The 56,365-nt window shown below is 60.1% G+C and carries 54 protein-coding genes (1 of these 54 only partly in view); 26 read left to right on the forward strand and 28 right to left on the reverse strand.

Annotated features, from left to right (window positions below):
• Positions 1-372, reverse strand: partial view of an NADPH:quinone reductase gene (locus J4E42_RS08730; RefSeq protein WP_207285004.1) — the 5' portion only. The gene continues 606 nt to the left of window position 1, outside the view; the window shows 372 of its 978 coding nt (coding positions 1-372); it begins with the start codon at positions 370-372; the stop codon falls past the left edge of the window.
• Positions 373-552: 180 nt separating this feature from the next.
• On the opposite strand from J4E42_RS08730, the gene hemF reads away from it, so the two are divergent.
• Complete coding sequence (gene hemF, locus J4E42_RS08735) at positions 553-1,467, forward strand: oxygen-dependent coproporphyrinogen oxidase (RefSeq protein WP_008027593.1); 915 nt, start codon at positions 553-555, stop codon at positions 1,465-1,467.
• A gap of 9 nt (positions 1,468-1,476) precedes the next feature.
• Entirely contained in the window at positions 1,477-2,298 is an 822-nt protein-coding gene (gene aroE / locus J4E42_RS08740; RefSeq protein ID WP_207285005.1) for a shikimate dehydrogenase, read from the forward strand.
• A gap of 159 nt (positions 2,299-2,457) precedes the next feature.
• On the opposite strand, the gene J4E42_RS08745 is transcribed toward aroE, so the two are convergent.
• The 3 genes from J4E42_RS08745 to betC all read right to left on the reverse strand — a co-directional run bounded on the left by J4E42_RS08745 (position 2,458) and on the right by betC (position 6,633).
• Positions 2,458-4,026 (reverse strand): SulP family inorganic anion transporter, encoded by a 1,569-nt coding sequence (locus J4E42_RS08745; protein ID WP_008044030.1) that lies wholly within the window; start codon positions 4,024-4,026, stop codon positions 2,458-2,460.
• Between the two features lie 155 nt (positions 4,027-4,181).
• Positions 4,182-5,102 (reverse strand): choline ABC transporter substrate-binding protein, encoded by a 921-nt coding sequence (choX, locus tag J4E42_RS08750; RefSeq protein WP_207285006.1) that lies wholly within the window; start codon positions 5,100-5,102, stop codon positions 4,182-4,184.
• A gap of 16 nt (positions 5,103-5,118) precedes the next feature.
• On the reverse strand, positions 5,119-6,633 hold the full coding sequence (gene betC / locus J4E42_RS08755) for a choline-sulfatase (RefSeq protein WP_207285007.1): 1,515 nt from the start codon (positions 6,631-6,633) through the stop codon (positions 5,119-5,121).
• Between the two features lie 114 nt (positions 6,634-6,747).
• On the opposite strand from betC, the gene J4E42_RS08760 reads away from it, so the two are divergent.
• The gene (locus J4E42_RS08760; protein WP_207285008.1) at positions 6,748-7,698 is read left to right on the forward strand and encodes a choline sulfate utilization transcriptional regulator; all 951 of its coding nucleotides are present in this window, start codon (positions 6,748-6,750) and stop codon (positions 7,696-7,698) included.
• Positions 7,699-7,735: 37 nt separating this feature from the next.
• On the opposite strand, the gene J4E42_RS08765 is transcribed toward J4E42_RS08760, so the two are convergent.
• Positions 7,736-8,398 carry an NAD(P)-dependent oxidoreductase gene (locus J4E42_RS08765; RefSeq protein ID WP_207285009.1) on the reverse strand — a complete coding sequence of 221 codons (663 nt, stop codon included), beginning with the start codon at positions 8,396-8,398 and terminating at the stop codon, positions 7,736-7,738.
• 81 nt (positions 8,399-8,479) lie between these two features.
• Here J4E42_RS08765 and J4E42_RS08770 point away from each other — a divergent pair, with 81 nt between their 5' ends.
• On the forward strand, positions 8,480-8,806 hold the full coding sequence (locus J4E42_RS08770; protein WP_008044035.1) for a DOPA 4,5-dioxygenase family protein: 327 nt from the start codon (positions 8,480-8,482) through the stop codon (positions 8,804-8,806).
• On the opposite strand, the gene J4E42_RS08775 is transcribed toward J4E42_RS08770, so the two are convergent.
• A complete protein-coding gene (locus J4E42_RS08775; protein WP_207285010.1) occupies positions 8,807-9,208 on the reverse strand; it encodes a GFA family protein in 402 nt (133 codons plus the stop codon). It abuts the gene before it with no gap.
• 434 nt (positions 9,209-9,642) lie between these two features.
• Between J4E42_RS08775 and J4E42_RS08780 the strand changes: the two genes are divergently transcribed.
• The 9 genes from J4E42_RS08780 to J4E42_RS08820 all read left to right on the forward strand — a co-directional run bounded on the left by J4E42_RS08780 (position 9,643) and on the right by J4E42_RS08820 (position 20,108).
• On the forward strand, positions 9,643-10,950 hold the full coding sequence (locus J4E42_RS08780; protein WP_008027613.1) for a CitMHS family transporter: 1,308 nt from the start codon (positions 9,643-9,645) through the stop codon (positions 10,948-10,950).
• An 85-nt stretch (positions 10,951-11,035) separates the two neighbouring features.
• Complete coding sequence (locus J4E42_RS08785; RefSeq protein ID WP_192228129.1) at positions 11,036-11,803, forward strand: TerC family protein; 768 nt, start codon at positions 11,036-11,038, stop codon at positions 11,801-11,803.
• 282 nt (positions 11,804-12,085) lie between these two features.
• The gene (locus J4E42_RS08790) at positions 12,086-13,744 is read left to right on the forward strand and encodes a Na/Pi cotransporter family protein (RefSeq protein WP_008044735.1); all 1,659 of its coding nucleotides are present in this window, start codon (positions 12,086-12,088) and stop codon (positions 13,742-13,744) included.
• A gap of 184 nt (positions 13,745-13,928) precedes the next feature.
• Positions 13,929-15,305 (forward strand): pitrilysin family protein, encoded by a 1,377-nt coding sequence (locus J4E42_RS08795; protein WP_207285011.1) that lies wholly within the window; start codon positions 13,929-13,931, stop codon positions 15,303-15,305.
• A 208-nt stretch (positions 15,306-15,513) separates the two neighbouring features.
• Positions 15,514-16,542, forward strand: a complete 1,029-nt coding sequence (locus tag J4E42_RS08800; protein WP_192228126.1) for a DUF5924 family protein — start codon at positions 15,514-15,516, stop codon at positions 16,540-16,542.
• Positions 16,543-16,596: 54 nt separating this feature from the next.
• A complete protein-coding gene (locus J4E42_RS08805; RefSeq protein ID WP_032828683.1) occupies positions 16,597-17,745 on the forward strand; it encodes an ABC transporter permease in 1,149 nt (382 codons plus the stop codon).
• Positions 17,742-18,545, forward strand: coding sequence for an ABC transporter ATP-binding protein (locus J4E42_RS08810; RefSeq protein ID WP_192417834.1), 804 nt, complete (start codon positions 17,742-17,744; stop codon positions 18,543-18,545). Before J4E42_RS08805 ends, J4E42_RS08810 begins: the two co-directional genes overlap by 4 nt.
• A gap of 1 nt (position 18,546) precedes the next feature.
• Positions 18,547-19,485 (forward strand): MlaD family protein, encoded by a 939-nt coding sequence (locus tag J4E42_RS08815; RefSeq protein WP_207285012.1) that lies wholly within the window; start codon positions 18,547-18,549, stop codon positions 19,483-19,485.
• On the forward strand, positions 19,482-20,108 hold the full coding sequence (locus J4E42_RS08820; RefSeq protein WP_207285013.1) for an ABC-type transport auxiliary lipoprotein family protein: 627 nt from the start codon (positions 19,482-19,484) through the stop codon (positions 20,106-20,108). The genes J4E42_RS08815 and J4E42_RS08820 overlap by 4 nt, the downstream gene beginning before the upstream one ends.
• A 115-nt stretch (positions 20,109-20,223) precedes the next feature.
• On the opposite strand, the gene J4E42_RS08825 is transcribed toward J4E42_RS08820, so the two are convergent.
• From J4E42_RS08825 to J4E42_RS08840, 4 genes are all read right to left on the reverse strand, one after another.
• A complete protein-coding gene (locus J4E42_RS08825) occupies positions 20,224-21,453 on the reverse strand; it encodes a nucleoside recognition domain-containing protein (protein ID WP_008027633.1) in 1,230 nt (409 codons plus the stop codon).
• Between the two features lie 214 nt (positions 21,454-21,667).
• Positions 21,668-22,999, reverse strand: a complete 1,332-nt coding sequence (gene gltP / locus J4E42_RS08830; protein ID WP_008044718.1) for a glutamate/aspartate:proton symporter GltP — start codon at positions 22,997-22,999, stop codon at positions 21,668-21,670.
• Positions 23,000-23,832: 833 nt separating this feature from the next.
• Positions 23,833-23,997 (reverse strand): DUF1328 domain-containing protein, encoded by a 165-nt coding sequence (locus tag J4E42_RS08835; protein WP_003177151.1) that lies wholly within the window; start codon positions 23,995-23,997, stop codon positions 23,833-23,835.
• Between the two features lie 81 nt (positions 23,998-24,078).
• On the reverse strand, positions 24,079-24,366 hold the full coding sequence (locus J4E42_RS08840) for a hypothetical protein (RefSeq protein WP_008044713.1): 288 nt from the start codon (positions 24,364-24,366) through the stop codon (positions 24,079-24,081).
• Between the two features lie 437 nt (positions 24,367-24,803).
• Between J4E42_RS08840 and algB the strand changes: the two genes are divergently transcribed.
• The gene (algB, locus tag J4E42_RS08845) at positions 24,804-26,150 is read left to right on the forward strand and encodes a sigma-54 dependent transcriptional regulator (RefSeq protein WP_207285014.1); all 1,347 of its coding nucleotides are present in this window, start codon (positions 24,804-24,806) and stop codon (positions 26,148-26,150) included.
• A 10-nt stretch (positions 26,151-26,160) separates the two neighbouring features.
• Positions 26,161-27,951, forward strand: a complete 1,791-nt coding sequence (locus tag J4E42_RS08850) for an ATP-binding protein (RefSeq protein ID WP_207285015.1) — start codon at positions 26,161-26,163, stop codon at positions 27,949-27,951.
• A 7-nt stretch (positions 27,952-27,958) separates the two neighbouring features.
• On the opposite strand, the gene J4E42_RS08855 is transcribed toward J4E42_RS08850, so the two are convergent.
• The 7 genes from J4E42_RS08855 to J4E42_RS08885 form a co-directional block, all read right to left on the reverse strand.
• Entirely contained in the window at positions 27,959-29,572 is a 1,614-nt protein-coding gene (locus J4E42_RS08855; protein ID WP_008044710.1) for an EAL domain-containing protein, read from the reverse strand.
• Positions 29,573-29,648: 76 nt separating this feature from the next.
• The gene (locus J4E42_RS08860) at positions 29,649-30,431 is read right to left on the reverse strand and encodes an N-acetylmuramoyl-L-alanine amidase (protein WP_008044709.1); all 783 of its coding nucleotides are present in this window, start codon (positions 30,429-30,431) and stop codon (positions 29,649-29,651) included.
• Positions 30,432-30,533: 102 nt separating this feature from the next.
• Positions 30,534-32,597, reverse strand: a complete 2,064-nt coding sequence (locus tag J4E42_RS08865; protein WP_207285016.1) for a GGDEF domain-containing protein — start codon at positions 32,595-32,597, stop codon at positions 30,534-30,536.
• Positions 32,594-33,472 carry an endonuclease/exonuclease/phosphatase family protein gene (locus J4E42_RS08870; RefSeq protein WP_008027651.1) on the reverse strand — a complete coding sequence of 293 codons (879 nt, stop codon included), beginning with the start codon at positions 33,470-33,472 and terminating at the stop codon, positions 32,594-32,596. The genes J4E42_RS08865 and J4E42_RS08870 overlap by 4 nt, the downstream gene beginning before the upstream one ends.
• A gap of 14 nt (positions 33,473-33,486) precedes the next feature.
• Entirely contained in the window at positions 33,487-34,128 is a 642-nt protein-coding gene (gene dsbA, locus J4E42_RS08875) for a thiol:disulfide interchange protein DsbA (RefSeq protein WP_008044707.1), read from the reverse strand.
• Positions 34,129-34,327: 199 nt separating this feature from the next.
• The gene (locus J4E42_RS08880; RefSeq protein ID WP_008044706.1) at positions 34,328-34,957 is read right to left on the reverse strand and encodes a cytochrome c; all 630 of its coding nucleotides are present in this window, start codon (positions 34,955-34,957) and stop codon (positions 34,328-34,330) included.
• A gap of 46 nt (positions 34,958-35,003) precedes the next feature.
• Positions 35,004-35,294, reverse strand: coding sequence for a cytochrome c5 family protein (locus J4E42_RS08885; protein WP_008027657.1), 291 nt, complete (start codon positions 35,292-35,294; stop codon positions 35,004-35,006).
• Positions 35,295-35,485: 191 nt separating this feature from the next.
• Between J4E42_RS08885 and yihA the strand changes: the two genes are divergently transcribed.
• The gene (gene yihA, locus J4E42_RS08890; RefSeq protein WP_008044703.1) at positions 35,486-36,130 is read left to right on the forward strand and encodes a ribosome biogenesis GTP-binding protein YihA/YsxC; all 645 of its coding nucleotides are present in this window, start codon (positions 35,486-35,488) and stop codon (positions 36,128-36,130) included.
• A 368-nt stretch (positions 36,131-36,498) separates the two neighbouring features.
• On the opposite strand, the gene polA is transcribed toward yihA, so the two are convergent.
• The gene (gene polA, locus J4E42_RS08895) at positions 36,499-39,270 is read right to left on the reverse strand and encodes a DNA polymerase I (RefSeq protein ID WP_192228119.1); all 2,772 of its coding nucleotides are present in this window, start codon (positions 39,268-39,270) and stop codon (positions 36,499-36,501) included.
• Between the two features lie 74 nt (positions 39,271-39,344).
• Between polA and J4E42_RS08900 the strand changes: the two genes are divergently transcribed.
• Complete coding sequence (locus tag J4E42_RS08900; protein ID WP_008027663.1) at positions 39,345-39,632, forward strand: DUF2782 domain-containing protein; 288 nt, start codon at positions 39,345-39,347, stop codon at positions 39,630-39,632.
• A gap of 58 nt (positions 39,633-39,690) precedes the next feature.
• Positions 39,691-40,641, forward strand: a complete 951-nt coding sequence (locus J4E42_RS08905) for a homoserine kinase (RefSeq protein WP_192228118.1) — start codon at positions 39,691-39,693, stop codon at positions 40,639-40,641.
• A gap of 96 nt (positions 40,642-40,737) precedes the next feature.
• Here J4E42_RS08905 and J4E42_RS08910 read toward each other — a convergent pair whose 3' ends face one another.
• Positions 40,738-41,658, reverse strand: coding sequence for a zinc ABC transporter substrate-binding protein ZnuA (locus tag J4E42_RS08910; RefSeq protein ID WP_008044699.1), 921 nt, complete (start codon positions 41,656-41,658; stop codon positions 40,738-40,740).
• Positions 41,659-41,724: 66 nt separating this feature from the next.
• Here J4E42_RS08910 and zur point away from each other — a divergent pair, with 66 nt between their 5' ends.
• The 7 genes from zur to J4E42_RS08945 all read left to right on the forward strand — a co-directional run bounded on the left by zur (position 41,725) and on the right by J4E42_RS08945 (position 47,264).
• A complete protein-coding gene (gene zur, locus J4E42_RS08915; RefSeq protein WP_008027669.1) occupies positions 41,725-42,207 on the forward strand; it encodes a zinc uptake transcriptional repressor Zur in 483 nt (160 codons plus the stop codon).
• Entirely contained in the window at positions 42,207-42,992 is a 786-nt protein-coding gene (gene znuC / locus J4E42_RS08920; protein WP_008027671.1) for a zinc ABC transporter ATP-binding protein ZnuC, read from the forward strand. Before zur ends, znuC begins: the two co-directional genes overlap by 1 nt.
• Positions 42,985-43,773 carry a zinc ABC transporter permease subunit ZnuB gene (gene znuB, locus J4E42_RS08925; RefSeq protein ID WP_008027673.1) on the forward strand — a complete coding sequence of 263 codons (789 nt, stop codon included), beginning with the start codon at positions 42,985-42,987 and terminating at the stop codon, positions 43,771-43,773. Before znuC ends, znuB begins: the two co-directional genes overlap by 8 nt.
• A 37-nt stretch (positions 43,774-43,810) precedes the next feature.
• Entirely contained in the window at positions 43,811-44,527 is a 717-nt protein-coding gene (locus tag J4E42_RS08930) for a PA5502 family lipoprotein (RefSeq protein WP_008027675.1), read from the forward strand.
• A gap of 210 nt (positions 44,528-44,737) precedes the next feature.
• Positions 44,738-45,745, forward strand: a complete 1,008-nt coding sequence (locus J4E42_RS08935; protein ID WP_008027677.1) for a methionine ABC transporter ATP-binding protein — start codon at positions 44,738-44,740, stop codon at positions 45,743-45,745.
• Positions 45,745-46,419 carry a methionine ABC transporter permease gene (locus J4E42_RS08940; RefSeq protein ID WP_008027679.1) on the forward strand — a complete coding sequence of 225 codons (675 nt, stop codon included), beginning with the start codon at positions 45,745-45,747 and terminating at the stop codon, positions 46,417-46,419. The genes J4E42_RS08935 and J4E42_RS08940 overlap by 1 nt, the downstream gene beginning before the upstream one ends.
• A gap of 74 nt (positions 46,420-46,493) precedes the next feature.
• The gene (locus J4E42_RS08945; protein ID WP_008027681.1) at positions 46,494-47,264 is read left to right on the forward strand and encodes a MetQ/NlpA family ABC transporter substrate-binding protein; all 771 of its coding nucleotides are present in this window, start codon (positions 46,494-46,496) and stop codon (positions 47,262-47,264) included.
• A 150-nt stretch (positions 47,265-47,414) separates the two neighbouring features.
• On the opposite strand, the gene J4E42_RS08950 is transcribed toward J4E42_RS08945, so the two are convergent.
• From J4E42_RS08950 to J4E42_RS08970, 5 genes are read right to left on the reverse strand one after another with little or no spacing between them, the layout of a single operon-like run.
• Positions 47,415-48,050, reverse strand: a complete 636-nt coding sequence (locus tag J4E42_RS08950) for an SCO family protein (RefSeq protein ID WP_008027684.1) — start codon at positions 48,048-48,050, stop codon at positions 47,415-47,417.
• A complete protein-coding gene (gene cyoE / locus J4E42_RS08955; RefSeq protein ID WP_008027686.1) occupies positions 48,047-48,946 on the reverse strand; it encodes a heme o synthase in 900 nt (299 codons plus the stop codon). Before cyoE ends, J4E42_RS08950 begins: the two co-directional genes overlap by 4 nt.
• The gene (locus tag J4E42_RS08960; RefSeq protein ID WP_192417858.1) at positions 48,934-50,007 is read right to left on the reverse strand and encodes a heme A synthase; all 1,074 of its coding nucleotides are present in this window, start codon (positions 50,005-50,007) and stop codon (positions 48,934-48,936) included. The genes cyoE and J4E42_RS08960 overlap by 13 nt, the downstream gene beginning before the upstream one ends.
• 10 nt (positions 50,008-50,017) lie before the next feature.
• Positions 50,018-50,611, reverse strand: coding sequence for a hypothetical protein (locus J4E42_RS08965; RefSeq protein WP_008027689.1), 594 nt, complete (start codon positions 50,609-50,611; stop codon positions 50,018-50,020).
• Positions 50,577-51,317: an SURF1 family protein gene (locus J4E42_RS08970; protein ID WP_207285017.1), complete on the reverse strand. Its 741-nt coding sequence runs from the start codon at positions 51,315-51,317 to the stop codon at positions 50,577-50,579. Before J4E42_RS08970 ends, J4E42_RS08965 begins: the two co-directional genes overlap by 35 nt.
• 70 nt (positions 51,318-51,387) lie before the next feature.
• Here J4E42_RS08970 and J4E42_RS08975 point away from each other — a divergent pair, with 70 nt between their 5' ends.
• Entirely contained in the window at positions 51,388-51,591 is a 204-nt protein-coding gene (locus J4E42_RS08975; protein ID WP_008027692.1) for a twin transmembrane helix small protein, read from the forward strand.
• 25 nt (positions 51,592-51,616) lie between these two features.
• On the opposite strand, the gene J4E42_RS08980 is transcribed toward J4E42_RS08975, so the two are convergent.
• The 4 genes from J4E42_RS08980 to coxB all read right to left on the reverse strand — a co-directional run bounded on the left by J4E42_RS08980 (position 51,617) and on the right by coxB (position 55,998).
• Positions 51,617-52,504, reverse strand: coding sequence for a cytochrome c oxidase subunit 3 (locus J4E42_RS08980; protein WP_008027694.1), 888 nt, complete (start codon positions 52,502-52,504; stop codon positions 51,617-51,619).
• A gap of 25 nt (positions 52,505-52,529) precedes the next feature.
• On the reverse strand, positions 52,530-53,081 hold the full coding sequence (locus tag J4E42_RS08985) for a cytochrome c oxidase assembly protein (protein ID WP_008027696.1): 552 nt from the start codon (positions 53,079-53,081) through the stop codon (positions 52,530-52,532).
• A gap of 114 nt (positions 53,082-53,195) precedes the next feature.
• Positions 53,196-54,788 (reverse strand): cytochrome c oxidase subunit I, encoded by a 1,593-nt coding sequence (gene ctaD / locus J4E42_RS08990; protein WP_008044690.1) that lies wholly within the window; start codon positions 54,786-54,788, stop codon positions 53,196-53,198.
• Between the two features lie 82 nt (positions 54,789-54,870).
• Positions 54,871-55,998 (reverse strand): cytochrome c oxidase subunit II, encoded by a 1,128-nt coding sequence (coxB, locus tag J4E42_RS08995; protein ID WP_008027701.1) that lies wholly within the window; start codon positions 55,996-55,998, stop codon positions 54,871-54,873.
• Positions 55,999-56,365: the final 367 nt, after the last annotated feature.

Below are 56,365 nucleotides of genomic sequence, written 5' to 3' on the forward strand. Positions count from 1 at the left end.
CTTGAGCATTACCCCGGCGGCCTGTTCAAAGCTGATCGCGTCCGGCAGGTGCACCAGATTGGCTTCCGGCAATACGTGAACCTCGCTGTAGGCGCCCAATGGGCCGCTGCCGTACGCCACGCGATCACCGACCTTGAAGCGGGTGACTTCGCTGCCCACCGCCTCGACCACGCCCGCACCTTCCGAACCCACGCCCGACGGCAAGGCCGGCGGCGCATAGAGGCCGCTGCGGAAATAGGTGTCGATGAAGTTCAGGCCGATGGCCTTGTTGGTGACGCGCACTTGCTGCGGGCCGGGCTCGGCCGGTTGGTAATCCACATACTCGAGCACTTCGGGGCCGCCATGGGCGCGGAACTGGATACGCTTTGCCATCAGAACTCTCCTTAGGTCTTCAGCTACTAGAGGTGTAGTGCCAAGCGCCCTATCGAACTCCCAAGCTTGATCCCCGTCAACTGTGGCGAGTCCATCTGCAATGTTATGCTACGCGCCCATTTGCGCCGGCCCCCGCTCCCATGGAGCGCCGCGTAGTTTTGCCCGATTCAAGGTGAAGACATGACGACCCGCACCGAGGCCGTAAAAGCCTACCTGCTCGACCTGCAAGACCGCATTTGCGCTGCCCTGGAAGCCGAAGACGGCGGCACGCAATTCGTCGAAGACGCCTGGACCCGGCCTGCCGGCGGTGGCGGTCGCACCCGCGTGATCGAGAACGGCGCGGTCATCGAAAAGGGCGGCGTCAACTTTTCCCACGTGTTTGGCAGCGGTCTCCCACCGTCCGCCAGCGCCCATCGACCTGAACTGGCCGGCCGTGGCTTTGAAGCCCTGGGCGTGTCGCTGGTGATTCACCCGCACAATCCACATGTGCCGACTTCCCACGCCAACGTGCGCTTTTTCATCGCCGAAAAAGAAGGCGAAGAACCGGTCTGGTGGTTCGGCGGCGGCTTCGACCTGACCCCTTATTACGGCAACATCGATGACTGCGTGCACTGGCACCGCGTCGCCGAGCAGGCCTGCGCGCCGTTCGGTCCGGACGTCTATTCGCGCTACAAAGCCTGGTGCGACAGCTATTTCCACATCAAGCATCGCCACGAACCGCGCGGCATCGGCGGCCTGTTCTTCGATGATTTGAACGAGTGGGATTTCGACACCAGCTTCGCTTTCATGCGTGCCATCGGTGACGCTTACATCGACGCCTACCTGCCGATCGTGCAGCGCCGCAAAAATGATGCGTTCACTGCAAAACAGCGCGAGTTTCAGGAATTTCGCCGTGGCCGATACGTCGAGTTCAACCTGGTTTACGACCGTGGCACGCTGTTCGGCCTGCAATCGGGTGGGCGTACCGAGTCGATCCTCATGTCGTTGCCGCCGCAAGTTCGCTGGAGCTATGACTGGAAAGCCGAGCCCGGCAGCGAAGAAGCACGCCTGACCGAGTACTTCCTGCAAGACCGCGACTGGTTGGCCCAGGCCTGAGGATTTCTGATGGATCGTTACGTCGTATTCGGTAACCCGATTGGCCACAGCAAGTCGCCGTTGATCCATCGTCTGTTCGCCGAGCAGACCGCTCAGCAACTGGACTACAGCACTTCGCTGGCACCGCTCGACGATTTTTCCGACTTTGCCCGGGAGTTTTTCCTGGAAGGTCGCGGGGCGAACGTGACGGTGCCGTTCAAGGAAGAGGCGTTCCGTCTGGCCGACAGTGTGACGGCGCGAGCGCAGCGGGCTGGCGCGGTGAACACCTTGAGCAAGCTCGCCGATGGCACGCTGCTGGGCGACAACACCGATGGTGCCGGGCTGGTGCGGGACCTGACGGTCAACGCCGGTTTCAGCCTCAAGGGCAAACGCATCCTGCTGCTCGGCGCCGGCGGCGCAGTGCGCGGTGCGCTGGAGCCACTGCTGGCCGAGCAACCCGCCTCGGTGATCATCGCCAACCGCACGGTGGAAAAAGCCGAGCTGCTGGCGGAATTGTTCGCGGATCTGGGGCCGGTGTCGGCCAGTGGTTTCGACTGGTTGCGGGAATCGGTGGACCTGATCATCAACGCGACATCGGCCAGTTTGTCGGGCGATGTACCACCGATTGCGGGCAGTCTGATCGAGCCGGGCAAGACCGTTTGCTACGACATGATGTACGGCAAGGAACCGACCTCGTTCTGCCGTTGGGCTACGGCGCATGGCGCTGCCGTGTCGATGGATGGTTTGGGGATGCTGGCTGAGCAAGCGGCAGAAGCCTTCTTGCTGTGGCGCGGCGTACGCCCGGACACAACGCCGGTGCTGGCCGAACTGCGCCGCCAACTGGCGGCGTAAACACACTCTTACTACGCACACTGTAGGAGCCGGCTTGCTGGCGATGGCGACGCCGCGGTACATCAGGCAAACCGCGTTATCGTTGAATCGCCAGCAAGCCGGCTCCTACAGTCGGTTGGTATGCCGTGATCGCGGTCATTGTCCGGAGATGGGTGTGTTTCAATCTTCGAAATGAATCGGGCATTTCTCCGCGCCTTCGAGCTTTCGCAACTCCTCCACCACCGGCGGTCGCGCCCCGCGCAAGGTCAGGCTACGGTCCTGCTTGCGTAGTCGCCGCGCTTCCTGGTGCAGCATTTCCACCCCCGAATAGTCGATAAAGTTGATCTGCTGCGCCTCGATCACCACCCGCGCCCCGTGCATGCGTTGCAGGCGCACTTGCAGGTAATGGCTGGCGCCGAAAAAGATCGAACCGCCGACCCGCAGAATGTCTTCATCGCCGTCACGCCAATGCTGTACCCGTGGTTGCGAGGTGCGCTTGAGGTAGAAAAACAACGACGCGAGCACGCCGGCATAGATCGCTGTCTGCAATTCCAGCAACAGCGTGGCGACACAGGTCAGCGCCATCACCATGAACTCGGCGCGGCTGACCCGCAGCAACGCACGAATGCCGCGATGATCGACCAACCCCCAGGCGATCAGCAGGATGCTGCCAGCCATGGCCGGGATCGGAATATGCGCAATCAGGTTGGCGCCGAAGATCGCAAACAGCGCCACCCACAACGCGGAAAACACCCCCGCCATTGGCGAACAGGCACCCGCTTCGTAGCTGAGGCCGGAACGGGTGAAGGAACCGGCTGACAGCGAACCGGAAAAAAACGCACCGACCATGTTCGATAAACCCTGCGCGCGGACCTCCTGATTGGCATCGAGCAATTGCTGCGAGCGTGCCGACAAGGAACGGGCAATCGACAGGCTCGTCACCAGCCCGAGCATCCCCACCGCTACTGCGCTGGGCAGCAATCGCAAAATCATGTCCAGATCCAGTGGCAACGGGCTGAAGGGCGGCAGCCGCCCGACAAACGCGCTCACCAGGTTCACGTGGCCGAACATCGATGGCCACAGCCAAACCAGCAGCCCGGCGAGGATCAGGGTGATCAGCAGCGTCGGCCAGCGAGGCAGCAACCCTTTCAGGATTATGCCGACGACGACTGTTGCCAGCCCCAGCACGAGCGAGGGTTTATCCACCGCATCGAGGTGCTGCAGCAGCATCAAAAAGCTGTCCAGTGCGGTGGCCTGGCTGGGCAAGTCCAGCCCCAGCAGGTTGGGCATTTGACCGATGGCAATCACCACGGCGGCGCCGAGGGTGAAGCCCAATACCACCGAGTGCGAGACAAAATTCACCAGCGCGCCGAATCGCAGCAAACCCAGTAGCCACTGGAAAATGCCGGCGAGCAGCGTCAGAAGCAGGATCAGCGTGATGTAGTCCTTGGACGCAGGGACGGCCAGAGGACTGACACTGGCGAACAGGACAATCGAAATGGCTGCCGTAGGCCCACAGATCAAATGCCACGATGAACCCCAGAGGCAGGCGATCAGCACCGGGATGATCGCGGCGTACAAGCCGTATTCCGGTGGGAGACCGGCGATCAGCGCGTAGGCAATGGATTGCGGCAACGCGAGAATGGCGCCGCTGAGGCCGACGATCAGGTCACGGCCGACGCTGGCGCGGGTCTGCCGGGGCAACCACGTGAGGAAGGGGAAGAGTGAATGGCGGCTGGGGAAGGCCATGGGTCCTCTCGGTTGAAAATTTTGCGCAAGGGTATCAGCACAACACCTTGTAGGAGCCAGCTTGCTGGCGATGGCGGCGCATCAGTCAACATTTATCGCGTCCGATACACCGCTATCGCCAGCAAGCTGGCTCCTACAGGTAGCCACCCAAAGGGTTAGAGCTTGGCTTTTACCGCCGGCAACGCATCCTTGCCGTCCGCGGTCTTCACGCCTTCCAGCCATTTATCCAGCACTGCCGGATTGGCTTTGATCCACGCCTTGGCCGCATCTGCATTGCTGACCTTCTTGTTCACCACATCCGCCATGATGCTGTTTTCCATCTCCTGGGTGAAACTCAGGTTGGTCAGCAACTTGCCCACATTCGGACAGGCTTCGGCGTAACCCTTGCGGGTCAGGGTATGGACGCTGCCGGTATCGCCGAAGTATTTCTCGCCGCCCTTCAGATAATGCATTTTCAGCTGCACGTTCATCGGGTGCGGTGTCCAGCCGAGGAAGGTCACGAATTTCTGTTTCTTCACCGCACGAGACACTTCGGCCAGCATCGCCTGTTCGCTGGACTCGACCAGTTTCCACTGGCCCATGTCGAAGTCGTTCTTCTTGATGATTTCTTGCAGCGAGATGTTCGCCGGGGCGCCGGAGCCGATGCCGTAGATCTTCTTGTCGAACTTGTCGGCGAACTTGTTCAGGTCGGCGAAGTTATGCACACCCGCGTCCCACACGTAATCCGGCACAGCCAGGGTGAACTCGGTGCCATCGAGGTTCTTCGCCAGTTGCGTGACGTCGCCGGTGGCGACGAACTTGTCATAGAAACCCTGCTGCGCCGGCATCCAGTTGCCGAGAAACACGTCGACCTGGCCATCCTTCAACCCGCCAAAGGTAATCGGCACCGCGAGGGTGTCGACTTTGGGCTTGTAGCCCATGCCGTCCAGCAGAAACCCGGTGATGGCGTTGGTCGCGGCGATGTCGCTCCAGCCAGGGTCGGCCATTTTCACCGTCTCGCAGCTCTGATCGGCATACGCCGACGCACTGCCCAGAGCCAGCAGTCCGACCGTCAGTACTGTGGATAACTTTTGCATGGACTTCCCCTTAACATTATTGGTTTTGGCAGGGTTGTGGATAACGTGCTTTACGCTCCAGATCGTCGAGGTCGATGTGGTTGCGCATGTACTGCTGACTGGCGTCCACCAGTGGCTGGTGATCCCAGCTCTTCAGCTTGCCGATGGTCAGTGCCTCGGCGACGAAACGCCGACGACGCTGGCTCGCGAGCACCTGTTGGTGTATCGCCGGGATGTTCCATTTGGCCCGTGCTTCGGCAAGAAATTCATCGAACAGGAGCCGATGTTGCGGAGACTGGCTGAGTTCTTCCTGTTCACGCGGGTCGTTGTGTACGTCGAAGAGCAGGCACGGATCGTCTTCGCTGTAGATGAATTTGTAGGCGCCACGGCGAATCATCATCAGCGGACTGATGGTGCCTTCAGCCATGTATTCGCCGAAGACTTCGTCGTGACCGCCCTGCCCTTGCAGGTGCGAAACCAGCGAACGGCCATCCAGCGGCAAGCCCGGTTCCAGAGCGCCGCCGGCCAACTCGACAAACGTCGGCAGCAGGTCGGCGGTGGAAACCGCTGCGCTGACCCGTCCGGCGCCAAACTGGCCGGGTGAACTGATCAACATCGGCACGCGCGCGGCCATTTCATACCAATGCATTTTGTACCAGAGGCCACGCTCGCCGAGCATGTCGCCGTGGTCGCCGGAGAACACGATAATCGTGTCGTTGATCAGCCCGGTATCTTCGAGCGTTTGCAGAAGTTTGCCGACGTTGCTGTCGATATAGCTGCAAGCACCGAAATAAGCCCGGCGTGCATCGCGGATCTTATCCACAGGCAGCGGCTTGTCCCACAGGTCGTAGACCTTGAGCAAACGCTGGGCGTGCGGATCGAGCTCGGTTTGTGCCGGGGTTTCGGGCAATGGGATGTCGGCGTCGTCGTACAGATCCCAGAAAGCCTTGGGAATGGTGTACGGGTCGTGTGGGTGAGTCATCGACACGGTCAGGCAGAACGGCTGGTCGCCGTCCTCACGAATGTGATCAAACAAATACTGCTGGGCCTTGAACACCACCTCTTCATCGAAATCCAGCTGATTGGTACGCACGCAAGGCCCGGCCTGCAGTACCGACGACATGTTGTGATACCAGGTCGGACGCACGTCCGGTTCGTCCCAGTTCACTGCCCAACCGTAGTCGGCCGGGTAAATGTCGCTGGTCAGGCGTTCTTCGTAACCGTGCAGTTGGTCCGGGCCGCAGAAGTGCATCTTGCCGGACAGCGCGGTGCGATAACCGAGGCGCCGCAGGTAGTGGGCGTAGGTGGGCACGTCGGCAGGGAAATCGGCCGCGTTATCGTAGGCGCCGATCTTGCTCGGTAACTGACCGCTGACCAAGGTAAAACGCGACGGCGCGCAGAGTGGGCTGTTGCAATAAGCGGCGTCGAACACCACGCCTTCGGCGGCGAGGCGGCTGAGATTGGGCAATTTGATCGGCGAAGGGCCGTAGAACGGCAACATTGGCGCGGCCATCTGATCGGCCATGATGAAAAGAATATTCTTGCGCTTCATGTGATCGCGGCATTCCATAGTGAATATTTATGCGAGAGTGCTGCAATCGAGCATGGAGTCCATGTGATTTGTGGTAAAGCCCATGCCAGGCAATGACTAGGATAAGCACAGCTTATGTATGACGCCCTCGGTGATTTGTCTCTGGATCTGCTCCGCGCCTTCGAAGCGGCTGCCCGCCATCACAGCTTCACCGCCGCTGCGGTAGAGCTCGGCACCACGCAACCGGCCATCAGTCAGCAGATCAAGCGGCTGGAAGATCAACTCGCCACACGGCTGTTCGATCGCATTTATCGCGGGATCGAATTGACCGAGGCCGGGGCGATTCTTTTCGAGCAGGTTCAGCTCGGTTTGCAGAATATCGACGCAGGATTAAGTGCGATCAGTGCACAGCAACAGCATGAAGTGTTGCAGGTCGCCACCGATTTTGCCTTTGCCGCTTACTGGCTGATGCCCCGATTGCACCGCTTTCACGCGGCCAATCCTCACGTGGACGTTAGCCTGGTCACCAGCGAACGCAGTCTCAACATGCTGCGCACCGATATCGATGTTGCCGTGCTGTTTGGTGACGGGCGTTTTAAACAGGGTGAAAGCCATTGGCTGTTCAGCGAAGAAGTGTTCCCGGTGTGCAGTCCGCTGCTATTGAAGGACCGTCCCCTGCCCTTGCCACCCCAGGGGCTGCTGGAATTTCCGCTGCTGCACCTGCGTGGCGAAAACAGCAGCAACTGGTTCGACTGGAGTGGCGTGTTCCGCGAATTGGGGATTACTTCGGCGCCGGCGCCCGGGCAGTTGCGATTCGACAATTACACGCTGTTGATTCAAGCGGCGATTGGCGGCCAGGGCGTGGCGATTGGCTGGCGGCACCTTGTGGATAACTTGCTGGCGCAAGGTTTGTTGTGTCGGCCAATTTCTGAAACGGTGATGTCCCGGCAGGGCTATTACGTGGTCCTGCCCCAACGCAAACGGCGTGGGTTGTTGATTCAACAGTTTGTGGATTGGTTGATGGCCGAGCAGGCCAGCAGTGCGCAATCGCTGAATGGCCTGCCTTTGCCTTCGATTGCGGTGTGAAAGCAAAAAGGTCGTCCGGGCGCGACCCGAGCGTTCACTACTCTGAAGTCGCCACGAAATTCACGTGTTCGCCCACGTGAAGATTGAAGTGCATTTCATCGGCGATCCCTATCGCGACACATTTCAAGCGATCCAGTGGTTCGGCCAGCCCCGGTTCCAGGCTGCTGCTGGCGTGGCTGAAATGCTCGATCGTCAGCCCCGGGACGCCACGTGGCGCATTCACCAGCGTCCAGTGCAACTTACTGCTTTGCAGGGATTCGCGGATTTCTTCGGCGGCGTGGCGTTGCAGTTGATCCTCGATCTCCGGATCGTCCAACACCTCGAAATCCCCCACCAGAAACAGTCGGGCAATGCCGGCAGCCTGCATGCCGGCTATCAGCGCATCGACGGCGAGCACCTGTTCGACCGGGCCCGGAACAATGGTTTTTTCAACGTGTTCGCTGTTGAACGGCAAGCCTGGTGCGTCTAATAGACAGATGACGGCCGAACAGCCCGCAACGCTTTGTTTGACGCGCTCGGCCTCAAACAGGTCGCCCGTCTTGGTGCGTAAACCCGGACGTGGCGCGAGTGCCGTCATGTCATCGAGGATGGCGATCACTTCGTGTTGCCGCCGCAGCATCTCAGCCATCAGCGCACTGCCCAGGCTACTCATGGCACCATAAAGCACCACTTTTACCACCGGGGTTTCGGCATTTTTCATGGCTGAGCTCCGTTTCCTGGGTGTATAGCATTTGACCTGTGGGAGACGGTTAGGGTTCGACAGGGATTCAGAGGGTTTCAGATGCAACAGATCAAGGGTTACCACGCCCACGTGTATTTCGACGCCAGCACCATCGACCAGGCGCGAGCCTTGTGTGAGCGGGCGGCGCAGTTATTCCCGCTGAAAATGGGTCGGGTGCACGAACGTCCGGTCGGCCCGCACCCGGACTGGAGTTGCCAACTGGCATTCGGGCCGGAACTCATCGGCGACGTGTTGCCGTGGCTGGCGCTCAACCGCAAGGGTTTGGTGGTGTTCCTGCACCCGGACACCGGCGACGATCTGCTCGACCACACCGAACATGCCATCTGGATGGGGGCGATCCGGCCGCTGGACCTGTCTATTTTTTGATCAGAGTGTTTCTTCGGCTTCGCCCGGCAGGTGTTCGTCCAGGTGCAGCCAGGGCAGACGGCTGTCGGTCCAGATGTGCCGCTCGGCCGGAGCCTGCTCGGGATGATCGAGGGTGGCGATGGTCAGGTCGATGCTCTCGGGACTGAGGTGTGTCACCAGCGCGAGTTGCGCCCCACAGTTCGGGCAGAAATATCGTACGCAACTGGATGACGAGGCGTACTGCGCCGGTGTGCCTTTCAGCCATTCAAAGGTCGATGCGGGCACGGTGATCCAGGTGGTCACGATCCCGCCGCTGACTCGTCGGCAGATTGAGCAGTGGCAGTGGGCGATGTCGTGCAGCGGGCCGCTGAATTGATAGCGCAGTTGTCCGCAGTGGCAGCCGCCTGTGTGAATGTTTGCCATGCTGTTTCCTCCTGATGCGTATGCACCGACGCTATCGCGAGCAGGCTCGCTCCCACATTAGATCTTCAGTGAATACAGAATGGGGGGCGACCGAGATCAATGTGGGAGCGAGCCTGCTCGCGATCGTGTCGACGCGGTTTAAAGCCTAGCCCCCGTCCGACGACCGGTCGCACATCCGGTCAATGCTTTCATCGGCGAAAGCTGGGTGAAAGCTTCCCCGATTAGGATCGCCCCCACTACCGGCAACAGACCGGTCGGCCAATGCCAGTGTTTTATCGCTCGCACAGCCCATTTAACAACAACAATGGTGACCCTGATGTCCTTTGATACCCGCCGCTTCGCCGCAACTCCGCCCGTACGCCTCGTGCTTCCCGTTCTGCGCTGACCCACCCGGTTCGCCCATTCCCTAGCCGCGCTACGCCTGGAGTATTCCCATGCTGACTTTCCTTGGCTTCGCCATGGTCATCACGTTCATGTTCCTGATCATGACCAAGCGCCTGTCTGCGCTGATCGCCCTGATCATCATTCCAATCGTCTTCGCCCTGTTCGGCGGTTTTGCGCCGAAGATCGGCCCGATGATGCTCGAAGGCATCACCAAGCTTGCGCCGACCGGCGTGATGCTGATGTTCGCCATCCTCTACTTCGCCCTGATGATCGACTCCGGCCTGTTCGACCCGGCCGTGCGCAAGATCCTCAAACTGGTCAAGGGCGACCCGTTGAAAGTTTCGGTCGGCACCGCCGTACTGGCGCTCGTCGTCTCCCTCGATGGTGACGGCGCGACCACTTATATGATCTGCGTGGCCGCCATGCTGCCGCTCTACAGCCGCATCGGCATGAGCCCGCGGATCATGGCTGGCCTGATCATCCTCGCCGGTGGCGTGATGAACATGACGCCATGGGGCGGTCCGACTGCCCGTGCAGCCAGTGCGTTGCATGTGGACCCGTCGGCGATCTTCGTACCGATGATTCCGGCGATGGGTGCCGGTGTCCTGGCCATCCTGGCCATCGCTTACTTCTACGGCAAACGTGAACGTGCGCGTCTGGGTGAGCTGCACCTGGTGGGCGATGAAATCGACCACAGCGAAATCAGCGTTTCGCAGTTCCCGGACGCCCGTCGTCCAAAGCTGATCTGGTTCAACGGTGCCCTGACATTCGCACTGATGTGCACCCTGATCGCAGGCCTGCTGCCGTTGCCGGTGCTGTTCATGGTGGCGTTCAGTATTGCCATGATCGTCAACTACCCTTGCCTGCAACAGCAGAAGGATCGTGTTGCGGCCCACGCCGGCAGCGTGCTGGCGGTGGTCGGTTTGATCTTCGCGGCAGGCATCTTCACCGGTATCCTGTCGGGCACCGGTATGGTCGATGCGATGTCGAAGAGCCTGTTGGCGGTCATCCCGGATTTCCTCGGCCCGTACCTGGCCGTGATCACCGCGCTGGTGAGCATGCCGTTCACGTTCTTCATGTCGAACGACGCATTTTATTACGGCGTGTTACCAGTACTTGCCGAAGCGGCCAGTCATTACGGTATAACCGCGGTTGAAATGGCACGTGCCTCGATCGTCGGTCAGCCCGTCCACTTGCTGAGCCCGCTGGTACCATCGACCTATTTGTTGGTGGCCCTGGCCGGTATCGACTTCGGTGACCATCAGCGCTTTACCCTGAAATGGGCAGTGCTGGTGTGCATGTGCATACTGGTTGCAGCATTGCTGATGGGGATTTTTCCGCTGTTCAGCACTCTATAAGCCCAAGACTCACCACTGGGGGTCCAGGCTTCGTTGTTTGAAGCCTGGACCCTTTGTGGTTTAACACTCGCTCAAAGGAATACACATGGAATGGCTGACCAACCCTGAAATCTGGGTTGCCTTCTTTACCCTGACCGCCCTGGAAATCGTCCTGGGTATCGATAACATCATCATGATTTCGATCCTGGTCAGCCGCATGCCCAAGCACATGCAGGCGCGCACCCGAATCTTCGGCCTGGCGCTGGCCATGGTCACGCGGATTCTGTTGCTGCTGTCGATTACCTGGGTCATGCGCCTCACCGCAGACTTGTTCGAAGTGTTCGGCCAGGGCATTTCCGGGCGAGACCTGATCCTGTTCTTCGGTGGTCTGTTCCTGCTGTGGAAGAGCTCGCAGGAGATGTACCACGCGCTGGAAGGTGAAGACGAAACCAACGAGGAGCCGGGTGGCAAAGGCGGTAACTTCCTCTACACCATCATCCAGATCGCGATCATCGACATCGTGTTCTCGCTGGACTCGGTGATCACCGCCGTCGGTATGGTCTCCCACGTACCGGTCATGGTCGCTGCAATCGTTGTGGCTGTGCTGGTGATGATGCTGGCTTCCGGCACCATCAGCTCGTTCATCGACAAGCACCCGTCGCTGAAGATGCTGGCGTTGGCGTTCCTGTTGATCGTCGGTACCGTGCTGATTGCCGAATCCTTCGACGTGCACGTGCCAAAAGGCTACGTCTACTTCGCCATGGCGTTCTCGCTGGCGGTGGAAGCGATCAACATCAAGATGCGCACCGCGATTGCGAAGAAGAAGAAACAGCAGGATCCGGTGAAACTGCGCAAGGATATTCCTGGGCAATAAGCCGAATGTAAAACCTGTGGGAGCGAGCCTGCTCGCGATAGCGGCCAGTCAGTCAACATCAATGTTGAATGTGACGGCCTCATCGCGAGCAGGCTCGCTCCCACATTTTTTTGTGCGGTCGCCAGGCCCTGATTTCATGACACTTTTGTTTCAATCGCCTCTTTAGCTATGCGATGCTGGCGCGCAGACCGTTAGCCAACTACAGCTTAAGTACACAACGTAGAAAGTCGCGCGGCACCGTCAACTTGCTCCTTTGGGGCGCTACCACCACAGGGGGCCCTTATGCTCACCCTGCTCAATTTGTTATCTGCCGTGGCCTTGTTGATCTGGGGCACGCACATCGTCCGAACCGGCATCCTGCGGGTCTACGGTTCCAACCTGCGTCATGTGATCGGCCAGAACATGTCCAAGCGCTGGCTGGCGTTCATCGCCGGCATAGTCGTGACCGCCATGGTCCAGAGCAGCAACGCCACCGCCATGCTCGTCACCTCCTTTGTTGGCCAGGGCCTGATGGCGCTGATGCCAGCGCTGGCGACCATGCTCGGCGCCGATGTCGGTACGGCGTTGATGGCGCGGGTACTGACGTTTGATTTGTCATGGCTGTCGCCGCTGCTGATTTTCCTCGGGGTGATTTTCTTCCTGTCGCGCAAACAGACGCGGCTCGGCCAGATGGGCCGGGTGGCCATCGGTCTGGGCCTGATTATTCTGGCCCTGCAACTGATCGTCGAAGCGGCGGCACCGATCACCCAGGCGCAAGGGGTCAAGGTCATCTTCGCCTCGCTGACCGGCGACATCCTGCTCGATGCCTTGGTCGGCGCCCTGTTCGCGATGGTTTCCTACTCCAGCCTGGCCGCCGTCCTGCTGACCGCGACCCTGGCCGGGGCCAGCGTGATCAGCTTGCCGGTGGCCATCGGCCTGGTGATCGGCGCCAATATTGGCAGCGGTATTCTGGCGTTCATGAGCACCAGCATGCAGAACGCCGCGGGCCGTCAGGTGGCGCTCGGGAGCCTGCTGTACAAGCTGATTGGCCTGTTGCTGATCATTCCTGTGCTCGACCCGTTGGTGCACTGGATCGACAGCCTCGACTTCAGCCCCCAGGAAATGGTCATCGGCTTCCACCTGCTCTACAACACGGCTCGCTGCCTGATCTTGCTGCCAACGGTCGGGATAATGGCCAGGCTGTGCGCATGGCTCTTGCCGGAACGCCCGGAAATCAACGGCACGGCCAAACCACGGCACCTTGATCCGACGGCGCTGGTCACCCCCAGCCTGGCGCTGGCCAACGCCGTCCGGGAAACCCTGCGCATCGGCGATCTGATCGACAGCATGCTCGAAGCCATGCTCGACGTGCTGCGCGGCAAGCAAACTGCCGTCACCCAGGAAATGCGTCGCCTGACCGATGATGTGGATGCGCTCTACAACTCGATCAAGCTCTATCTGGCGCAAATGCCCCGTGAAGACCTCAGCGAGCAGGACAGTCGGCGTTGGGCGGAAATCATTGAACTGGCGATCAACCTCAAACTCGCCAGCGACCTGATCGAGCGCATGTTGCGCAAGGTGCAGCAACAGAAAACCTCGCAGCGCCGGTCTTTTTCCGAGGTCGGCCTGGACGAATTGGCGGGGCTGCACAGCCAGTTGATTTCCAATTTGCGCCTGGGGTTGTCGGTGTTCCTCAGCGCCGACAAGGAAAGTGCCCGCCAGTTGCTGCGGGAGAAGCGTCGCTTTCGTGCACAGGAACGCCGCCTGGCCCATGCTCACGTCAGCCGGTTGCAACGTAAGATTGTGCAGAGTATCGAGACCAGCTCGCTGCACCTGGAGCTGATCGCCGACATGAAGCGTCTGAATTCTCTGTTTTGCAGCAGTGCTTATGTGGTGCTGGAAACGTCTGACACCGGTGCGCTCGCTGTAGATGATTTGGCTGACATCACACATTCGCCTTGAACGTCTGGCAGTGTGGTCAGTCAGTAACATGTATTCAGCCTTCACGCCGCCATCGCGAGCAGGCTCGCTCCCACAGTTGATTTAAGTGAGACCGACGATCCACTGTGGGAGCGAGACCGGCTTGCCGGCGATGGCGGCCTGAAGAACAACACGGACCTCCAAACCAGCCGTATGGAAACTCGCTATGCGTTGTTTGTTGTTCGCCTGCCTGTTGCTCGGTTCATTCCCCTCGTTTGCCCTGGACCGCTTCCAGGTCGAGGGCTATACGCTGCCCAACGGCCTGCAATTGCTGCTCAAGCCCGGCACCGAGCGCGGGCATGTGGCGATTCGCCTGGTGGTCGGCGTCGGCATCGATGATTTCAACTGCGCCGACAAGGAGCTTCCGCACCTGCTCGAACACTTGCTGTTCAGTGGCATTGACGCCACCGGCGAAGGTGGTCTGGAAGAGCGCATGCAGGCGCTGGGCGGCGAGTGGAACGCCTACACCAGCAACGCCGACACCACGTTCGTCATCGAGGCCCCGGCGAAAAACCAGCGCAAGGTCCTCGACCTGCTGTTGGCGCTGTTGACCCAGACCCGAATCGACGACAACGCCATCAACGCCGCCAAGCAAGTGGTCGAGCGCGAAGACGGTGGCCATTACTCGCACCTGCAACGGTGGCTGGATCGTCAGGACCTGGGCCACACCGCGAGCAATCAACTGGCCGTGGAACTGGGCCTTAAGTGCCCGGAGCGGGCTGAGGTCGATTACCTGACCCGCGAGCAACTGGAGACGGTACGCAAGGCCTGGTACGCGCCCAATAACATGACCCTGATCGTGGTCGGCGACCTCGACCGCTTGCTGCCGGGTTATCTGGAGCGGGCCTGGGGCGAGCTTGATGCGGTTGACCCTACCGATCACCCGCCGCTGCCGGAGATCAACGCCAGCGCGGCCCATGAACGCACGCTGAGCCACGGTATCGTCGGCGCGGGTGCCAAGTTGCACTGGCTGGTGCCGGAGCCCGTGCTGGCGGATCAGCACGACGAAACCTTCGACCTGCTCAAGGATTATCTGGACTGGGCGCTCTATCGTCAGATGCGCCTCGCCCATGGTCTGTCCTACGGCCCTTCCGCTGAGCGCGAAGTGTTTGGCGGCGTGGGTTTCATGAGCCTCAACGCCGACCTTGAGCGCGACGATGTGACGGCGGCGGAACAGGTGCTGGATGAGTTGAAGGCCGGGTTACTCAAGGACGGCCTGGACGCCGCCACCTTCAACCGCCTCAAGCAGGCCGCCATCGCGCGCCAGGCCTGGGCCGTGCAAGGCAACAGCGCGTTGGCCGATTACTACTGGAGCGCGTTGAGCGACTACGAAGACGGCCGCTTCGCCGACCCGGCCAAGGAGCTCCAGGGGGTTACGCTGGAAAAAGCCAACAAGGCCATGCGTGAATTGCTCCTGCAACCGGGTTATCTGCGTATCGAGAAGCCGTTGATGAGTTATGACCAGGTGCTGTGGGCAATTGCCGGGGTGTTCGCTTTGATGGTGCTCGGGCTGTTGGCGTGGCGCATCCATCGTAAGCAATAGCCAACCCCTGTAGGAGCCGGCTTGCTGGCGATGGTCGTCAACGATAACGCGTATTTTCTGAATAAACGCGGTGCCTTTGAGTCCATCGCCAGCAAGCCGGCTCCTACAGTTTTGCGTAGGCCAGCGAACGCTACTTCACCCTCGCCACACCGCCCCCCCGGGCGGTACCCTGTCGGGGTTTTTTCCTACGACTACTGTGAACCGCCGAATGCCTACCCTGACCTTGTTCGTACAGCGCATCCTCGAACTGATGAAGCGCTATCCCGGGGTCATTGCGCTCGGCGGTTTCATTTCCGGGGTCGGCAGCTTCATGCTGGTGGATCGTCAGCAAGGCCTGGCGACGTGGATCACCATCATCATGGTGTTGAGCTGGATCTGGCTGATGCTGGAAAACAGCCTCACCAAGCTCTTCACCCGAATCTTCAAACGGGAAATTCCCCAGCCGTTGCTGCGCTACGCCACGCAGATGATCCACCAGGAAAGCCTGTTTTTTGTCCTGCCATTCTTTTTCATCACCACCACCTGGAACAGCGGCCAGTTGTTCTTCACCGGGCTGCTGGGCATCGCCGCGCTGATTTCCATCACTGATCCGCTCTACTACAAGTGGCTGGCGCCCCGGCGCTGGGCGTTCCTGGCGTTGCATACGCTGACGCTGTTTGCCGCGCTGCTGACCGCCCTGCCCGTCATCCTGCACCTGACCACCTCCCAGAGTTTCAAACTGGCGCTGGGCACCGCCGTCGTGCTGTCGTTCCCGAGCCTGGCGTCGATCTTCCCTATTCGCACTGTGCGCAACGCGCTGGCAATCCTGAGCATCACCGTCGGCATCGGCGGCGTGGGTTGGGTGCTGCGCTCGTGGGTGCCGCCAGCCACGCTGTGGATGACCGATGTGGCGATCAGTACGCAAATGCAGGACCGCACGCCGGGCAAGAGTCTGGAAGAAGTCAGCGCCGAGCAGATTCGTGGCGATGGCCTGTACGCCTACACCGCGATCAATGCCCCGCGCGGTCTCGACGAGCGCATTTACCATGTGTGGCAGTTCAACGGCAAAGAGGTCGACCGCATCGCCCTGGACATCCACGGCGGGCGCAAGGAAGGCTATCGCGCCTGGACCCACAAGCAGAACTTCCCCGGTAACCCGGCGGGCAAGTGGCAGGTTCGGGTGCTGACCGAAGACGGCCAATTGATCGGGGTGTTGCGCTTCACGATCACGGACAGCACACCGACCAAAGAAAAGTAATGCGGTTCGTGCTATTACGTAGCTCTGCGTAACAGCCGAACAAGCACGGAGCTTATGACCAGCAGCACAATGGCCGGCAATGCCCAACTGGACGCCGCTCACTCCCCCGCTCAGTTGCGGGTGACGGGTGACTGGACGCTTGCCCATTACGCCGAACTCAAGGACCTGAGCGAAAAGCTTCGCGGCCAATACGACGACAAAACCCACATCGACCTCAATGGCCTCGGCGCGCTCGACACTGCCGGGGCATCGCTGCTGGTGGAATTGCTCGGTTCGGACCGTCTCGGAAAATCCGCGGAACATCCGGATTGCACCTTGTCTGTCGCCGATCGTGCGTTGTTGCAGACCGTTTATTGCTCGATGACCGACTTCTGCGTACCGATCAAGGAAGCGGAAATCAGCGTCGGCATTCAGTTGCTGACCCGTATCGGTCGCGCAGTGGATGCCGTCTGGCAAGACACCCTGCAACTGCTGGGCTTCGTCGGTCTGATACTGGAAACCATCGCCCGTGGGCTGTTCCGTCCGAAGCGCTGGCGCATCACGCCTATGGTCGCGCACATCGAACAGACCGGCCTCGACGCCGCGCCCATCGTCGCCCTGCTGACCTTTCTGGTGGGCGCCGTGGTGGCGTTTCTCGGCGCAACGGTGTTGGCGAGTTTCGGTGCGAGCATCTTCACCGTGGACCTGGTGGCGTTCTCCTTCCTCCGTGAATTCGGCGTGTTGCTCACCGCGATCCTGATGGCCGGGCGCACCGCCAGTGCGTTTACCGCGCAGATCGGCTCGATGAAGGCCAACGAAGAAATCGACGCCATCCGCACCTTGGGTCTCGACCCGATGGAGTTGCTGGTGGTGCCACGCGTGCTGGCGCTGCTGGTGGCGCTGCCGATGCTGACCTTTGTGGCGATGCTCTCGGGGATTGTCGGCGGTGGCGTGGTCTGCGCCGTGGCGCTGGATATCTCGCCGGCGATGTTCTTGTCGCTGCTGCAAACCGACATCGGCGTTCAACACTTTCTGGTCGGCATCGTCAAAGCGCCGATCTTTGCCTTCCTGATCGCCGCCATTGGTTGCCTTGAAGGCTTCAAGGTCAGCGGCAGCGCCGAGTCGGTCGGGGCGCACACCACGTCGAGCGTGGTGCAGTCGATTTTCGTGGTGATCGTGCTCGACGCCGTGGCCGCGCTGTTTTTCATGGAGATGGGCTGGTGAGTCGTCTACCCCGAGCGCCCTCCGAGGCGGTGATTGAGGTCCGTGGGCTGTGCAATCGCTTCGGTCGCCAGAGCGTGCACGAGAACCTCGACCTGGATTTGTACAAGGGCGAAATCCTCGCGGTGGTCGGCGGTTCCGGCAGTGGCAAGTCGGTGCTGTTGCGCAGCATTGTCGGCCTGCGCCAGCCCAGCGAAGGTGTGGTGAAAGTGTTTGGTAAAAACCTGCCGACCCTGTCCGAGCACGAGCGCTCGATGGTCGAACGGCGCTTCGGTGTGCTGTTTCAGAAAGGCGCGCTGTTCTCTTCGCTGACCGTGACCGAGAACGTCGCCCTGCCCCTGATCGAACACGCCGGGCTGAGCCGCAACGATGCCGAACACCTGGCGGCGGTGAAACTGGCGTTGGCCGGGTTGCCGCTGTCGGCGGCGGACAAGTACCCCGCTTCGCTGTCCGGCGGCATGATCAAGCGCGCGGCGCTGGCCCGGGCCCTGGCGCTGGACCCGGACATCCTGTTCCTCGACGAGCCCACCGCCGGCCTCGATCCGATTGGCGCGGCAGCCTTCGATCAATTGATCCTGACCCTGCGCGACGCGTTGGGGTTGAGCGTGTTTCTGGTGACCCACGACCTCGACACGCTCTACACCATCACCGACCGCGTGGCGGTACTGGCGCAGAAGAAAGTGCTGGTGGCGGACGCCATCGACAAGGTGTCGGAAACCGACGACGCGTGGATTCACGAATACTTCCATGGCCCTCGCGGCCGCGCGGCGCTGACAGCCGCTCAACAGCTTAACGAGGTCTGACATGGAAACCCGAGCCCATCACATATTGATCGGCCTGTTCACTGTGATTGTGGTGGCAAGCGCCCTGCTCTTCGGCCTTTGGCTGGCCAAGTCCAGCGTCGACACCGAGTTCAAGGATTACGAGATCGTCTTCAACGAGGCGGTCAGCGGCTTGTCCAAGGGCAGCGCCGTGCAGTACAGCGGGATCAAGGTCGGCGATGTGGTGACCTTGCGCCTGGACCCGAAAGACCCGCGTCGCGTGCTGGCGCGGATTCGCCTCGGCGGCGATACGCCGATCAAGGAAGACACCCAGGCCAAACTGGCGCTGACCGGGATCACCGGCACCTCGATCATCCAGCTCAGTGGCGGCACGCCGCAGAGCCCGACGCTCAAGGGTCACGACGGCAACTTGCCGACGATTGTGGCCTCGCCCTCGCCCATCGCCCGTTTGCTCAACGACAGCAACGACTTGATGGCTGGCGTGAACGTGTTGATGCACAACGCCAATCAGATGTTTTCGTCGGAGAACGTCGAGCGCATCAGCAAGACCCTCGAACACCTGGAACAAACCACCGGCACCATCGCCGATCAGCGCGGTGACATCCGTCAGGCGATGCAGCAACTCTCTGCCATCGGTAAACAAGCGACGGCGACACTGGAACAGACCGCCGCCCTGATGCGCAACGCCAACGGCCTGCTCAACGATCAGGGCAAGCAGATGTTCGGCAGCGCCGAGCAAGCCATGAAGTCGCTGGAACAAAGCAGCGCGACCATCAACACGTTGCTCACCAACAACCAGGATTCGCTCAACAGCGGCATGCAAGGCCTCAATGGCCTGGCCCCGGCTGTACGTGAGTTGCGCGACACCCTGACCTCGTTGCGCGCCATCTCCCAGCGCCTGGAAGCCAACCCGAGCGGTTACTTGCTGGGCAATGACAAGAACAAGGAGTTCACGCCATGAAGCTGACTCACATCGCCCTCCTCGGCGTTTTTGCGCTGACCGGCGCCTGCTCGATCCTGCCCAAGTCCGAACCGTCCGACGTCTATCGGTTGCCTTCGGTCCAGGGCAGCGTTTCGGGCAGTTATGGCTCGGCGCAACGCTGGTCACTGCGCCTCACCAAACCGCAGGCCAGCGAGGCGTTGAACAGTCCGCAAATCGCCGTGATACCGCAAGGCGACCTGATCAGCAGCTACAAGGCTTCACGCTGGAGCGATCCGGCGCCGGTGCTGCTGCGCAATCGTCTGCTCGATGGTTTCCAGCGTGATGGCCGGGTGCCGTTGTTGAGCACCGATGACAGCAATTTCCAGGCGGATCTGGAGTTGGGCGGGAGTTTGCAAGCGTTCCAGACTGAATACCAAGGCACCGCGGCGAGTGTCGTTGTGCGGCTGGATGCGTTGCTGGTGCGTGGTTACGACCAGCGCATTCTCGCCAGCCGCCGCTTCGAAGTGCGTCAGCCGCTGAGCGATGTGAAGGTGCCGGCGGTGGTGGCCGGGTTTGGTCTGGCGAGTGATCAGCTGACGGCGCAGGTGGTGGATTGGGCGGTTGAGCAAGGACAGAAAGTCGCGCCGCCAGTTAGGCCCTGAAGGTCCTGCGGACCTTATCGCCGGCAAGCCAGCTCCTACAGGTTCGGTGTTGTACGCATGGTGCGTGAACGCCACAATCCTGTAGGAGCTGGCTTGCCAGCGAAAAATCCCAAACTCACCCGAAGAACCAGTAGCAGACGCCAATGGCGCCGAGCACCCCGGCCAGCTCCGCCAGCAACGCACACCCCACTGCATGCCGTGCCCGCTGAATCCCCACCGCGCCGAAGTACACGGCCAGCACATAGAACGTCGTTTCCGTACTGCCCTGAATCGTCGCCGCTACCAAGGCAGGGAAGCTGTCTACCCCGGACGTCTTCATGGTTTCGATCAGCATCGCCCGTGCGGCGCTACCGGAGAACGGCTTGACCATCGCCGTCGGCAGCGCGTCGACGAAACGCGTATCCCAACCGGCCCATTCCACCAGGTGCCGAATACCGTCGAGGCCGAAATCCAGCGCACCGGACGCCCGTAGTACACCGACGGCACAGAGCATCGCCACCAGATACGGCAGCAGATTCTTCGCCACGTCGAAGCCTTCTTTCGCACCTTCGACGAAGGCCTCGTAGACCTTCACTTTGCGCAGCGCGCCGATCACCAGGAACAGCATGATTATCCCGAAGAGCGTCAGATTGCCGAGGATCGACGACAAACTGGCTAGCGCGGTGGCCGAGAGCGTTGCCAGCAACGCCATGAAACTACCAAGGATCAGGGCACCGGGAATCATATAGGCCAGCACCACCGGGTCCCACACGCGCAGGCGTTGCATGAACGCGACAGCCAGGAAGCCGACGATGGTCGAGCAACTGGTGGCCAGCAGGATCGGCAGGAACACCAGCGTCGGATCCGGCGCGCCTTGCTGCGCGCGATACATGAAGATCGTCACCGGCAACAGGGTCAGGGAGGAGGCGTTGAGCACCAGGAACAGGATCTGCGCGTTGCTGGCAATGGTGTCGCTGGGGTTGAGCTCTTGCAGCGCCTTCATGGCTTTAAGGCCGATCGGCGTAGCGGCGTTGTCCAGGCCCAAGCCGTTGGCGGCGAAGTTCAGGGTGATCAGGCCGATGGCGGGGTGACCGGCCGGCACTTCTGGCATCAGGCGCAGGAATAACGGGCCCAGCGCTCTGGCCAGCCACTCGACGATCCCGGCTTTTTCGGCGATCCGCAGAAAACCCAGCCAGAGGGTGAGGGTGCCGAACAGCAGGACCATGACCTCGACCGACAACTTGGCCATGGCGAAAATGCTTTCCACCATCGCCGCGAAGATCCCGGCATTCCCGCCGATCAGCCACTGCGCCAGCGCCGACACGGCCGCCACAATGAAGAAGCCAAGCCAAAGGCCATTGAGCATCAGTAAATCCCCCGAAGAATGCGGCGAATGATAGCGGGGTAGCCAGAAACGACAAACCCCGGATTTCTCCGGGGTTCGTTTGTGCAATTGCGTCGTACACATAATGTACGTGCAACCGCGTCCTGTAGGAGCCGGCTTGCCGGCGATCGAGACGCCGCGGTGTGTCAGTCACACCACGTTATCGTTCATCGCCGGCAAGCCGGCTCCTACAGGGTCAGTTGTTGGACACTTCGCCGACCGGCAGCTTTTCCTTGCTGCGCCAGTGCGGCAGGGAGTTCCAGTAGCGCTGGCCCTTGGCGTCGTCGTACATGCCTTCCCAACGGGCGATGACCAACACGGCCAGGGCGTTGCCGATCACGTTCAGCGCGGTACGCGCCATGTCCATGATGCGGTCGACACCGGCGATGAACGCCAGGCCTTCCAGCGGGATACCCACGCTGCCCAAGGTTGCCAGCAGCACCACGAAGGACACGCCCGGAACGCCGGCGATGCCTTTGGAGGTGACCATCAGGGTCAGGACCAGCAGCAATTGCTGGCTGATCGACAGGTCGATGCCGTAGAGCTGGGCAATGAAGATTGCCGCGATGCTTTGATACAAGGTCGAACCGTCGAGGTTGAACGAGTAACCGGTTGGCACCACGAAGCTGCAGATGGCCTTCGGCGCGCCGTAGGCTTCCATCTTCTCGATCACACGCGGCAGCACGGTTTCGGAGGAGGCGGTGGAGTAGGCCAGTACCAGCTCATCCTTGAAGATGCGCATCAGCTTGATCACCGAGAAGCCGAACAGGCGAGCGATCAGGCCCAGCACCACGAAGGCGAAGAAGGCGATGGCGACGTAAACCAGGATCACCAGTTTGGCCAGCGGCAGCAGGGACGCGAAGCCGAAGTTGGCTACGGTCACCGCGATCAGTGCGAATACGCCGATCGGGGCGTAGTTCATGATCATGTGGGTGACCTTGAACATGCTTTCCGACACGCCCTGGAACATCGTTACCAGCGGGTCGCGCAACTCGGGCTTGAGGCTCGACAAACCGAGACCGAACAGCACCGAGAAGAAGATGATCGGCAGCATTTCGCCGCGGGCCATGGCCGCGAAGATGTTGGATGGGATCAGGTTGAGGATGGTTTCGATGAACGCGTGTTCATGCTGTACCTCGGCGGCGGTCGCCTGGTACTTGGAAATATCCACGGTACCCAGGGTGCTCATGTCGATGCCGGCACCCGGGTGGAACAGGTTGGCGAGCAGCAGGCCAACGACGATGGCGATGGTGGTGACGACTTCGAAGTAGATGATCGTCTTGAGGCCGATGCTGCCGAGTTTCTTCGCGTCACCGACGCCCGCAATACCGACGATCAACGACGAGATCACGATCGGGATCACGATCATCTTGATCAGACGGATAAAGATATCGCCTGCTGGTTGCAGAACGTTGCTGATCCACCAAGCCTTTTCGGCACTGAAATGGTTGAGCAGCGCACCGATTGCAATCCCCAATACCAGACCGATTAGGATCTGCCAGGCGAGGCTAAGCTTTGCCTTCTTCATATCTTTACCCTTACTTGCGTTTGACTCAGGCAGATGCGGGAACTGGAACGCTTTTGGCGAAAAAGTCTTGTGCATCTGCCCCCGTATAAGGTGCCCCGGAGCGAGTATTTATGGCTCTCTGGCAGGCGAAAAAAGGCGCAACTATTCCGATGCAAGGATGCGACGTCTAATGCCGTAAACGCCTACCCTATGCCGAATCGGCATGAGGTTTTTTCACTGAAAGCGACGTCGCAAACGGTTCGAATATGACATTTCGGCAGGCATATGTGCCGTGAACCGGCCATCTCCGGGCAGGCTGGGTGTTTTTTGATCAGTGGTGCGGGAGGGGGATTTCAGAAAAATCCGACAATCAGAGGTGAGAAATCGCTGCAAAATAAGGCGGTTTTTTCTCGATGTACGGTCACGAAAGAAACACCGGGAAAAGTATTTTCCGGTGAATAGTCGTGCGAATGAGAGGTTGGAACAGCGAAACCGGATGGATCGCTCTATTTCAAAGCGTTGCGCGCAAGCTCTTCGCAAGCCCGTCGAGCCACGGAGGGACGACGAACTTGCGTCGCAGCTTTTTCCTGACCCGGCCCTTTCGCAGGTACTCCCTGTACCCGTAGGTCACTCCGCCCCTGAAACAGGCAGAACGTCCCGACCCCTTGGTCATGCGTCTACCTTCCTCAGGTAGCGCATTGGAGAGAAGCAATGTTGCTTCTTTCGTGTGACAAATTCGGTACCAGCCCGGATCTTTCTTCAGTTGTTTTCTTCGCCGTTCCTGGCCGCCATCGCGATGGCACTGCCGCCCGGGAGCAGGGCGGCTGCCAACGTTTTGGGTGAAACGCTCATCTTCAACCTCGACCGCGACGGCCAAAGAAGAACGAAGCAATGAACATCACCAGGAACACGACAAAGAGAATCTTGGCGATACCCGTGGCGGTGCCCGCGATACCACCGAAGCCCAGTACTGCAGCGATGATGGCAATGATCAAGAATGTGATTGCCCAGCTCAACATGGTGATTCTCCTTACGCTTCTATTTAGAGAGGCTACTTGTGGTGCGTTTCCCGGCGCCGCGAGCGCGCCAAGTTCGTGTGTCTAGAACACCCAACGCTCCTGACGTGTCAGCTCGTCCGCAGGCTGAGCCTGGTCGACATCCATCATTCGCGTCGGGGCGCTGTCAGCGAAGCTGCTGCTGACGGCGCTGAAGTGGGTTTGGGTCGGATGCTGAATCGACACGCGTGGCGCTTCTTGCTGCTGGCTCTGCTCCCAACGCTGAAACTGCTGGCCGCCGATCAAGGTGATCAAAAGCGCCAGAACAGCAAACAGGCCTTGCTGGATATGCAGTGGCGAGATACGCAATTGGGCGGCACGTTGGCGATTCATCCTGAAGCTCCTCCCACTCTGTAGTGATCTTGTTATGGGCCTCGTTTCTGAATGCCCTGGTTAATCAGGTTGTTGCAGCCTGCATGCCAGCTTTTAACGGCGATAAATATCAATAAAATCAGCTAGTTATGATTCTCATGAAAATCATGCCGGACGCATCCTGCACGATGGCTCTTCCACAGTCGTGCGTAATGCACGATGGATTTGTAGGAACTTTCATTTTTTTTGAATTGCGGGGAGGGCGCGGATGTCACAAGGAAAGATGGGGAATCAACTGAAAACCGGCTATCTGATAAAAAAACAACAAAATCAGGTGATTAACCGTAGGGTGAGGAGCGAGCTACCCTGCGGTAGCCGGAATCGACCAGAATCAACCATGCAACTTGCCCGATTATTCCGGGACTAAACCAAGATCATTCTTTAAGGAGCGTAGGAAAATGGAGTCAGCCACTGAGCATCAAGGCCGCATTCTGCTGGTGGACGACGAATCCGCCATCCTGCGAACGTTCCGATACTGCCTCGAAGATGAAGGCTACAGCGTCGCCACTGCCACCAGCGCGGCGCAGGCCGATGCGCTGCTGCAACGCCAGGTGTTCGACCTGTGCTTCCTCGATTTGCGCCTCGGCGAGGACAATGGCCTCGACGTGTTGGCGCAGATGCGCATTCAGGCGCCGTGGATGCGCGTGGTGATTGTCACCGCACATTCGGCTGTGGACACCGCGGTGGATGCCATTCAGGCCGGCGCCGCTGATTATCTGGTCAAGCCGTGCAGCCCCGATCAATTGCGCCTTGCCACCGCCAAGCAACTGGAAGTGCGGCAACTGTCGGCCCGTCTGGAGGCGCTGGAAGGTGAAGTGCGCAAGCCCAAGGACGGTCTGGATTCCCACAGCCCGGCGATGAAAGTGGTGCTTGAAACCGCCCGCCAGGTGGCCAGCACGGATGCCAACATCCTGATCCTCGGCGAGTCCGGTACCGGTAAGGGGGAGCTGTCCCAGGCCATTCATGGCTGGAGCAAGCGCGCGAAAAAATCCTGCGTCACCATCAACTGCCCATCGCTGACCGCCGAACTGATGGAAAGCGAGTTGTTCGGTCACAGCCGTGGCGCGTTCACCGGCGCCAGTGAAAGCACGCTCGGGCGAGTGAACCAGGCTGACGGCGGAACGCTGTTTCTCGACGAGATCGGCGATTTTCCCCTGGCATTGCAGCCAAAGTTGCTGCGATTCATCCAGGACAAGGAATATGAGCGCGTCGGCGACCCGGTCACCCGCCGCGCCGATGTGCGCATCCTCGCGGCCACCAACCTCAATCTTGAAGACATGGTCCGCGACGGTCGCTTCCGTGAAGATTTGCTCTATCGCCTGAACGTCATCACCTTGCACCTGCCACCGCTGCGCGAACGGCGGGAAGATATTCTGAACCTGGCTGAGCGTTTTCTGGCCCGGTTCGTCAAGGAATACGCACGTCCCGCGCGGGTTTTCAGTGAAGAAGCCCGTGAAGCGCTGCTCAGCTATCGCTGGCCCGGGAACATCCGCGAGTTGCGCAACGTGGTCGAGCGGGCGAGCATTATTTGTCCACAGGAACGGGTTGAAATCAGCCACTTGGGCATGGCCGAAACCCCGGTCAACAATGCGCCACGCATCGGCGCTGCGCTGAGCCTGGATGAACTGGAGAAGGCCCACATCGGCGCGGTCCTCGCCACCGCCGACACCCTGGATCAGGCCGCCAAGACGCTCGGCATCGACGCTTCGACGCTCTACCGCAAACGCAAGCAGTACAACTTGTGAGCCCTGCGCGATGAAACTGGCGATGAAGTTGCGTACTCGGCTTTTTCTGAGTATTTCCGCCTTGATCACCGTGGCGCTGCTGGGGCTTTTGCTCGGTCTGGTCAGCGTGATGCAGATGGCGGGAACCCAGGAAGCGCTGATTCGCAACAATTTCGTCACCCTGGACCTGGGCCTGAAGATGCGCCAGACCCTGGGCGATCAACTGATCCTCATGCTGGGCGAAAAATCGGATCCAGCGGCGTTTGAAACGTCCAGGCTGCATTATCTTCAGTTGGTGGATGAAGGCATCGCCCATGAGCAGAATCAAGAGGGCGGCCAACACGGTTTCAGGCAGGCCAAGGACGATTACCTGCGGTTTCTTCAGGCGCTGGACCAGGCACACGATCCGTCCCATGTACTGAGTGGCAACGAAGACCTCGCCGAAAAACTCAACGTGTTGCGCAACGGGCTGATTACCGAGCAAAAGCGAGCGCTGGATACCATCAATGAAACGCAACGTCAGGCGCGGGAACGAGCGCTGCTGATTGCCGGCCTGCTCGGTCTGGTCGGGTTGGCGGTGCTGATCATCGGTTTCATCACTGCTCATGCGATCGCGCGTCGTTTCGGTGAACCGATCGAGGCGTTGGCCCAGGCCGCCGACAATATTGGCCAAGGCAATTTCGAGGTAACCCTGCCGATTTCCTCGGCAGTGGAAATGAATCTGCTGACCAAGCGTTTCGGGATCATGGCCGAGGCTCTGCGTCAGCATCAGGCCACTAATATCGACGAACTGCTCGCCGGCCAGCAGCGTTTGCAGGCGGTGCTCGACAGCATTGATGACGGGCTGCTGATGATCGACCGCGACGGCCATCTGGAACACCTCAACCCGGTGGCGCAGCGCCAGTTGGGTTGGGACACCGATCGTCTTGGTCAGGGGCTGGGTGCCGCGCTCGAACGCCCCGAGCTGGATCAACAGCTGCAACTGGTGCTGCGTGGCGGCACGTTGGAGCGGGCGCCGGAGGACCTGAGTATCGAGGTCGATGGCGAGTCGCGGTTGCTCACGTACAGCCTGACGCCGGTCAGTCATACCCAGGCCCAGATTCTGGGCGCGGTAATGGTGTTGCATGACGTCACCGAGCAGCGTGCTTTCGAGCGAGTGCGCAGCGAGTTCGTGTTGCGTGCGTCTCATGAGCTGCGAACGCCGGTCACCGGGATGCACATGGCATTCGGCCTGTTTCGGGAGCGCACGCACTTTGCGCAGGACTCGCGAGAAGCGGACCTGCTGGACACCGTCAATGAAGAGATGCAGCGTTTGATGCAACTGATCAACGATTTGCTGAACTTCTCCCGCTACCAGAACGGTCTGCAGAAACTCTCGCTGGCGCCGTGTTCCATCGAGGAGCTGCTCGAGCGGGCCCGGTCGCGGTTCGCTGATACAGCGCAAGAGAAGGGCATCAACCTGCTGGTTGAGGTGCAAGGTCCGTTACCGTGGTTGCAGGCCGATCAACCGCAACTGGACCGTGTGCTCGACAACCTGATCGACAACGCCTTGCGCCATACCGGCCCTGACGGCCAGATACGCTTGCAGGCGCGGCGTCATGGGGAGCGGGTGATCATCAGCGTCGAGGACAATGGCGAGGGCATCGCCTACGGCCAGCAGGGGCGGATCTTCGAGCCTTTTGTGCAGGTCGGGCGCAAAAAGGGTGGCGCGGGGCTCGGCCTGGCGTTGTGCAAGGAAATCGTGCAGTTGCACGGTGGGCGGATGGGGGTTTATTCGCGGCCGGGGCAGGGCACGCAGTTCTACATGGCGTTGGCGGTTTAACGCGCGTTTACGCTTCGTCATCCAGGCGTCGGCCGGCCAGTCGCCGACCCCGGGTAATCAGCTCGATGAACTGTACGGCGCTCAATGCATGGGCGAACAACCAGCCCTGACCGAACTTCACCCCTTCACTGCTCAAGAATGCGGCCTGGGCTTCATGCTCGATGCCTTCGGCAATCACCTTCAGGTGCAGCGACTGGGCCATGTGAATGATATGCGGCGCCACGCCACTGCTGGCGGCGTCATGCCCCAGCGCATCGATGAACGCCTTGTCGATTTTCAGGCAGTCCACCGGCAGGGTTTGCAGGTAGGCGAGGCTGCAATAGCCGGTGCCAAAGTCATCGATCAATACCTGATGCCCGACATCGCGCAAGGCCTGCAGGTTTTCCCGGGCCACCACCACGTCAATCAATCCCCGCTCGGTCACCTCAAAGGCAATCTGCTTGGCCGCGACCCGGTGCAAGGTCAGCAGGCGCGCCATCACCTGACCGATTCGCGGCACCATGACATCGCACGCTGCGAGGTTGACCGAGATGTACAGTTGCGGATTGGCCCGCAACAACTGCCCCAACTGCTCCAGCAGGCGTTGCAGGACGAAGTCGGTCATCTGCCGGATCTGCCCGGTGTTCTCCGCCATCGGAATGAACAGGTCGGGGCTGGTCAGGGTGCCATCCGGCCTGCGCCAGCGCAGCAAGGCTTCGGCTCCGACGCAGTTGCGGCTGTCGAGGTCGAAGATTGGTTGATACAACACCTGCAACTCGCCACGTCGTATCGCACCGGTCAATTCGGCGTCCAGCGACTGCCGCTGACGCACCAGCAGAAACACCATGAAGCCCACCAGTATTCCCAATGCCAGGCTGGCCGGCACCAGCCACCACCAGGCGGTGGGCACATTCACGGCGGTGCGCGGGGTGATCAGCACCAATTGGTATTCGGGGCTTTTGGTCGGCATGAGGTAAATCAAGCGAGTCGGGGTGACTTGCAAGGCTTCGCTGCTCTTCGGTGGCCAAGGCACGGTCGGTGGCCAGGCTTGCGGGGAGCCCAGCACCGGAATCGCGCGGGTGCCGTTGTCGAGTATCACCAAAAGACTGCTGCCCGGCGACAGGTCGACCATGTCGGTCAAATGTCCGCGAGAGGTCGCGACTCGGAAGTTGCCCCGTCCGAGCATGAGCGCGGCGCGGTTTTCATCAGGTTCGGTGGTGGTGTTCAGCCAATAACTGTAAGTGGGGTCTTGAATGTCCGGTGCTCGTGTCAGCGACAGTCCTTCCTGGCTCGGTCGGTTGGAGCAGATCTTCGAGGCATCCATATACGCGGCCTCGTAAACGAAGCGGTAATTGAAGGTGACCTGCTGCAAAGTGGCGATCATGTCTTTGTCGCAGGTTCGCAGCGGTTGGGCCTCCAGATCATCGAGGCCTTCGCGCAGTTGCCCGAACAACTGCTCCAGGCGCGAAAGAAATCGTTCGCCTTGCGCGTTCATTTCCAGACTTTCGTTTTGCTCAATCTGATGAATGGCCACGAACAGGCTGAGCGCCAATAGCAACACGCTGCTCAGGGCGGCCGCCAGCATCGCCAAAAACCATGGGCGATAGAACCAGCTACGAAGCGTCTCTCGAGCAGCAGGCATATGGGAATATCCGAAGAATTACCAATGAGTTATAGCTGCTGATTGGGAAAAAGCCCGCACCGTCGGGCGGGCGTCATTATTTTGTCTGATTCAACACCTGGAGAAGCGCAGCTGTCTGCGCATCCGGCATGCCGTCGAAGCGCGACGGCCGGAAATGCATTTGAAAGGCGCCGATCACGTGACGCGTCGCAACGTCCAGCTCGCCGGTTTGCGGCGTGGCGTAACCGAGGCGGGCCAACTGCGCCTGAAACCAGCTGACGCTCGGCAGTTTCGAGTCAAACTGCACTTGTTGCCGCGCCACGGCCTGCTCGTCTGGCCAAACACCAAGGCCTTCGGCGGCCAGGCGCTTCCAGGGAAAAAGCGGCCCCGGGTCCAGCTTGCGAAACGGCGCGATGTCGCTATGGCCGATAATGCTGTGAGGGTTGATGGCGTGACGTTTGCTGATGTCTTTTAGCAAGACGATCAAGGATTGGACCTGAGCTTCGCTGTAGGGATACCAGTAACGCCCTCCGGTCGGGAGTTCCTTGAATCCTGGGTTGACGATTTCAATGCCGATGGAGCTGGAATTCAACCAGGTCCGACCCTGCCACTCACTCTCTCCGGCGTGCCATGCCCGTTGGTTTTCGTCCATCAACTTATAGATAGTGGCGTTTTTGTCGTCGCCGATCAGGTAATGGCTGCTGACTTCGCCGTGGGTCAGCAGTTGCAACGAGCGTTCGAGCGATGCCGAGGTGTAATGCACCACCACGAATTGAACGCGGCTGTCGTGATTGGCCGAAGGATGGCTGGTGTCGAACCGAGGTCCGCTGGCACAGCCGGCCAACAGGATCAGCGACACGAAGAGGGTGAGAAATTTCATGGTAGAGACAGTACGCGCAAGACAGTAATGCAACAGTGTAACGTACTGCCTTGCGCGAGAATGGTCGGCGCGAGCTTTTAAACAAAATGGAACAATTGGCTGTCAGCCCAGTTCCACTCGGTTACGTCCGGCATGTTTTGCGCGATACAGCGCCTGATCGGCTCTTTTAAGCACCAAATCGCTGTGTTCGCCGGGTTTGAACGCTGTCAGTCCCATGGAAATGGTGATGGTCACCGGCTCGCTTTTGAAATGGAACGGGCAGGCTTCTACCGCCGCTCGCAAGCTTTCCAACAGTTTTGCGCCGACGGCCGGCACCGTACCGGGCATTAACAGGACAAATTCTTCTCCGCCAAAGCGTGCAATGAAATCTGTCCCGCGCAGGCGCTTGCGCAGCACCGTGGCGATGATTTTCAGCACTTTGTCGCCCGCCAGATGACCATAGTTATCGTTGATGCGTTTGAAATGGTCGAGGTCGAGCATGGCCAGCAGAAGGGTGTTGCCGTGCTGCTGCCACTGATGGATTTCGTGGTCGAGCCGCTCGCTCCAGGCCGCCCGGTTCGGCAGCCCGGTCAGCGGGTCGATCAAGGCTTTCTGGCGCTGCTCTTCAAGATGTTCGCGATAACCCTGGGCTTCCTGCTCCATGTGCGCCACCCGTTCGGCCAGGCCTTTCAGGCGGGCGGCCACTTCCTGTTCGCGTTCGTCGCGCTGCTTCTGGTGTTGGTCCATGGTGCCCAACAGGCCTTCGAGGTGGTTCTCCAGCACATGCTTGAGATCGTCCAGGTCGGCGGCTTCCTGCATGCTGCTCTGCAAGCCGTCGACTTGTTCGCGGATCTGCGTGTCCATTTGCCGTGCCGCAGATTGGTTGTCGGCATGGCCATCGCTGGCGGCTTGCAAGTTGCTCTGGAACGACTCGAGGCGTTCGTTGAGTTGCTGCAAATAAACTTCGAACTCGTGCTGTCCGCTGTTGTTGATCGCCAGCATCAAAGTTGCCAGATCGTCGAGGATCGGCAGCAGTTCGTACCAATTCAAACCGTTTTGCAGGCGATCACGCATCGCTTCGGCTTGTGGGCGATGACGTTCGGGGAGCGACAGGTCGTCGAGCAGGCCCAGTAGCGTGTCTTCGATGTGCTTGGCCACTGAGCTGTAGGACGGCTCGGGCGAGTCCGGAAGGGCGTAGAGAATATCGTGTTCAGGTTGTTCCGGATCGATGGCGGCCAGCGCCTGGGCCACGGCCGAGGGCAGGGGCAGGCTGTCGAGAGGCACCACCGGGGTGAGTTCGTCGGGATTGCCAAGCGGTTGAGCCTCGACAACCGGTGTCATCGCGGCGGGTGCGGGTTGTTCCGGTTGTTGAGCCTGCGGCTGGGCCGGTGTTTCCACGTCGGGCACTGGCTGAGGCTCAACAACTGGCGGGACAAATGCCACGACGGCAGGCGGCGGGGCGTCTGTCGGCGTCTCGATCACCGGCGGCTCGGGTGCGGCCACGGGCGTGTCAGACACTGTCACCGGTGGCTCAGCGGCGACTGGCGCGGATTCGACGGTGACTTGCGGCGACTCGGCAGGCAAAGCAGCAATGGCTTCTACAGGCGCTGGAGCGGACGCCTGGGCCTGCAGAGCCGCAGCTTCCGGAGTGGCTTCATCCGCTTCACGACTGCCGAACAGTCGTTGCAGCAAACCCGGACGACCGGGTTCTGTCGGGGTCTCCAGCTGATTCAAGGCTTTGCCTTGCAGGCCGCTCAGTTCGCTGAGCAGCAACGGGATCTCGCGTGCCTGGCTGACGCGCCCGTCCAGGGTTTTGGCAAAGTTCTTGAGTGGCCGGCTCACTTCCCGGGGCAACGGCAACGTTTGCAGTTGCGCAACCAGCGAGGTCAGCGCGGCACTGGTCTGATTGACTCGGGTTTCGCGACGCTGTTCGGAGTCGAGTACGGCTTTTTCCAGTCGCGGAAGCAGCGCCGCCAGGCCCGCATCCATGTCATTGGTGCGGATGACCTCGCGCATTTCTTTCATGCACTGGTCAACAGCGCGGTCGGTGCCCTCGGCCGCCAGCGTACTGCGCACCAACCCGCGCCGCAGCAAGTCGAGCCGGGCGTCCCAGCGACGCTCGAGTTTTTCCTGTTGTTCGATGCTTTTGAGGTATTTCTCTTTCCAGCGCTGTGCTTCGTCGCTCATTCAGGGGTTCCGCGAGGGGCAGGACTCAACGCGGGGAATGCATCGGCCGTGAGCGAACCCGGCAGACGAATTTCTACCGCGACCGGCAGGTGATCGGAAATGGGTTGAGCCAGCACTTCGACCTTTTCCAGCGTCAGGGTCGGGCTCAGCAGAATGTGGTCCAGGCAGCGCTGCGGGCGCCAGCTGGGGAAGGTCGCTTCCAGTTGCGGTGCCAGCAGGCCGAGGTCGCGCAACGGGGAGTTTTGCAGCAGATCACTGGCATGAGTGTTCATGTCACCCATCAGCACCTGGTGTTTATAGCCGCCAATCAACTCGCGGATGTAAGCCAGTTGCATGCTGCGGGTGCGTGCGCCCAGCGCCAGATGCATCATGACCACCACCAGCGATTCCGGACCTTCGCCGAAGCGCACCAGGATCGCCCCGCGACCCTTGGGCCCCGGCAGCGGGTGATCTTCAATCGCCCACGGGCGCAGGCGGCTGAGCACGCCATTGCTGTGCTGGCCGAGACGACCAAGGTTGCGATTGAGTTGTTGATACCAGTAAGGGAAGGCGCCGAGTTGCGCCAGGTGTTCCACTTGATTGACGTAGCCGGATCGCAGGCTGCCGCCATCGGCTTCCTGCAGTGCAACCAGATCGAAGTCGCCCAGCAGATTGCCGATTTTTTGTAGATTGTCGGCACGCCCGGTGTGCGGCAATAGGTGTTGCCAGCCCCGGGTCAGGTAGTGCCGATACCGCTCGGTACTGATACCGACCTGGATATTGAAACTGAGCAAGCGCAGACGGCTGTCTGCGGGCAGGCCCGTCGATTCCAGGTGATGCTCGTTGACCTGCGGATCATGCAGGCCAACGACGCGTTCAGTACCCCAGCGGCGCATGGCAGGCCTCGCGCTTAGTGGGCAACAGCCTTGATAGTCGCTCGTTCTTGGTCAACCAGCTTGTCGGCCAGTTGCAGCGCTTGCTCGGCGCCGCCGGCAGAGCCCACGTCAAAGCGGTACTTGCCGTTGACGATCATGGTTGGAACGCCGGAGATTTCATATTTCTTGGCCAGTTCTTTGGCTTTGTTGATTTGGCCTTTAATGGCGAAGGAATCGAAGGTCGCCAGGAACTTGTCCTTGTCTACGCCTTGAGTCGCCAGGAAGTCGGCCATTTCGTTTTTATCGGTCAGCTTTTTGTGTTCTTTCTGAATCGCGTTGAAGACCGCAGCGTGAACCTTGCTCTCGACGCCCATGGCTTCCAGGGTCAGGAACATCTGGCCGTGTGCGTCCCACGGGCCGCCGAACATTGCAGGAATACGCACGAAATTCACGTCGGACGGCAGCTTCTCGACCCAGGGATTGATCACTGGCTCGAACGCGTAGCAATGCGGGCAGCCGTACCAGAACAGCTCCACCACTTCGATCTTGCCAGGCACTGCAACCGGAACCGGGTTGCTCAGTTCGACATAAGGGGCGGCGGGGGCTTCGGCGGCTTGGGCAGTCATGCCGAACAGGCTGGCAGCGACGAGTGCGGCGCTGATGATCAGATTACGCATGCTTTACTCCTGGACAATTTGGGTCGCCTCGCGCGACCTGTTTTCAGACAGGTCATGGCGGGCTTGAGTTCTGTAGTGTAACGGCAGCAGGCACAAAAAAGGGTGGCCTGAGCCACCCTTTTTATACTTGCTGCGACGGATTAATAGAGCGTTAACGTTGCAGGAGATGTACATCCCGCGCGGCGCCCGCTTCGCCGTCTTAGTGCAGGCCTTGAATGTAGCTGGACACCGCTGCGATGTCTTCGTCGCTCAGCTTTTTGGCAATGGTCTGCATGGTTTTGGTGTCGCCGTCGTTGTTGCGACCGCCTTCTTCCTTGCGGAAATCGGTCAGTTGCTTGGCGACGTATTGAGCGTGCTGGCCACCCAGGTGCGGGAAACCGGCGGCGGCATTGCCCGCGCCATTTGGCGAGTGGCAACCGGTGCAGGATGGAAGGCCCTTGGCCAGGTCGCCACCACGGAACAGTGCTTCACCGCGAGCCACGACTTTCGGGTCGGCGGCACCAACGCTGCCTTTCTGACTGGCGAAGTAGGCGGAAATATCAGCCAGGTCCTGATCGCTCAGGTTGGTCAGCAGGCCGGTCATTTCCAGAACGGTGCGCTTGCCCGACTTGATGTCGTGCAATTGCTTGGTCAGGTAGCGTTCACCTTGCCCCGCCAGTTTTGGAAAGTTTGGCGCCATGCTGTTGCCATCCGGGCCGTGGCAGGCGCCACATACGGCGGCTTTGGCCTGACCGGCTTTTGCATCACCCGGTTGTACTGCCTCACCTGCAGCATGGGCCATGCCGGAGATGCCCACGGTCAACAGCAGACTCACGATCAATTTGTTCATCAGCTAATCCAACTACGGCTAAGGGTTAAAGAGTTATGGACCGGGATCACTCGCTCATCCACTGGATGATGACTTGGTAATCCTCGGCACTGCAGTCCATGCACAAACCACGCGGCGGCATCGCCTTGAAACCCTGGGTCACGTGTTGCACCAGCGTCTCCATACCTTTCGCCAACCTCGGCGTCCAAGCTTCCTGATCGCCCTTTTTGGGCGCCATGGGTAGTTGGCCGGAATGACAGGCACCACAAACACGGTTGTACACAGCTTCCGGATCCTGTGTAGCCTGAGCGCTGTAAAGCGGTATCAAGACACCGGCAGCTAGCAGCCATTTCGTCATAAAACGACCTTTTCAGGGTTGAGAGCGTTCTGCGTTCTAATGCGCAATCAAGGTCAATCGCTCTCGTGAACTTCATCCTACGCTGGGACAAAGCGCACACAAAATCTGCGGCATTATATACTGGCGTCACTGAAACGGAAACGACACCGCTTGCCGCGTCCATTCCCGGCGCCGCCCACATCGGAAATCCCATGCAACTCAAGAACCCCATCCTCGGCCTGTGCCAACAGTCCACCTTCATGCTCAGCGCTGCCAAAGTCGACCAATGTCCCGACGACGAAGGCTTCGAAGTGGCCTTCGCCGGGCGTTCCAACGCCGGTAAATCCAGCGCTTTGAACACCCTGACGCATGCCAGCCTGGCGCGGACCTCGAAAACCCCGGGTCGCACGCAACTCTTGAACTTCTTCAAGCTAGACGATGATCGGCGTCTGGTCGACCTGCCGGGGTACGGTTACGCGAAAGTACCTATCCCGTTGAAGCTGCACTGGCAGCGTCACCTGGAAGCTTATCTGGGTGGTCGCGAGAGTTTGAAAGGTCTGATTCTGATGATGGACATCCGTCATCCAATGACCGACTTCGACCTGTTGATGCTCGATTGGGCCGTGGCCAGCGGCATGCCGATGCACATTTTGCTGACCAAAGCGGACAAATTGACCTACGGCGCAGCGAAGAACGTCCTGCTCAAGGTGCAGTCGGATATCCGCAAAGGCTGGGGCGATGCGATCACCATTCAGCTGTTCTCGGCGCCAAAACGCCTCGGTCTGGAAGAGGCCTACACAGTACTGGCAGGCTGGATGGAGCTGGCGGACAAGGGCGCTGAACCCGTCGAGCAATAAATCGCAGGCAAAAAAAACCCCGGACTTCTTATGGGGAGGGGGAAGTTCCGGGGTTCAAGTTCCGGACCGCTAGGGCGGGGTCCAGATTATCTGCCAACACTTAACACAACATAGGAGCATCGAAGGGCTTCACCAGCCATTCAGTAACTCTGAGTGGCGCTTCACAGGTTTAGTTCCGGTGTTTCCAAAACCATTTGAAATAAGCTGGCTCGCTATCAGAAATAAGCCCCTTCATCGCGACACTATGCCGCAGCGAAATACCCTGTAGGAGCGAGCCTGCTCGCGATGGTCGTTAACGATAACGCGTTCATCCTGAATGAACGCGTTGCTTGTCAGCTCATCGCTAGCAGGCTCGCTCCTACAGTGGATCAGTGAGCCTCATCCCAGTTATTTCCCACACCCACCTCGACCAGAAGCGGTACATCCAGCTTCGCAGCGTCGCTCATGTGCACGCGAATTTCCTCACGAACCTGATCGACCAGGTCTTCACGCACCTCAAGCACCAATTCATCGTGCACCTGCAGGATGACTTTGGCGTCGAGGCCTGACGACGTCAGCCAGTTATCCACAGCCACCATGGCTTTTTTGATGATGTCTGCCGCAGTGCCTTGCATCGGTGCGTTGATCGCCGTGCGTTCGGCGCCTTTGCGCAGGGCCGGGTTTTTCGCGTTGATTTCCGGCAGGTACAGACGACGACCGAAGATGGTCTCGACAAAACCTTGCTCGGCCGCCTGGGCGCGGGTGCGCTCCATGTATTCCAGGACGCCTGGGTAGCGGGCGAAATAGCGGTCGATGTACGCCTGGGACTGTTTGCGGTCCACGCCGATCTGCTTGGCCAGGCCAAACGCGCTCATGCCGTAGATCAAACCGAAGTTGATGGCTTTGGCGCTACGACGCTGATCAGTGGTGACCTCTGCCAACTCGACGCCGAACACTTCGGCGGCCGTGGCTTTGTGCACGTCCAGGTCATTGCGGAAGGCGTGCAGCAAACCTTCGTCCTTGGCCAGGTGAGCCATGATGCGCAGTTCGATTTGCGAGTAGTCGGCGGCCAGCAGCTTGTAGCCTTTAGGCGCCACGAACGCCTGACGGATCCGCCGACCTTCGGCGGTGCGGATCGGAATGTTCTGCAGGTTCGGATCGCTGGACGACAAACGCCCGGTCGCTGCGACAGCCTGATGATAAGACGTGTGAATCCGCCCGGTGCGCGGGTTGATTTGCTCCGGCAGGCGGTCGGTGTAGGTGCTTTTCAGTTTGCTCATCGAGCGGTACTGCATCAGCACTTTGGGCAGCGGGTAATCCTGCTCGGCCAGTTCCGCCAGCACCGCTTCGGCAGTGGACGCCTGACCCTTGGCGGTTTTGCTGAGGATCGGCAAGCCGAGTTTTTCGTACAGGATCACGCCCAATTGCTTCGGCGAGCCGAGGTTGAATTCCTCACCGGCGATGGCAAACGCCTCACGCTCCAGCGCGACCATCTTCTCGCCCAGTTCCACGCTCTGGATACCCAGCAGGTTGGCGTCGACCAGCGCGCCCTGACGCTCGATCCGTGCGAGCACCGGCACCAGCGGCATTTCGATGTCGCTCAGGACTTTGCTCAGGCTCGGAATCGCGTTGAGCTTTTCCTGCAGGGTTTGATGCAGGCGCAGCGTCACGTCGGCGTCTTCGGCGGCGTACGGTCCGGCCAGTTCCAGGGAGATCTGGTCAAAGGTCAGCTGCTTGGCGCCTTTGCCGGCGATGTCCTGGAAGCTGGTGGTGGTGTGATTCAGGTACTTGAGCGCCAGGCTGTCCATGTCGTGGCGGGTCGCGGTCGAGTCCAGTACGTAGGATTCGAGCATGGTGTCGAAGGCGATGCCTTGCACGGTGATGCCGCAGCTCTGATCGCCACCGATGGCGCAGTTGGCCAGGATGTTCATGTCGAACTTGGCGTGCTGGCCGACCTTGAGTTTGTTCGGGTCTTCCAGGATCGGTTTCAGTGCGCGCAGCACGGTGTCGCGATCCAGTTGATCCGGTACGCCCATGTAGGAATGGGTCAGTGGAATGTAGGCCGCTTCGTTGGCCTGTACGGCGAACGACAGGCCGACCAGTTGCGCCTGCTGCGCATCGATGCCGGTGGTTTCGGTATCGAAGGCGATCAGCTTGGCGTCGTTGAGCTTCTTCAGCCACAGGTCGAAATCGGCCTGGGTGAGGATCGTGGTGTATTTGAGTTCGCTCTCGACGGCGGCTTCCTCAGCCACCGGCGCGGTGACTTCCTGACCGGAGCGCTTGGCGTCGCGCTGGTTTTCTTCAAACCAGCTTTTGAACTCGAGCAGGGTGTAGAGCTCGGCGAGCTTGTCGTGATCCGGCTTGCCCATTTGCAGGTCATCAAGGCCGATGTCCAGCGGCACGTCGATCTTGATCGTCGCCAGCTGATAGGAGAGGAAGGCCATCTCCTTGTGCTCTTCGAGCTTGGCCGGCAGGGTTTTCGCACCGCGAATCGGCAGGGTCGGGACGATGTCGAGCTGTGCATACAGCTCGGTCAGGCCGCCGTTTACGCCTACGAGCAGGCCGGAAGCCGTCTTCGGACCAATGCCCGGAACGCCCGGAATGTTGTCGGAAGAATCGCCCATCAGTGCCAGATAATCGATGATCTGCTCGGGAGCGACGCCGAATTTCTCCTTCACGCCCTCCACGTCCATGCTGCTACCGGTCATGGTGTTGACCAAGGTAATGTGGCCGTCGACCAGTTGCGCCATGTCCTTGTCGCCGGTGGAGATGATCACCGGGCGGTCGGCCGCTGCGCTGCTGCGGGCCAGGGTGCCGATCACGTCATCGGCCTCGACGCCTTCGACGCACAGCAGCGGAAAGCCCAGCGCGATCACGCTTTGGTGCAGCGGCTCGATCTGTACGCGCATGTCGTCGGGCATGCTCGGGCGATTGGCCTTGTATTCGGCGTACATGTCATCGCGAAACGTCCCACCCTTGGCGTCGAACACCACGGCGAACGGACTGTCCGGGTACTGCTTGCGCAGACTCTTGAGCATGTTCAGCACGCCTTTGACCGCTCCGGTCGGCAGACCTTTGGAAGTGGTCAGCGGCGGCAGGGCGTGAAAGGCGCGGTACAGGTAAGAAGAACCGTCCACCAGGACGAGGGGGGCTTGGCTCATGAGCAGGATCAACCTTTTCGGCGGGTCCGGCGCTAGAATAGCGGGACCGTTGACGACAAAGGGACAAGGTTATCATGCGCACACTAAATCGCCTGTTGCTGGCTGGCTTGTTTGCAATTGCACCATTGGCCGTGATGGCGGCGGATGACGCACCTTCGCCAGACCCGGATGTCACGATCCGCACGGAAGGGGATAAAACCATTCAGGAATATCGGCAAAATGGTTTTCTGTATGCCATCAAGGTCACGCCGAAAGGTGGCAAACCTTATTTCCTGGTGCGCGCGGATGGCTCGGAAGGTAACTTCATTCGCTCGGACTACCCGGATATGCTGATCCCGGCGTGGGAAATATTTAAGTGGTAAGTCGTCCTTAATTTTAATCGGTGCCGCCATTTGCGGCGCCCGTACTGGCAGTTAAAACATGTCTGTGTTCACCCCGCTGGCTCGGCCTGAGCTGGAAACCTTTCTCGCCCCTTACGGGCTCGGCCGCCTGCTTGATTTTCAGGGGATTGCTGCCGGTAGCGAAAACACCAACTTCTTTATCAGCCTGGAGCAGGGCGAATTTGTCCTGACCCTGGTCGAGCGCGGTCCGGTTCAGGAGATGCCGTTCTTCATCGAGCTGCTGGACGTGCTGCATGAAGCCGACCTGCCGGTGCCTTACGCCTTGCGCACTACCGATGGCGTCGCCCTGCGCGAACTGGCCGGCAAGCCTGCGCTGCTGCAACCGCGTCTGGCGGGCAAGCACATCAAGGAAGCCAACGCGCAACATTGCGCTCAGGTGGGCGAGTTGCTCGGCCATCTGCACCTGGCGACCCAGGCCAACATGATCAAGCGCAAAACCGATCGCGGCCTGGACTGGATGCTGGAAGAGGGCACGCAACTGCTGTCGCACCTGAATGCCGAGCAGAGTGATCTGCTGCAACGGGCGCTGGATGAAATCACACAGCAAAAAGAGAAAATTCTGGCGTTGCCACGGGCCAACATCCACGCAGACCTGTTCCGCGATAACGCGATGTTCGAAGGCACGCACCTGACCGGGTTGATCGACTTCTACAACGCGTGCTCGGGGCCGATGCTCTACGACGTGGCGATTGCCTTGAATGACTGGTGTTCGGATGACGACGGTCTGATTGACGGACCGCGGGCGCGGGCGTTGCTGGGGGCGTATGCGGCATTGCGACCGTTCACTGCTGCCGAGGCGGAGTTGTGGCCGACCATGCTGCGCGTGGCGTGTGTGCGATTCTGGCTGTCGCGATTGATTGCCGCGGAGTCTTTCGCCGGGCAGGACGTGTTGATTCACGATCCGATGGAGTTTCAGTTGCGGTTGGCGCAGCGGCAGAAGGTCAACACCCCGCTACCTTTCGCCCTCTAAAAGCTTCGCGGGCAAGCCTCGCTCCTACAAGTTGGCGTCGTACACAAAATTGTAGGAGCGAGGCTTGCCCGCGAATGGGGCGCCGCAATTCTGGAATTACAACGACTCCAGACACCCCGCCAAATCATTCCCCAACTTCTCCAGCACCTGCTCATACCCCTGAGCAGTCGCCGGCGTGTACCCGCCCAGCGCATCCAGCTCCGCCAGTTTTACCGGCAAACCCGCCACCAGTGTTTCCGCCAGTCGCGGCCGCAGCGGCGGCTCGCTGAACACACAGGTCTTGCCCACTTCCTGCAACCGCGTGCGCATTGCCGACACGTGCTGGGCGCCCGGCTGGACTTCGGCGGCGACGCTGAATACCCCAGCGTGCTTCAGACCGTAAGCCTCTTCGAAGTAGTCGAACGCTTCATGGAACACAAAGTACGGTTTGCCCGCGATGCCCGCCAGTCGTGCCTTCAAGCGCAGGTCCAGCGCGTCGAGACGTTCATCGAACGCCTTCAGATTGCTCTGATAGCGCGCTGCGTTGGCCGGATCGGCAGCGCTCAAATCAGCGGCCATTTTCGTCGCGATCACGCGAGCGTTGATCGGCGATAACCACAGATGCGCATCCAGGCTGCCCGGGCGGTGATCGTGATCATGTTCGTCGGCTTCTTCTGCGTGGGAGTGACTGTCTTCGGCGAAACGACGCAATTTCAGCCCCGGCAGATCCTGCACGGCAACGCTCGGCAGCGTACGACCGTTCAGCACGCGAGGCAGGAAACCTTCCATGTCCGGTCCGATCCAGTAAACCAGGTCCACCGATTGCACCTTCCGTACGTCGGACGGGCGCAACGCATAGTTATGCGGCGAGGCTCCCGGCGGCAGCAGCACTTCCGGAATCGCCACACCGTCTTGCACCGCAGCGGCAATCAGCTGCAGCGGCTTGATGCTGGTGAGGACTTTGACTTCGGCCTGGGCAGAACTGATCAACAGAAAACTGGCGACAAATGCGACAAAGATAGAAAAAAGTCGGGACACGATGACCACTCAAAGAGGCGAGAACGGGTAACATAATAACGTCTCTCACAAAACTCGTCGCCGCTCATGCCTAAAACACCGATTGCCAGCCGTCCCCACGACCACTCTCATTGCGTGCATAGCGCACTGTCTGAGGCCGATGCCCTGTGCGCTCGGCAAGGCCTGCGCCTGACTGCCTTGCGTCGGCGGGTGCTGGAACTGGTGTGGCAAAGCCATAAACCGCTGGGTGCCTACGACATTCTTGCGGTACTCAGCGAGCAGGACGGCCGCCGCGCTGCGCCGCCGACCGTGTACCGCGCGCTGGATTTCCTGCTGGAAAACGGCCTGGTGCACCGCATCTCCTCGCTGAACGCCTTCGTCGGCTGCAATCACCCGGAACACGCGCACCAGGGCCAGTTCCTGATCTGCCGCGAATGCCATGCCGCCATCGAGCTTGAGCAAAAATCCATCAGCGACGCGATTATCACCAGCGCCAAGGATGTCGGGTTCGTTGTCGAAGGTCAGACGGTCGAAGTGGTCGGCCTCTGCTCGGGTTGCCAGGGGGCTTGATGAGCAACGCGTTGATCCGCCTCGAGCAGGTTGCCGTCACGTTTGCCGGGCAAAGCGTGCTGGATAACATTGAGCTGAGCGTCGAGCCGGGGCAGATCGTCACCCTGATCGGCCCCAATGGCGCCGGCAAGACCACCCTTGTGCGGGCGGTGCTCGGCCTGTTGAAGCCGGACAGCGGCAGCGTGTGGCGCAAGCCGAAACTGCGCGTTGGCTACATGCCGCAAAAACTTCACGTCGATCCGACGCTGCCGCTGTCGGTGCTGCGCTTTCTGCGTCTGGTGCCCGGCGTGGACCGTGCTCGGGCCTTGGCGGCCCTCAAGGAGGTCGGCGCCGAACAGGTGATCGACAGCCCGGTGCAAAGTGTTTCCGGCGGTGAAATGCAGCGCGTGCTGCTGGCTCGGGCGCTATTGCGCGAGCCGGAACTGCTGGTGCTTGATGAGCCGGTGCAAGGCGTCGACGTGGCGGGGCAGGCCGAGCTGTACAGCCTGATCACCCGTCTGCGTGATCGTCACGGGTGCGGCGTGTTGATGGTTTCCCACGATTTGCATCTGGTCATGAGCACCACCGATCAAGTGGTCTGCCTCAATCGTCACGTCTGCTGTTCCGGCCATCCCGAGCAAGTCAGCGGCGATCCCGCTTTCGTCGAGCTGTTCGGAAAGAACGCACAAAGCCTGGCGATTTATCACCACCATCACGACCACGCCCATGATCTGCATGGTTCGGTCGTCAGCGCGGCCCCGTCGGCCCAACCTCACGTTCACGGAGATAGCTGCAAGCATGGCTGATTTTCTGCTTTACGCCCTGCTTGCAGGTCTGGCTTTGGCGCTGGTGGCGGGCCCGTTGGGTTCGTTTGTGGTCTGGCGGCGCATGGCCTATTTCGGCGACACCTTGTCCCACGCAGCCTTGCTCGGCGTGGCGTTGGGCTTCCTGCTGGATGTCAGTCCGACGGTGGCGGTCACCGTCGGCTGTTTGCTGTTGGCCGTGTTGCTGGTGACCTTGCAACAGCGTCAGCCGTTGGCGTCCGACACGCTTTTGGGAATTCTCGCACCGAGCACGCTCTCTTTGGGCCTTGTCGTACTAAGCTTCATGCACGAAGTGCGGATCGATCTGATGGCCTATCTGTTCGGCGACTTGCTGGCGATCAGCCCGACCGATCTGGCCTGGATTCTCGGTGGCAGCGCCGCTGTCATGGCCTTGCTGGTGACATTGTGGCGGCCATTGCTGGCGATCACGGTGCATGAAGAACTGGCGAGGGTGGAAGGTCTGCCCGTGCCGGCGCTGCGCCTGACCCTGATGTTGCTGATCGCCGTGGTGATCGCGGTGGCGATGAAAATCGTCGGTGTGTTGCTGATTACGTCGCTGTTGATCATCCCTGCGGCTGCGGCACAACGTCACGCCAAGTCGCCGGAACAGATGGCGCTGGGCGCGAGCCTGCTGGGCATGCTCGCCGTGTGTGGCGGGTTGGCGTTGTCCTGGTTCAAGGACACCCCGGCGGGCCCATCGATTGTTGTGACGGCCGCCGCACTGTTTCTGCTGAGTTTTGTCCTGCCCCGTCGAGGGGTGTAGACTTGCTCGTTTTTTGCGCAAATAGAGAGTCGCAGGAATGAAGCCGTTCGCCTCCCGTTATCTGCTCCTTGTCGCATTTTCGCTGCTACTGGGTGCATGCCAAAGCACGCCACCGGCGGCCACCGAGGCCACTGATGCGCGGGCCACGGCCATCGCACAGCTCGAGCAAAGCCTCGCCAGCAGCGAACTGGCCACTGCCGAAGATCAATTGGCTGCCTTGCAGGCTGAGTCGCCAAACGACCCGTCCCTTGTGCAATACCAACGGCAACTCGCCGAGGCCTATCTGCAACGCAGCCAGATCGTGCTGCAAAAAGGCGATGTGAATGCTGCGGCAACCGCACTGAGCCGTGCGCGGGCGTTGATGCCCAAGGCGCCGGCGTTGACCGGTGGGGTCAACAACGCCATCGTCAACGCACGCAAGGCAGAGCTCGACAAAGCTGAAGCGGCGCTGTTGGCTGCCGAGGCTAAACCTCAGGCAAAAGTGATTGATCCGACCGCTGAAAGCACCACCGTCGCGTTGAACCTCACCGATATGAGCAAACTTCGCCGGCAACTGGATGCGATCGCGGCCGATGTGGTGAATTACCAATGTGACGTGAGCATTCAGGCGCCGCGCACGCAGGACTACCCGTGGCTGGCGACGTTATTGACCAAGCGGGTAAAGAAGCTGGATTCGGGGTTTGACCTGAATCTGGAGAAGCAGATCCTGCGCAATGTTCCGGCGCAGATGGTCTTGAGTCCGCGTAAACCTTAAAAAGCATCGCGAGCAGGCTCGCTCCCACAGAGTTGCTGTCCCTGTGGGAGCGAGACCGGCTTGCCGGCGAAGGCGTCCGTCACGCGTTCGTTATTGCCAAATGAAAGGTTGAATGCGGAATAAATGCTAATAACCTCTATACGGACAGGCTAAAATGCGCGCCCGGCTAACCGCTGATCCTTATTCAACGCGCCCCACAAGGTTCGCTACGTGATCGAGTTTCAAAACGTCCACAAAACCTACCGCGTCGCCGGTAAGGATATTCCCGCCCTGCACCCGACCAGTCTGTCGATTGAGAACGGCCAGGTTTTCGGCCTGATCGGTCATTCCGGTGCGGGAAAAAGTACCCTGCTGCGTCTGATCAATCGCCTGGAGAACTCCAGTGGCGGCAAGATCATCGTCGACGGCGAAGAAGTCACCGCGCTCGACGCCAGCGGCTTGCGGCGCTTCCGTCAGCAGGTCGGGATGATTTTCCAGCACTTCAACTTGCTGGCTTCCAAGACCGTGGCCGACAACGTCGCACTGCCGCTGACCCTCGCCGGTGAACTGTCGCGTGGCGAGATCGACCAGCGTGTCGCCGAGTTGCTGGCGCGGGTAGGTTTGTCCGACCACGCCAAAAAGTACCCGGCGCAGTTGTCGGGCGGCCAGAAGCAGCGTGTCGGCATTGCCCGCGCACTGGCGACCAAGCCGAAAATCCTGCTGTGCGATGAAGCCACCAGTGCACTGGACCCGCAGACCACGGCGTCGGTCCTGCAACTGCTGGCCGAGATCAACCGCGAACTGAAACTGACCATTGTCCTGATCACCCACGAGATGGATGTGATCCGTCGCGTGTGCGACCAGGTGGCCGTGATGGACGCTGGTGTGATCGTCGAGCAAGGTTCGGTCGCTGAAGTGTTCCTGCACCCGAAACACCCGACCACTAAACGCTTCGTGCAAGAAGACGAGCAGATCGACGAAAGCGAACAGCGCGACGACTTTGCTCACGTGCCGGGCCGTATCGTGCGTCTGACCTTCCAGGGCGAAGCGACCTACGCGCCGTTGCTGGGAACCGTCGCTCGGGAAACGGGCGTGGACTACAGCATTCTGGCCGGCCGTATCGATCGCATCAAAGACATCCCCTATGGGCAACTGACCCTGGCGGTCACCGGCGGCGACATGGAGGCGGCGTTTGCCCGCTTCACCGCGGCTGACGTTCATATGGAGGTGCTTCGTTAATGGAAGCTCTGACAACGTTTTTCGCCAACATCGATTGGTTCGAAATCTGGCTGGCCACCGGCGACACCCTGCTGATGCTCGGCGGTTCGCTGCTGTTCACCGTTTTGCTGGGCCTGCCGCTGGGCGTGCTGTTGTTTCTCTGCAGCCCGCGTCAGTTGCTGGAAGCCAAAGGCGTATACGCGATGTTGTCGCTGGTGGTGAACATCCTGCGTTCATTGCCCTTCATCATTTTGCTGATTGTGATGATCCCGTTCACCGTGTTGATCACCGGCACTTCGCTGGGTGTCGCCGGTGCGATTCCGCCGCTGGTGGTCGGTGCCACACCGTTCTTCGCGCGTCTGGTGGAAACCGCCTTGCGTGAAGTGGATCGCGGCATCATCGAAGCGACCCAGGCCATGGGCGCGACGACACGTCAGATCATCACCAACGCATTGCTGCCGGAAGCCCGCCCGGGCATCTTCGCGGCGATTACGGTGACAGCTATTACACTGGTGTCCTACACGGCGATGGCCGGTGTGGTGGGCGCCGGTGGTCTGGGTGACCTGGCGATCCGTTTCGGATACCAGCGTTTCCAGACTGACGTGATGGTCGTCACGGTGGTGTTGCTGCTGGTGTTGGTTCAAGTGCTGCAAACGGTTGGCGACAAGTTGGTCGTACACTTCTCGCGCAAATAATTTATGAGCAGGCCCTTCGCTGGCGGGCGCCGCAAACAGGCGCCGCAAGCGGATATTCACAAGGAGTTAGCTGAATGAAAAAACTACTCGTCGCGTTCGCTGCCGTTGCAGCCTTTTCTGCCCACGCCGACACCCTGACCGTTGCGGCCACCCCGGTCCCGCACGCAGAAATCCTCGAATTCGTGAAACCGGCCCTGGCCAAAGAAGGCGTGGACCTGAAGGTCAAAGTCTTCACCGATTACATTCAGCCGAACGTGCAAGTGGCGGAAAAGCGTCTGGACGCCAACTTCTTCCAGCACCAGCCGTACCTCGATGAGTTCAACAAGGCCAAGGGCACTAATCTGGTTTCCGTAGCCGGTGTGCACCTGGAACCGCTGGGTGCTTATTCCAGCAAGTACAAGGCACTGACCGAACTGCCGGGCGGCGCCACCGTGGTGATCCCGAACGACGCCACCAACGGCGGCCGCGCTTTGCTGCTGCTGGCCAAGGCTGGTCTGATCAAGTTGAAGGATTCGAATAACATCCTGTCGACCGTCAAGGACATCACCGAGAACGCCAAGGACCTGAAATTCCGCGAACTGGAAGCCGCAACCATCCCGCGCGTGCTGACCCAGGTCGACCTGGCGCTGATCAACACCAACTACGCGCTGGAAGCCAAGCTCGATCCGGCCAAGGATGCTCTGGTCATTGAAGGCAGCGACTCGCCGTACGTGAACATCCTCGTTGCCCGCCCGGACGACAAGGACAGCGAAGACATGAAGAAACTGGTTGCCGCGCTGCATAGCCCGGAAGTGAAAGCCTTCATTCTCGAGAAGTACAAAGGCGCTGTGGTGCCGGCGTTCTGATCTGACGCTGTAACGAAAAATGGGGCGCAATGAATGCGCCCCATTTTTTTTGCCCGAAACACACGCCCCCTGTAGGAGCCAGGCTTGCCGGCGAAGGCGTCCGAGAGATCGCCTTCGCCGGCAAGCCTGGCTCCTACAAGGACGTGGGGTTTATTTACGGTTGAGCATCACCGGCAACTGCGCTACCAGCTTCGCGTTGTTCAACGGCGCCCGGATAAACCCGCGCTGTGTCCCGTCCGGCCCGATCACCGCCAGGTTGCCGCTGTGATCAACCGTGTAATTCGGTTTGCTGGTGTCCGCCGGAATGAACGGAATGCTCACCGCGTTGGCCAGTTTCTGAATGTCTTCCACCGACGTCGCCGTCAGGCCCTGGAACTGCGGATCGAAGTAGCCCAGATACTGCTTGAGTTGCTTGGGCGTGTCGCGGTTCGGGTCGACGCTGACCAGCACGATCTGCAACTTATCCACAGCCTCCGGCGGCAGTTCGCTCTTGATCTGGCGCAGTTGGGCGAGGGTGGTTGGGCAGATGTCCGGGCAGAAGGTGTAGCCGAAGAACAGCAGGCTCCACTTGTCTTTCAGCGCGTTGACCGCCACCGGTTTGCCGTCCTGATCGGTCATCGTCACGTCCGGCAGGTTACGGCTTTGCGGCAACAGGATGATCCCGGCGTCGATCAACGCGGTCGGGTCGCCCTGGCCTTTGCCGGACAGCACTTTATTGATGGTCAGGCCCAGAACCAGTGCGATCAGGGCAACAAGGATGAAGACGGTTTTCTGGGTTCGAGTCATAGGTTCAACAGTAGGTAGTGGTCTACGAGCAGCGCGATAAACAACAGGAACAAGTAGTAAATAGAGTACTTGAACGTGTTGATCGCCGCGTGCGGTCGAGTGCCACGGTACAGCACCACGGCCCATTGCAGAAACCTTGCGCCCAGTCCCAACGCACAAATCAGGTAAAGCATGCCGCTCATGTGGATCACATACGGCATCAGGCTCACGGCCAGCAGCGCGAAGGTATAGAGCAGGATGTGAATCTTGGTGTAGTGCTCGCCGTGGGTTACCGGCAGCATCGGAATGTCGGCCTTGGCGTATTCCTCTTTGCGGTGAATCGCCAGCGCCCAGAAGTGCGGCGGGGTCCAGGCGAAGATGATCAGCACCAGCAACAACGGTTCGGCGCTGATGTGGCCGGTGGCGGCGGTCCAGCCGAGCAGCGGCGGGGCGGCACCGGCGAGGCCGCCGATGACAATGTTCTGCGGCGTCGCGCGTTTGAGGAAACCGGTGTAGACCACCGCGTAACCGAGCAAGGAGGCGAGGGTCAGCCAAGCGGTCAGCGGGTTGGTGAAGGCCAGCAGCAACGCCTGGCCCAGCACCGCCAGCACCAATGCGAACGTCAGCGCCGCCGTCGGTGAGACCCGGCCTTCGGCCAAGGGGCGTTTGTGGGTTCGGGCCATCACCGCGTCGATGCGTCGGTCCACTACATGATTCACCGCCGCCGCACCGCCGGCACACAAGGCGATCCCCAGATTACCGAACACCAGCACGGTCCATGGCACCCCGGCGCGGGTCGCGAGGAACATGCCGACCAGCGAGGTGATGAGCATCAGCACCACCACTTTCGGCTTGGTCAGCTCCAGGTAGTCACGCCAGATTGCCTGGTTGTGACGTGCGCCGATCAGAGTCGCCATGGCATCTCTCCTTTTATTGTTATGGGCCCGGCTGAATGTTTACGCGGGCTGAACCGCCAGCGTGTCGGTTGCTTGACCCGAACCAGACTGGTTCGCGCGTGATAATTGACCAGCACCATCGTCAGCAGCAGCGCTGCACCGCCGGCGTTATGCGCGACGGCCACCGGCAGCGGCAGGTGGAACAGCACGTTGCTGATGCCGAGGGTGATTTGTGCGGCGAGGGCAATCAGCACCAGCCCGGCCAGGCGCGTCATGCCGACGACTTTCAGTTGCCATGCGAGGCCGAGCAGCACCACTGTCACCAACAGCGCGCCGATACGGTGAGTCAGGTGAATCGCCGTGCGAGCATCGCTGTCGAGCTGCCCGCCCAGGTAATTGGGGCCGATGTGCTGGGTCAGGTGAAAGCCGTTGGCGAAGTCCGCCGGTGGCAGCCATTGCCCGTGGCAGGTCGGGAAGTCGATGCAGGCCACCGCCGCGTAGTTGGAGCTGACCCACCCGCCGAGGGCGATTTGCAGGATGACCAGCAACAACCCGGCCGTCGCCCAGTACTGCAAGCGCCGGGGTACGGTCAGTGCAGGCAGCACGCCGGACAGGCGAAGGGTCAGCAGAAACAATAGGCTCAACGTCGCGAACCCGCCGAGCAAATGCCCCGTCACCACTTGCGGCCAAAGCTTGAGCGTCACCGTCCACATGCCGAACGCTGCTTGGGCAATCACCACCGCCAGCAGAAACAACGGCAGCTTCACCGGTTGCCCCGGATGACGACGATGCACCCACGCGCGACCGGCCAGCACCGAGATCAACAGCCCCAGCGTGCCGGCGAAGTAACGGTGGACCATCTCGTTCCAGCCCTTGTGCGCTTCGACGGGCGCATCGGGAAAGTGCAGTTCGGCATGCGCCAGCTGGGCTTCGCTTTTCGGCACGCTGATAAAGCCGTAGCAGCCCGGCCAGTCCGGGCAGCCGAGACCGGCGTGGGTCAGGCGGGTGTAGGCGCCGAGCAGCACCACAATCAGTGCCAGCAAGGTGGCAAACAGCGCGAGGCGAAATCCAGGTTTGGCCATGACGATGCCCTTATCCGATGTTCGACAGTTTCAGCAGATGGCGCAGGTCGTTGAGCAAGTCCTTGCCCTTCACCGTCGGGTCGTAGCGCAGCACCAGATTGCCGTGGGGGTCGATGATCCACAGGTGCGGCGTGTCATTGCTCTGAGCGCCTTTGGTGTAGGTCGGCAGGTCCAGGGAATACCGCTGCAACTGCGGGTACTCGCGTTGAAGTTTAGTCTCGTAATCGCTGTTCAGCGGCTGCGCGGTGGCGATGGCATGACTGGCGCGGGACGCATCGCGACCGAGGCCGATCTGGATTTGCCGTGCCAGATACACCAGTTGCTGGCAGTCCACTGCACACGCCTTCGGTGCCGTGACCAGTAGTTGCCAGCGCTCTTCCTGCGCCTGCACGCCAAGGTCGGCGCGGGTCTGGCCGTTGCCGATCAGTTCGCCGTGATAGCTGCGGCCTTCCGGCACCCAGAAATTCAGTTTGTACATGCCGGTGGCGAGGATCATCGGGCCGATCACCACGAGCAGGATCAGTAACAGCTGCAAGCGACCCTTGCGCCGGTTCGCCGGCGTTTTCGCTTCAGACATGCTGGGTGGATTCATGGCCGCTCCCATGGTGTTTCTCCTTTGCGTTGTGCCAGCCGAGGTAGATAAAAAGGCCGAGCAGGGCGATCGACATGGCGAACCACTGCACGGCATAAGCGATGTGTTTTTCCGGCCCTGTGGCAACGATCGGCCAGTCGGCCCGGTAGGTTGCGAGGCTGTTTTCTGCGCGTAATTCGTAGGCAAGACCTTCACGGCCCAGAGCTGACCAGAGCCTGGTCGGTTCCACCGCTGTGATCAGCTGCGGCCAGGTTGTGCTGTCCGGGTCAGCGTGTAATTGAAACGTCGCGCCGGGGGAAACGTAGACCCAGGCATCGAGACTCAATGCCTGGGCGGGTGTATTGAATTGCGGCGGTGTGCGCCGGTCCGGCCACGGCAGCCAGCCGCGATTGACCAGCAGCCAGAGCCCGGTCGCCTGATCCTGAAACGGTTGCAGCAGCTCGACGCCAACCTTGCCGTCGCGTTGACGGTTATCCAGCAGCAGACTGTGCGCGGCGTCGAACTGGCCGTGCAGGCGAACCCGGCGAAAGGCCGGATCTTCGGTGTGTGGCAGTTCGGTGCTGGCCATCGGTTCGGCGGCACGGCGTTCGGCGTAGGTGTGCAGCAGCGCGCTTTTCTCTGCGCCACGGCCCAGTTGCCAGAAGCCGAGCGACACCAGCAGCGGCAGCAGGAGGGCGACCACCAGCGTCGGCACGATGCCCGGCCGAAAGCGCTTCATGGCGTCGCCAGAAAGTCATTGGTCGCGATAGCTATACTCAAGTGCATCGCCTGTCCCCCGGAGTCCCACCATGCTCAAAGCAGCCATCGTCCTGATGCTGATTGCCACGGTTGTCAGCCTGTTCAGCGGCCTGTTTTTTCTGGTCAAGGACGACAGCAGCTCGAACCGCCTCGTCATTGCCTTGAGTGTCCGTGTTGCCCTGGCCGCTGTTACCGTCGGCTTGATCGCCTGGGGTTTTTTCAGCGGCCAGTTAGTCTCTACTGCGCCTTGGTAACTTGTAGGAGCCAGCTTGCTGGCTCCTACAACACGTAGACGAAAATGAACAACCCGATCCACACGACATCCACGAAGTGCCAATACCAGCTCGCTGCCTCGAATCCGAATTGGTGCTCGTTATCGAAGTGTCCGCGCAGGATTCGCATCAGCATCACAAACAAAATGATGGTGCCAATGGTTACGTGGGCGCCGTGGAATCCGGTGAGCATGAAGAACGTCGCGCCATAGATGCCCGAACCCAGGGTCAGGCCCAGTTCGTGATAGGCGTGGATGTACTCTTCGGCCTGGAAGCCGAGGAACGCGCAGCCCAGCAACACGGTGATCGCCAGCCAGATTTTCAACGCACCGCGATGGCCCTTTCTCAAGGCGTGGTGGGCGATGGTTATCGTGACGCTGGAACTCACCAGCAACACGGTATTGAGCAACGGCAGGCCCCAGGGGCTGATGACTTCCTTCGGGGGGACAAAGAGTTTGGAGTCCGGGTTGTTCAGCAGCGGCCAGGTCCACTGGAAGGCAGGCCACAGCATGTGGGCGAGGCCTTTGGTGCCTTCGCCACCCAAGGCGGGGCCGGACACATGGCGCACATAAAACAGCGCGCCGAAAAAGGCGATGAAGAACATCACCTCCGAGAAAATGAACCAGCTCATGCCCCAGCGGAACGAGCGATCCATCTGCGCGCTGTACAAACCGCTGCGACTTTCCTTGATCACCGTGCCAAACCAGCCGAACAGCATGTACGCCAGCAGCAGGCCACCGACGAAAAAGATCAGCGGGCCGTGGGATTCCGGCCGCGCCGCTTTCAGATCGTTGAACCAGGTGGCCAGGCCATACACGGTGATGAACATCCCGACCGTGGCGATGATCGGCCATTTGCTTTGGGCCGGTACGTAATAGTGCTCATGAGTTGCCATTTATTGTTCTCCTTATCGGGCACGCTCAGCCGCCAGTATTTACAGCCACCGGTGGATGTCGGGCGGTGATATCGAACAGCGTGTAGGACAGCGTCAGGTGCTTCACTTCCTTGGGCATGTCGCGGTCAACGATGAAACGTACCGGCATCTCGATCCGTTGACCGGGCTGCAGCACTTGCTGGGTAAAGCAGAAACATTCGGTCTTGTGGAAATACGCCGCCGCGTTGCTCGGCGCGATGCTCGGCACCGCTTGCGCGCTCATCGGCCGGTCGGTCGGGTTGTGGGCGATGAAGATCATCTCGTTGACCGCCCCTGGGTTGGCCGTCAACTCATCGCTCTTGGGGTAGAAATCCCAGGACATGTCAGCAGAGTTGGTCGACAGGAACTGCACGCGGACTTGCCGCGAGGTATCGACGGTTTGTTCGCCTTCGTATTGCCCGGCGGTCTTGCCGTTGATGCCGAACGCCTTGCACATCACGTCGTAGATCGGCACCAGGGCAAAGCCGAAGACAAACATCGCCACCACCACCAGCAACAGGCGGGTGACCAGTTTTTTCATCGAAACAGAATCAGCCATGGTTTCCAACCTCCGCACAAAACCCTGTAGGAGCTGGCTTGCCAGCGATGGCGGTGTGTCTGGCACACCGCGTGGAATTCATCGCCAGCAAGCTGGCTCCTACAAGGGTGATGTTCATTTCACTTCCGGCGGCGTGGTGAACGTGTGATACGGCGCCGGTGACGGGATGCTCCACTCCAGGCCTTCCGCGCCATCCCACGGTTTGGCCGGTGCTGGCGGGCCGCCACGGATGGTCTTGATCACGATGAACAGGAAGAAAATCTGCGTGGCGCCGAACATGAACGCGCCGATCGAAGACACCATGTTGAAGTCGGCGAATTGCAGGTTGTAGTCCGGAATCCGCCGCGGCATTCCTGCCAGCCCCACGAAGTGCATCGGGAAGAAGGCCATGTTCATGCCGATGAACGACAGCCAGAAGTGCAGCTTGCCGAGGGTTTCGTCGTACATGTGGCCGGTCCATTTCGGCATCCAGTAGTAGGCCGACGCGAAGATCCCGAAGATCGCCCCCGGCACCAGTACGTAGTGGAAGTGTGCGACCACGAAGTAGGTGTCCTGGTACTGGAAGTCCGCCGGGGCGATGGCCAGCATCAACCCGGAGAAGCCGCCGATGGAGAACAGGATCACGAACGCCACGGCAAACAGCATCGGTGTCTCGAAGGTCAGCGAGCCTTGCCACATGGTGCTGGCCCAGTTGAACACCTTCACCCCCGTCGGCACGGCGATCAGCAGCGTGGCGTACATGAAGAACAGCTCGCCCACCAGCGGAATGCCCACCACGAACATGTGGTGTGCCCAGACGATAAAGGACAGGAACGCAATAGATGCCGTGGCATAGACCATCGAGGTGTAGCCGAACAGCGGCTTGCGCGAGAACGCCGGGATGATCGAGCTGACGGCACCGAAGGCCGGCAGGATCATGATGTACACCTCGGGGTGACCGAAGAACCAGAACACATGCTGGAACAACACCGGATCACCGCCACCGGCAGCACTGAAGAAGCTGGTGCCGAAGTGGATGTCCATCAGCATCATCGTCACGCAACCGGCCAGTACCGGCATCACCGCGATCAGCAGGAACGCGGTGATCAGCCAGGTCCAGACGAACAGCGGCATTTTCATCAACGTCATGCCGGGGGCGCGCAGGTTGAGGATGGTGGCGATCACGTTGATCGCACCCATGATCGAACTGATCCCCATCAAGTGGATGGCGAAGATGAAGAACGTCACGCTTTCCGGCGCATAGGTCGTGGATAGCGGCGCGTAGAACGTCCAGCCGAAGTTCGGCCCGCCACCGGGGGTGAACAGGGTCGACACCAACAGCAGGAACGCCGCCGGCAACAGCCAGAAGCTGAAGTTGTTCATCCGTGGCAGCGCCATGTCTGGCGCGCCGATCATCAGCGGGACCATCCAGTTGGCGAGGCCGACGAAGGCCGGCATCACCGCACCGAAGACCATCACCAGACCGTGCATGGTGGTCATCTGGTTGAAGAATTCCGGCTGGACGATCTGCAATCCCGGCTGGAACAGTTCGGCGCGAATTACCATCGCGAACGAACCGCCCAATAGGAACATGGAGAATGCGAACCACAGGTACAGCGTGCCGATATCCTTGTGGTTGGTGGTCAGCACCCAGCGCATCAGGCCTTTGGCAGGGCCATGGGCGTGCTCGGTATGGGTATGGACAGGGTCATCGATGACAGCCGTCATTTCATGTCTCCTGCAAACAGAGAGGCTGGGCGGGCCGGGGCGCAGTGCCCCGGCCGGTTGCTGGTGTACGCAATAGACCGGGTCATTTGCTTTCCGCCTGTTTCAGCTCCAGCACTTCTTTAGGCGTGACCATGTCGCCCTTGTTGTTGCCCCAGGCGTTACGTTCGTAGGTCACGACCGCTGCGATATCGACTTCCGACAGCTGCTTGCCGAACGCCGCCATGGCGGTGCCAGGCTTGCCGTGGAAGACAATGCCCAAGTGATCCTTGATCGGTCCGGTGGCGATTTTCGAGCCCTTGAGCGCCGGGAACATCGGCGGCAGGCCCTGGCCTTCGGCCTGGTGACAGGCCACGCAAGTGGTGTGATAGACCTTGTCGCCGCGCTCCTTGAGCTCGTCGAGGGTCCATTCCTTGCTGGTCAGTTCTTTGAGTTGCGCAGCTTCTGCCTTGCGCTCGCCCAGCCATTTTTCGTAATCGGCCTTTTCCTTGACCTCGACCACGATCGGCATGAAGCCGTGGTCCTTGCCGCACAACTCGGCGCACTGGCCACGATAGAGACCGGGCTTGTCGACGCGGGTCCAGGCTTCGTTGACGAACCCCGGGATCGCATCGCGCTTGACCGCGAAGGCTGGCACCCACCAGGAGTGGATGACGTCGGCAGAGGTCACCAGGAAGCGCACCTTGGCGCCGATCGGCAGCACCAGCGGCTTGTCGACCTCGAGCAAGTAGTGCTCGCCCTTGGCTTCCTTGTTGTGGATCTGGTCGGCGGGAGTGGCCAGGTTGCTGAAGAACTCGACGTCCTGGCCCAGGTATTTGTAGTGCCACTTCCACTGATAGCCGGTGACCTGGATATCGATATCCGGCTCACTGGCGTCGTACATCTTGATCAGGGTCGCTGTCGCCGGTACCGCCATGGCCACCAAAATGATGAAGGGCACGATGGTCCAGAGGATTTCGACGGTAGTGCTTTCATGAAACTTGGCGGCCACCTGCCCGGTCGAGCGGCGGTGGAGGATCATCGACCAGAACATGGCGCCGAAGACGATGATGCCGATCACTACACAGATCCAGAAAATGGTCATGTGCAGGTCAAATACTGCGTGACTGATTTCAGTCGCTCCCGGCGCCATATTCACAGTCCAGGCCGCTTGTGCCTGACTGAAAATCGACCACAACAGGAGGCCCATCCAGACGTGTGGATGTCGCATCATTGCGGGTTCCCCTTATCGTTCTTGTTATCCCGCCGGCTTTCACCTGCGGCAAGGGAGCGGCATTTTCAGACTACGAACTTGAATCGCCGGGTCTTGCTGCGTGTGCAGTCGGACGTCATCAGCTAACTCCATTCCAACCCGAGTATAGACAGCGACTGCTACCTCGCAATGTGAGGGCGTAAATCATCTGAAACAGCTGGGACTTGCGTTCTAGGTCACGAATGGAGAAGGATGCAGAGGAGTGGTGGCACATCGATATAACTTTGACGTCTCAAGGATGAAATATTTATGACAAATGCGTCTTAGCAGATTTTGGATGCCAGCTAAGTTATGTCTTCCCTATTTCATTGCCTTTGTTTCCTGGAGT

This window comes from Pseudomonas sp. FW300-N2A2, assembly GCF_017351735.1.
GTDB classification, from domain to species: Bacteria; Pseudomonadota; Gammaproteobacteria; order Pseudomonadales; family Pseudomonadaceae; genus Aquipseudomonas; species Aquipseudomonas migulae.

Coding starts and splice junctions, on each gene's coding strand:
- J4E42_RS08800 (WP_192228126.1), top strand. CDS start 15,514: ATGCCTACCCTGACCTTGTTCGTACAGCGCATCCTCGAACTGATGAAG.
- coxB (WP_008027701.1), bottom strand. CDS start 55,998: ATGATGCGACATCCACACGTCTGGATGGGCCTCCTGTTGTGGTCGATT.
- J4E42_RS08880 (WP_008044706.1), bottom strand. CDS start 34,957: ATGAACAAATTGATCGTGAGTCTGCTGTTGACCGTGGGCATCTCCGGC.
- aroE (WP_207285005.1), top strand. CDS start 1,477: ATGGATCGTTACGTCGTATTCGGTAACCCGATTGGCCACAGCAAGTCG.
- J4E42_RS08970 (WP_207285017.1), bottom strand. CDS start 51,317: ATGAAGCGCTTTCGGCCGGGCATCGTGCCGACGCTGGTGGTCGCCCTC.
- J4E42_RS08840 (WP_008044713.1), bottom strand. CDS start 24,366: ATGAATCGCCAACGTGCCGCCCAATTGCGTATCTCGCCACTGCATATC.
- J4E42_RS08940 (WP_008027679.1), top strand. CDS start 45,745: ATGGAAGCTCTGACAACGTTTTTCGCCAACATCGATTGGTTCGAAATC.
- J4E42_RS08765 (WP_207285009.1), bottom strand. CDS start 8,398: ATGAAAAATGCCGAAACCCCGGTGGTAAAAGTGGTGCTTTATGGTGCC.
- J4E42_RS08815 (WP_207285012.1), top strand. CDS start 18,547: ATGGAAACCCGAGCCCATCACATATTGATCGGCCTGTTCACTGTGATT.
- yihA (WP_008044703.1), top strand. CDS start 35,486: ATGCAACTCAAGAACCCCATCCTCGGCCTGTGCCAACAGTCCACCTTC.
- J4E42_RS08960 (WP_192417858.1), bottom strand. CDS start 50,007: ATGGCCAAACCTGGATTTCGCCTCGCGCTGTTTGCCACCTTGCTGGCA.
- J4E42_RS08855 (WP_008044710.1), bottom strand. CDS start 29,572: ATGCCTGCTGCTCGAGAGACGCTTCGTAGCTGGTTCTATCGCCCATGG.
- J4E42_RS08975 (WP_008027692.1), top strand. CDS start 51,388: ATGCTCAAAGCAGCCATCGTCCTGATGCTGATTGCCACGGTTGTCAGC.
- J4E42_RS08820 (WP_207285013.1), top strand. CDS start 19,482: ATGAAGCTGACTCACATCGCCCTCCTCGGCGTTTTTGCGCTGACCGGC.
- hemF (WP_008027593.1), top strand. CDS start 553: ATGACGACCCGCACCGAGGCCGTAAAAGCCTACCTGCTCGACCTGCAA.
- J4E42_RS08980 (WP_008027694.1), bottom strand. CDS start 52,504: ATGGCAACTCATGAGCACTATTACGTACCGGCCCAAAGCAAATGGCCG.
- J4E42_RS08930 (WP_008027675.1), top strand. CDS start 43,811: ATGAAGCCGTTCGCCTCCCGTTATCTGCTCCTTGTCGCATTTTCGCTG.
- J4E42_RS08745 (WP_008044030.1), bottom strand. CDS start 4,026: ATGGCCTTCCCCAGCCGCCATTCACTCTTCCCCTTCCTCACGTGGTTG.
- algB (WP_207285014.1), top strand. CDS start 24,804: ATGGAGTCAGCCACTGAGCATCAAGGCCGCATTCTGCTGGTGGACGAC.
- J4E42_RS08870 (WP_008027651.1), bottom strand. CDS start 33,472: ATGCGCCGCTGGGGTACTGAACGCGTCGTTGGCCTGCATGATCCGCAG.
- J4E42_RS08865 (WP_207285016.1), bottom strand. CDS start 32,597: ATGAGCGACGAAGCACAGCGCTGGAAAGAGAAATACCTCAAAAGCATC.
- cyoE (WP_008027686.1), bottom strand. CDS start 48,946: ATGGCGACTCTGATCGGCGCACGTCACAACCAGGCAATCTGGCGTGAC.
- J4E42_RS08825 (WP_008027633.1), bottom strand. CDS start 21,453: ATGCTCAATGGCCTTTGGCTTGGCTTCTTCATTGTGGCGGCCGTGTCG.
- J4E42_RS08900 (WP_008027663.1), top strand. CDS start 39,345: ATGCGCACACTAAATCGCCTGTTGCTGGCTGGCTTGTTTGCAATTGCA.
- J4E42_RS08945 (WP_008027681.1), top strand. CDS start 46,494: ATGAAAAAACTACTCGTCGCGTTCGCTGCCGTTGCAGCCTTTTCTGCC.
- J4E42_RS08780 (WP_008027613.1), top strand. CDS start 9,643: ATGCTGACTTTCCTTGGCTTCGCCATGGTCATCACGTTCATGTTCCTG.
- znuB (WP_008027673.1), top strand. CDS start 42,985: ATGGCTGATTTTCTGCTTTACGCCCTGCTTGCAGGTCTGGCTTTGGCG.
- choX (WP_207285006.1), bottom strand. CDS start 5,102: ATGCAAAAGTTATCCACAGTACTGACGGTCGGACTGCTGGCTCTGGGC.
- J4E42_RS08860 (WP_008044709.1), bottom strand. CDS start 30,431: ATGAAATTTCTCACCCTCTTCGTGTCGCTGATCCTGTTGGCCGGCTGT.
- J4E42_RS08850 (WP_207285015.1), top strand. CDS start 26,161: ATGAAACTGGCGATGAAGTTGCGTACTCGGCTTTTTCTGAGTATTTCC.
- J4E42_RS08805 (WP_032828683.1), top strand. CDS start 16,597: ATGACCAGCAGCACAATGGCCGGCAATGCCCAACTGGACGCCGCTCAC.
- J4E42_RS08965 (WP_008027689.1), bottom strand. CDS start 50,611: ATGGGAGCGGCCATGAATCCACCCAGCATGTCTGAAGCGAAAACGCCG.
- J4E42_RS08760 (WP_207285008.1), top strand. CDS start 6,748: ATGTATGACGCCCTCGGTGATTTGTCTCTGGATCTGCTCCGCGCCTTC.
- J4E42_RS08770 (WP_008044035.1), top strand. CDS start 8,480: ATGCAACAGATCAAGGGTTACCACGCCCACGTGTATTTCGACGCCAGC.
- znuC (WP_008027671.1), top strand. CDS start 42,207: ATGAGCAACGCGTTGATCCGCCTCGAGCAGGTTGCCGTCACGTTTGCC.
- J4E42_RS08835 (WP_003177151.1), bottom strand. CDS start 23,997: ATGTTGAGCTGGGCAATCACATTCTTGATCATTGCCATCATCGCTGCA.
- J4E42_RS08985 (WP_008027696.1), bottom strand. CDS start 53,081: ATGGCTGATTCTGTTTCGATGAAAAAACTGGTCACCCGCCTGTTGCTG.
- polA (WP_192228119.1), bottom strand. CDS start 39,270: ATGAGCCAAGCCCCCCTCGTCCTGGTGGACGGTTCTTCTTACCTGTAC.
- J4E42_RS08885 (WP_008027657.1), bottom strand. CDS start 35,294: ATGACGAAATGGCTGCTAGCTGCCGGTGTCTTGATACCGCTTTACAGC.
- zur (WP_008027669.1), top strand. CDS start 41,725: ATGCCTAAAACACCGATTGCCAGCCGTCCCCACGACCACTCTCATTGC.
- J4E42_RS08795 (WP_207285011.1), top strand. CDS start 13,929: ATGCGTTGTTTGTTGTTCGCCTGCCTGTTGCTCGGTTCATTCCCCTCG.
- J4E42_RS08790 (WP_008044735.1), top strand. CDS start 12,086: ATGCTCACCCTGCTCAATTTGTTATCTGCCGTGGCCTTGTTGATCTGG.
- ctaD (WP_008044690.1), bottom strand. CDS start 54,788: ATGACGGCTGTCATCGATGACCCTGTCCATACCCATACCGAGCACGCC.
- dsbA (WP_008044707.1), bottom strand. CDS start 34,128: ATGCGTAATCTGATCATCAGCGCCGCACTCGTCGCTGCCAGCCTGTTC.
- J4E42_RS08785 (WP_192228129.1), top strand. CDS start 11,036: ATGGAATGGCTGACCAACCCTGAAATCTGGGTTGCCTTCTTTACCCTG.
- J4E42_RS08905 (WP_192228118.1), top strand. CDS start 39,691: ATGTCTGTGTTCACCCCGCTGGCTCGGCCTGAGCTGGAAACCTTTCTC.
- gltP (WP_008044718.1), bottom strand. CDS start 22,999: ATGAAGAAGGCAAAGCTTAGCCTCGCCTGGCAGATCCTAATCGGTCTG.
- betC (WP_207285007.1), bottom strand. CDS start 6,633: ATGAAGCGCAAGAATATTCTTTTCATCATGGCCGATCAGATGGCCGCG.
- J4E42_RS08950 (WP_008027684.1), bottom strand. CDS start 48,050: ATGACTCGAACCCAGAAAACCGTCTTCATCCTTGTTGCCCTGATCGCA.
- J4E42_RS08775 (WP_207285010.1), bottom strand. CDS start 9,208: ATGGCAAACATTCACACAGGCGGCTGCCACTGCGGACAACTGCGCTAT.